The sequence below is a fragment of the Leucobacter sp. WKLB1 genome (assembly GCF_059696215.1).
Genome location: NZ_AP046115.1, coordinates 561,309 through 618,979, shown reverse-complemented (window position 1 = coordinate 618,979; position 57,671 = coordinate 561,309). Strand labels below are relative to the sequence as shown.

Below are 57,671 nucleotides of genomic sequence, written 5' to 3'. Positions count from 1 at the left end.
CCGACGATGCTTCGGCAACGCGCCTCGCCCTCGACCACCTCGCCGCCGAGGGAGCGCGCAGCGTCGCCTTCGTGGGCGGCACCGATGACAACTCCTGGAACGCCGATGCCGAAGCGGTGTACCTGACCTGGTGCGCCGAGCGGAACCTGGAACCGCGACTCTTCCGCAGCCCGGAGGGGCTCGGCGAAACGGGCGGCCGCGACCTCGTGCCCGCACTGCTCGACGGCGGCGCCCCCGACGCGATCTACTCGCTCACCGGGCGTCACGCGGCGGGCATTCAAGAAGCGCTGCGCGAACGCGGGCTCGTCTCGCCCACGCACTACCTCCTCGCCTGCGGCACCGACGCCGCCCAGACCCGCACTGCCGAGCCGCCGATCACCGCGATCGATCTCAGACCCGAGGTCCTCGCCCGAGAAACAGTCTCGCTCCTCGCGCAAATCACCCGGGGGGAGGCGCCCCAGGGGCGACGACTCGTTCCGTCGGAACTCATCGTGCGCCGCTCGTCTCGCCGCGACGGCTGAATTCGTCAAGCTAGCCGCGCGTGCCCTCAGGGCATGTGACGCCGACCGCACCCATGAGATCCGCCACGTCAGGGTGGCGGTGATCCCCCTCGCGCAGATCGCGCTGCACGCGGGCATGCACATCTGCCGGCATGTCTTGGCTCAGCTTGAACATCGCCGACTCCGTCTCGATATCGATAGTGAACGAGACGACGCCCGCGAGAATCTTCTCGAACACGTGCGTCGATGCGGAGGGGTCCCACGGCGTCGCGCGTGCGCCCTCGAGCTGCGCGACGGTCTGCTCGACCACCGCGAGGCTCTCGGCCGGCTCCTCGAGCACGGTCACGCGCCCGGTGAGATGGACGGTCGCGTAGTCGAGGGTGGGCACGGCCGGCGTGAACTCGTATGCACTGGGCGAGACGTAGGCGTGCGACGAGGCGAATACCAGCAGTACCTCCGGTTGCTCGGCGAAGCGCTTCCAGTGCTCGTTCGCGCGACCGATGTGACCCCACAGGCGTGTGCCTACGAGGGTCTCCCCCGGCCCGACGCCGGGCGGAAACACGACTGGCGTGTGCGTGGCGACCGGTGCGCCCGCGGTCGACGTGGTGACGACGGCGAAGGGGTGATCCCGAACGAACTCGGCGATTGCGCGCCCCGACGGTGCGACATAGCTGGGGTAGGTGTGCATGCGGCGACTCCTTGCGGTCGGGCGCGAGCACTGGGCTCGACCCTGAGCGTGAAAACTGCGGTGTGTGCGCCAGCTTAGGGAAGTAAAACGATTTATGCCAGTCCAAGCTGGAGCGATGCGGCGACTCAGCCTCGACGCGTGCACCGAAACGCGGAGATTCAGGAACTGACGGACCGTTTCGCTCAATTCGGTCCGCGATCCCCTGAATCTCCACTGTTTGGGAAATCAGCGCGGCCAGGAAACCGGCGCAACCAGACCAACACGCGCAACCAGGCCAACCGGCGCAGCCAGGCCAACACGCGCAGCCAGGCCAACACGCGCAGCCAAGCCGACAGGCGCAGGCGGGTGATGCCGGATCACCGCGCCGCGGCAGGCGCCTCCCTTACGCGGTGAGCACCCGCCACTCGCCGTGCTCGGCCTCGGGCGGCATCCCGTCGAAGATGCGGATGGTGCGCACATCGGGGTCGGTCACGATCGTGGCGAGCGTCGCCCAACGGTCGCCGTACCCCTTCGACATGTCTGGCACGCAGGTGAGCGGCGGCTGCCCCTCGCCCGAGAGCAGCAGACGCACGAGCTCGGCCGATGACTGCGGCGTTCCGTCCCCAAGCCGCTCGCGCACGAGGTCGAGGCGCTCCGACGAATCGGGCTCGTACAGCGCGGTCTTCTGGCCCGTCAGGGGCTCGCTGGCCTGGAAGTGGTTGGTGCGCTGCACCGACCCCGCCACCTCCGCAATCTCGAAGACGCCCACGGGGCTGATCTCGAGGGAGACGGCACGGGCGCCGTCGATCAGCGTGAACGACGACGACGAGCCGATCGGGGCAGCGCGCACGAGCGCGATGGCCTCGTCGACCGACGCGCACTCCGAGAGCACGACGCTCGACAGCAGGTGCATGGGCACCCCGTCGGGGCCGTCTGCCTCGTGACCGAGAATGTTGAAGTGCAGCGCGAGCCCGGCGTCGTTCACCCCGATCTTCGACAGGATGCCCTGCTCGGTGAGTCCCACGTAGGTGTGCGTTGCGCCCGACACCCGCTGCGTGTGCCAGTACGGGTCGAGCTCGATGTGCCAGTCCCACGTCTGCACGCCGAGCCGGTGCCCGCCGATCTGCGCGGTCACCGTCGAGCACTCGCTCGCCCCGTGGGTGCCGAGCGCGATGAGCTCGGTGCGGGCGTTCAGTGCGACGACCGCGGCGAACGGCACCTCGGCCGCCTGAGCGATGCCGCGCATCTCTTCGATCAGGTCGGGGCGCCATGACCCGACAGCAGCGACCACGCGCTCCACACCCGAGGCCTCGAGACCCTCGCTGACGCCGAGCGTGCGGAACAGCTCGGCGTATTTCGCGTACGCGTCGGCGAGGGTGTCTCGCAGCGCCGCACCGCGGTGCGCTCCGCGTTCACGGGCGGTCGCTCCGGTGACATCGAGGTGGAGACGGTCGGGTGTGGCGTTCATGCGGAGTGCTTTCTGGGTGGCAGGCGGGTGTCGCGGTGGTCGCGCACCGCGACGGGTGTGATGAGTGGAGTGGCGGATCCGGCTAGCCGCCGAGCAGCGCATCGCGCAGGCCGCGTTGCGGTACCCAACCGGGCCGCGGTGCCGAGGCGATGAGCAGTCGGGTATACGGGTCCTGGGGAGCGTCCAGAATCTCTGAGACCGTTCCGCGCTCGATGATGCGCCCAGTGCGCATCACCACGACGTCGTCGGCGATGTCGCGCACCACTGACAGGTCGTGCGTGATGAACAGGTACGAGAGCCCGTGCTCGGCGCGGAGGCGCTTCAGCAGGTCGAGCACCTGCGCCTGCACCGAGACGTCGAGCGCTGAGACGGCCTCATCGAGCACGATCACGCGCGGCTCAGCGGCGAGCGCGCGGGCGATGGCGACGCGCTGCTTCTGTCCACCCGAAAGCGCGACAGGCTTCGCATCGGCATGGCGCTCGGTGAGGCCGACCTCGGCGAAGAGCTCGAGCAGCCGGGCTCGGCGACCGGCGCGGTCGAGGTCGGGGCGATGGGCGCGCAGCATCTCGTCGATCGTCGCCGAAACAGGCAGCGACCGATTGAGCGATCCCTGCGGATCTTGGAACACCATCTGCACGAGCTTCGCCCGTTCGCGCAGCGCACGGCGCGCGGTGGTCGGGGCGACGTCGGTGCCGTCGATACGCACGGCGCCCGAGTCGGCGGATTCGAGCCCGACCACGACGCGGGCGAGCGTGGATTTGCCCGATCCTGACTCGCCGACGACCGCGAGACAGGTGCCCGGGCGCAGCGCGCATGAGACGTCGTCGAGCGCGGCAACGCTCGCACGGCGTCCCAGGTGGAAGGTGCGCGAGAGATGCTCGACTTCGATGATCGGGGTGGCCGCCGGTGCGGCACTCGGGGAATCAGCCGCGGTGGCGTTCATGCGCGGTCCTCCGTTTCGCTCGCGGGGATGGCGGGATTCGGCGCCGACGCCGGGGTCGACCCGGGCGCCGCGGTCGGGTGCCCGGGCGGATACAGCTGCGGGCGTGCCGACATGAGCGCGCGAGTGTAATCGGTGCGCGGGTGATCCCGAATCTCGTCGGGGGTGCCGATCTCGAGGATCTCCCCGTCTTTCATCACCGCGAGCCGATCGCAGACCGCGGCGGCGAGGTCGAGGTCGTGCGTCACGAAGATCATGGAGAGGCCGTGCTCGCGCCGCATCTCGTCGAGAATCGCGACCACCTCGGCCTGCGTGGTCACATCGAGCGCCGTGGTCGGCTCGTCGGCGAGCAGCAGTTTCGGCTCGCCCGAGATCGCGCCCGCGATCACGACGCGCTGCAGCATGCCGCCCGAGAGCTGGTGCGGGTACGAGCGGAGCACGCGGTCGGTGTCGGCGATGCCGACTTGGCGCAGCAGGTCGGCGGCTCGCTCGCGCGCCTGCGCGGCGGGGAGCGATCGGGCATCGCTCATCCCCTCGACGAGGTAACGGCCCACGGGCAGCACGGGGTTCAGCGCGCCGTGCGGATTCTGGGCGATGAGCGCGAGATCGTTCGCGCGGATGCGCCGCAGCGCCTCGCCCTGGGTCGCCAGAAGGTCGGTGCCGTCGATCGTGATCGAGCCGCCGACCTCGGCCCCAGAAGGCTCGATGCCGAGTATGCACTTCAGCGTCATCGACTTGCCCGACCCCGATTCGCCGACGAGTCCGAGCGCCTCGCCCTGCGCGAGCGAGAACGAGTTGCCATGGAGAATCTCGGTGCGTTCCCCGGTATCGGGGTCGGTGACGGTGAGCGTGAGCGCGTCGATCTGCAGCATCAGCGCGTCCTTCCTGCGGCGCGACGGCCGCCGAGTTGCTCGCCGACGTATCCGAAGGCGGCGACGGTGATGACGATGGCGAGACCGGCGAAGATGCTCTGCTCCCAGTACCCCTGCTGCAGCGATGCCTGCCCGTTCGAGACCATGAGGCCCCAGTCGGGGGTGGGTGGCTGCACGCCGAGACCGAGGAACGACAGTGCCGCGAGCTCGATCATCGCGTACCCGAAGTTGATGGTCATGCCGGTGAGAATCTGGGTGCGCACGTTCGGCAGGATGTGTCGCACCGTGATGAGGAATCCGGAGATCCCCTGCAGCTGCGCCGAGGCGACGTAGGGCAGGTTGCGCTCGCGGAGGGCGACCGAGCGGATCACGCGGGCCGAGTAGGGCACGTAACCGATGGCGAGCGCGAGCGATGCGGTGAGGATCGACGGGCCGAAGATCGCGACCGCGAGAATGGCGAGCAGCATGTTCGGGAACGCGAACAGGATGTCGAGCACGCGGCTGATCAGCGCGTCGACCTTGCCACCGAACCAGACGGCGGTGAGTGCAAGCACCGTGGCGAGCACGGCCGTCACGACGATCACGATCGTCGGCCCGATGAGGCTGGTGCGTGCGCCCCAGATGATGCGCGACAGGATGTCGCGACCCGACTGATCGGTGCCCATCAGGTGTGCGAGGCTCCAGGCCTCATGGCGCGAGGTCACGGTGCCGGCGAACGGATCGTACGGCGCAATGACCGGGGCGAGAATCGCCATGAGGATCACCAGCACGATGATCGCGAGGCTGACGATGCCGATCGGACCGAGGCGTCGCGCCAAGAGGCGCCAGCCCGAGGTCGGCACCGCGTTCCGCTGCTTGCGCAGCAATTGCACGGCGACCGTGTTCTGGGCGCGGGTGTTCGTCTGCGTGCCCGGCTCGCGGGTCGGTGGCTGCTGAGTCATCGTGCCGACACTCCCTTGCTGAGGCGGACTCGCGGGTCGATCACCGAGTAGAGCAGATCGACGATGAGGTTGATGATGCCGAAGGCCAGCACCATGATGAGCGCGATCGCCTGCACCACGGCGAAATCCTTCTTCTGCACCGAGTTCACGAGCAGTGAGCCGATGCCGTCGAGGGTGAACGCGTACTCGATGACGAAAGCGCTGGCCAGCAGGCCCGCGACCTGCGTGCCGATGACCGTGGTGACGGGCAGCATCGAGTTGCGGATCGTGTGGCGCCACAGCACCAGCTGCTTGGGTACGCCGCGCGCGATCGCCATGATCACGTGCTCCGAACCCTGCTCCTCCCGCACCGCGGTTCGGGTGATCCGCGCGACCACCGCGATTCCGGGGAAGGCGAGCGCGATGGCCGGCAGCGTCAGGTGCCACAGCCTACCGAGGAACCCCTCACCCGAACCGGAGACGGGGAACCATCCCAGGTTCGAACCGAAGAGGAACATGAGCACGAGCGCGGCGAAGAAGGTGGGCACGGCGAACCCGAGGTTCGAACCGAACACCACGAGCTTCTCAAACACTCCCGATCGGGTGGCGGCGAGCACGCCGAGGCCGATCCCGAACACGATGATCAGCAGCGCTGCGAAGCCGGCGAGGAACAGCGTGGTGGGGATGCGCGACGCGACGAGGGTCGTCACGTCTTGCTGGGTAATCAGGGAACGCCCGAGATCACCCTGCAGCACATCGATGAGCCAGTGCCAGTAGCGCACCAGGAAGGGATCGTCCAAGCCGTACTGCGCCCGGATGGACGCGAGCACTTCGGGGCTGACCGTGCGGCCCTGCACGAGGAACTGCTCCGGGCTGCCCGGCGCGAGATACATGCCGGAGAACACGATGAAGCTCGACACGACGAGCACTGCGAGCAGCGCCCCGAGCCGTTTGAGGACGTAGGTCATGGACGATCCCTTCCGAGGCGCCGCTTAGGCCGCTGCGCCGATGTCGGCGGCCCAGGGGTAGTAGAGGTAGACGAACGAGGCCGGGGCTCCGGTAATGCTCTCGTCCATGTACATCCGCACCGCGAGGTCGTTGATCGGCACCCACGGCTGCTGCTCCATGATCAGCGCCTCCGCCTGCACGGTGAGCTTGGCGCGCTCGGCGTCATCGCTTTCCGCAATGGCTGCGTCGAGCGCGGCGTCGACCTTCGCATCCGAGAAGCCCGAGTAGTTCTGGTCGCTCCCGGTCTTCGCCACGCTGATGAGATGCAGCAGCGGGTCGGGCGCGCTCAGGTAGTTCGTGGTCACGAAGCCGTCGTATCCGGCGCGCGCCTCGGGGTCGGAGAAGAAGGCGCCAAACTGTGCGCTCGGCACACCGGTGGGCTCGAGGGTGATGCCGAGTTCCTTCGCACCGTTCGCCATCTCATTGAGAATGTCGGCGTAGAAGCTGCGCTCGCTGGGGTAGGCGATCTTGATGGGCTGCGACAGATCGGCCGACGCGGCCTCGAGTTCCGTCTTCGCGGCGTCGATGTCGAAGCTCAGATCGGGCAGTTCCTCGTCGCGCAGGTCGGCGATGCCGGGCGTCGCCGCCTCAACGGCGTCCCACGGCGACTGCGGCACGACCGAGCGCGACACCGTGCCCGTGCCCTCGTAGACGGTGTCGGCGATCGCCTGGCGATCCGTCGCACGCGTCAACGCTCGACGCACCGCAGGATCACCGAAGGCGCCCTCACCGGTCGAGATGATCGCCATGTCTTGCATGCCCTGTCCGTAGTACAGGGTTCCCGAGGTGCTCGAGGAGAGCTGGCCGAGTGCCGGCAGCGGCACGTCGTACGAGCCCTGGATCTCACCGGTGCTCAGCCCGTTCGCGATGGCGGTCGAATCGACGACGAAGCCGATCTCGACGCGCTTGGCCTTCGCAGCCGAGTCAGCGTCCCAGTAGTTGTCGTTGCGCTCGAGGGTGATCGACTGCCCCTGCTTCCAGTCACCGGGGGTGAACTTCAGCGGGCCGGTGCACATCACGCCGGTGTCGGGGTTGCCGTAGTTCTCGCCGGCGGCGACGCGCTGCTTCTGCTGCACGACGACGCCGATGACGGTGCTCAGCGAGGAGGGCAGCGTGTAGTCGGCGCTCTTCAGCGTGATGGTGACCTGCGCGTCGCCCGTTGCGGCGACGCTGGCGATGTTGGCGACAGTGCCACCGCCCCAGTAACTGCCCTCGGCAGGGTCGATGTGGCGGTTGATCGAGAAGACGACGTCGTCGACCGTCATCGGCGATCCGTCCCAGAACTGCACGTCGTCGCGGATGTCGAAGACCCACGTCTTGCCATCATCGGTCTGCGAGTCGGTGGCGAGGTTCGGCTGCACCGAGAAGTCGGGCTGCATCTCGAAGAGCGGCTCGCAGAGGTTCGAGACGATGGTGTTCTCGGGGTAGTTGAACGCTTTCACGGGGTCGAGGCTGGCGAGCTCGCCGTAGGTCGAGTTCCAGGTGACGGTGTCGGCCTCACCGGCCGCCTCGGGCGTCGTCTGCAGCAATTCGTCAGTGACGGCGGCGTCGCCGTCGGAATCGCCGCCGCGGCTGCCGGATGCGCAGCCTGCGAGGGCGAGGCCCCCGATGGCGAGGAGGGCGATGGTCGCCCGCATCGGTGCGAGTTTCACGTTGTTCTCCGTTCGAAGTTTCGTCTTTGAAGCTCCCCGACCCGGTGACCCGAGCGAAGACGCACTGGCGATCGTAGCACCCAAAACGGTTTGTGAAAAACGGTTTGGGTGTTACGATTCGGTGACGCTGCGAGAGCGCCCGATCGCGGAGCCCGATCGCGGTCTCGCAGCGCGACCGACTATTCTGACGGGATGCGAGCGAGCGTGCGACCGACCATCAAAGACGTGGCCAAGGCTGCCGGCGTCTCGCCGACCACGGTCTCGCACGCCCTCAATGGCAAAGGTGTGGTGCGCCAGGAGACCGCCGACCGCATCGCCCGCGTCGCCGCCGAGATCGGGTACCGCCCGAGCCCAATCGCGCAGGGTCTGCAGAGCTCAAGACTCGGCCTGCTCGCCCTCGTCATTCGACCGCTGCACACCCTCGACACGTTCCTTCCCGAGGGCGTCGACTACTTCCTCCGCATGGCGGGAGCCGCCTCGCTCGCCGCCATGGAACGGGGGTACAGCATGATGCTCGTCGACGACCCGACGCGACCCGAGGCCCCGCTCAGCGCCACCGCCGCCGATGCCTACATCGTGTCTGAGCCGTTCGAGCACGATCCCGTACTCACCATGCTCGACCAGCGCAACATCCCCTTCGTGGTGATCGGCTCCGACCCTGCGCGCCCCGGGCAATTCGTCGAGCTCGCGACCCGCGATCGCGAAGAGACACTGCTCGCACTCGACCACCTCGCCGACGCCGGCGCGCACCGCGTCGCGCTCCTGACCGGCACCGACGGCAACTCCTGGAACCGCGAGTCTGAAGACGCCTACCGCGACTGGTGCGCACTGCGCGGACAGCAGCCCGATATCGCCGCCTTCCCCGAATCCGAGGGCGAGCAGGTCGGCGAGGCCGCAGTCGAGCGGTTCTTCGGCGCAGGCCCCGGGTCTGGGGCCACCGAGTCGCCCGACGCCATCTTCTGCCTGACCGGCCGCCATGCGGCAGGTCTCAACGCCGCCGCGGCGAAGCGCGGCATTCGCGTGCCCGACAACCTGCTGCTCGCCGCCGGCTCCGGTGCGCTGCAGAATCGCATCTCGCGCCCCAGCGTCACCACGCTCGACCTGCACCCGGAAGGCATCGCCGCCCGAGCCGTGGAGGTGGCGGTGCTCCTCGCCGAGGGCAAGCCGCTCGACATCGCACTCGAGGTGCCTCGAGCCACCCTCGACGTCCGTGAGTCGACCACCCGAAACACGGCGTCACGCGCGGAATAGGGCGGCGTGATGCGGCGTTGCACTCCGCATGCCCGCCCCCTCACGCGCCAGCTCCGCGGCCTCAACAGCCGCAGCGACCGCTGCCACTCGCACCGCTCATGATGACCGCGACGCGGCGATCGACCGGGTGCTCGCCAGCATCAACGCTCGGGTGAAACAGCAGCACCGCGTCACGGTGACTCCGGGCGAGGTCGTCTCGATCCCCCGCGGCGGCGTCACCCTCGTGTACGTCATCGAAGGCGACTTGCACGTGCATCCGAGCGGCCCGCGGGCCGCAGTGCCCGATGCCGCGCTCGCCTCCGCTGGCGACGAAGCGCGCCATCTCTCGGTCGGCGACGCACAATTGTTCACCGGACGCGAGGCGCATGCGCTGCGCGTCGACGAGCACGCCTTCGTGCTGCTCTCATCGCTCGACTTCACCGAAGCGACCGCCCACGTGCTCGAGTTGCTGCCCGACACGATCCTCGTGCGCGATCTGCCCGGCACCGAACCCGCCGTCGCGGCCCTGGCCTCGATGCTCGGGCCCGAGGTCGGTCGGCCCGCCGAGGCATGCGCCGATCAGGCCGGATCGTCGATCGTCTGCGGCATGATGGCGAACACGGTGCTCGTCTCGGTGATTCGCGCCTGGGCGATCCGCGGATGCGCCCCCGATGGTTGGCCCTCGCGCACGAACGACCCGTTCCTCGACCGAGTGGTCGAGGCGATCCATGCCAACCCGGGCCGCGTCTGGACCCTCGAGGACCTCGCCCGCACCGGCGCCATGTCGCGCTCCGTATTCGCCGAGCGCTTCCGCATCGCCACCGGCACCTCACCCGCGAACTACCTCACCGATGTGCGCATCCGGTCGGCTCAGCAGCTTCTCGCGGAAGGCCGCGGCGTCTCCGAAGTGTCGCGGGCCATCGGCTACACCTCCGATGACGGTTTCAGCCGCGCGTTCCGCCGCCGGGTCGGGGTCACCCCGTCGGCCTGGCGATCCGGTGCACTGCGCGCCGCGCGGGCGTAGCACGCAGATCCACACGGCAACGCCGGGGCCGCAGTCGCTGCGTGCTGACTGCGGCCCCGGCGTCGAGTGCGCTGAGGATCACCTCTGAGTGCGGCGACCCTCCGAGATGCGGTCGGAGATGCCGAACAGCGCGGCCCCGACGAGCAGTGCTGCCCCGCCGATCACGAAGACCGCCACGATGCCCCACGCATCGACCAGCAGCCCGCCGAACGCTGCCGCAATGGTGATGCCGGCCTGGAACCCGACGACGATGAGGCTGCCGCCGGCCTCGAGCAAGTCGGGCAGGCGGTTGCCGACCCAGGTGTTCGCGATGATCAGCCAGGCGGCGTAGAAGAATCCCCACACGACGACCGCGCCGCCGGTCGCCCACAGCGACCCCGACGAAGCGATGATGAGCGAAATCAACCCGGCGATCAGCACCGGCGTCACGATGATGAGCGCGCGATAGCCGCGGTCGACCACGAACCCGATCACGACGTTGCCGACGAGGCCTCCGACACCGAAGAGCGCAAGCAGCACGACAATCGTGTCGGCACCGATGATCGTGCCGCCCTCGCTCACCCGCTCGAGCGCGAGGCGCACGTAGGTATAGGCCAAGAAGTGCCCGGAGACGACGAGCACGTTCGCGACGACGCCGAGCGCAATACCGGGGCGTCGCAGCGCGGCCCCGAGCGTCGAAAGACGGGCGGCGTTCTCGGCCGGCACGGAGGGCAGCAGCCATCGAAGCACGAGCGCGAGCACGGCGCTGAGTCCCGCAGCGACCCAGAACACGCTGCGCCAGTCGAGCGCCTCACTGAGCATGACGCCGAGCGGCACACCGGCCACCGTGGCAAGCGATACGCCCGCGGAGTTGAACATGACCGCTTTGCCCAGGCGATCCGGCCCGGCGATCTTCGCGGCGACCGAGATCGACATCGACCAGAAGCCCGAGATCGCGGCACCCAAGATGAAGCGCGCGAGAATCACGAGGAGCAGGTTCGGCGAGATGGCGACGAGCACGTTCGAGAGCGCGGCGGCAATCGACAGCCACACGAGCAGCGAGCGACGGTTGAGTTTCGGGAAAATCAGGCCCACCGTCGGCGCCGCGATGAGCCCGGCGAACGCGGTGACCGCGACCATCTGTCCGGCCTGCCCCGGCGTCACCCCGAGGCCGGCCGCGATGCTCGTCAGCATGCCGCTCGGCACGAATTCGGCAGTCACGAGGAAGAAGCTCATCAGCATCATCGTGATCAGCGCGGGGTAGTTCATGGGTCGGCGCGCGGCCTTCCCGGTCGCGGCATCGGCCGCGGGCACCGTGGGAACGGGAGCAGTAATCGTCATGGTTCCATCGTGGTCGGATCGGGTGCCGAGCGCCCGACGATCGGTCCCGACTGTCCGACGCATCGTCCGGGCTGGCGGCATCGCGCTCCGGCAGAGCAACGGGGACCGGCGCCGAAGCACCGATCCCCGTTGCGCGCGAACGCGAAGGCGAGATTACGCCAGTCGAGTCGACAGGTTCTCGTCGATCGACGCGAGGAATTCCTCAGTCGTCTGGTACGCCTGATCCGGGCCGACGAGCAGCGCGAGATCCTTGGTCATCTTGCCCGACTCAACGGTCTTGATGACGACGTCTTCGAGGGTGTGCGAGAACTCGATGAGCTCCTGATTGTTGTCGAGCTTGCCGCGGTGCGCGAGACCGCGCGTCCAGGCGAAGATCGACGCGATCGGGTTCGTCGAGGTGGGCTTGCCCTGCTGGTGCTGACGGTAGTGACGGGTGACGGTACCGTGAGCGGCCTCGGCCTCGACGACCTTGCCGTCGGGCGTCGCCAGCACGGAGGTCATGAGACCGAGCGAGCCGAAGCCCTGCGCCACGGTGTCCGACTGCACGTCGCCGTCGTAGTTCTTGCAGGCCCAGACGTAGCCGCCCTCCCACTTCATGGCCGAAGCGACCATGTCGTCGATGAGGCGGTGCTCGTAGGTGAGCCCGGCAGCCTCGAACTGCTCCTTGAACTCGGTGTCGTAGATGTCCTGGAAGACGTCCTTGAAGCGGCCGTCGTAGGCCTTCAGGATGGTGTTCTTCGTGGAGAGGTACACCGGGTAGTTGCGGCTCAGGCCGTAGTTGAGCGAAGCGCGAGCGAAGTCGCGGATCGAGGCGTCGAGGTTGTACTGCACCTGCGCGATGCCGTCGCCCGGCGACTGGAAGACCTCGAACTTCTGCGGCTCGGAGCCGTCGTTCGGGGTGAACTCGACGGTGAGGGTGCCCTCGCCCTGGAAGCGGAAGTCGGTGGCGCGGTACTGATCGCCGAATGCGTGACGCCCGATGATGATCGGCTTGTTCCAGCCGGGCACCAGGCGCGGGATGTTCGAGATGATGATCGGCTCGCGGAAGATCACGCCGCCGAGGATGTTGCGGATCGTGCCGTTCGGGCTGCGCCACATCTTCTTGAGGCCGAACTCTTCGACGCGCGCCTCGTCGGGGGTGATGGTGGCGCACTTGACGCCGACGCCGTGCTTCTGGATCGCGTGCGCCGCGTCGATGGTGACCTGGTCGTCGGTCGCGTCGCGGTGCTCCATGCCGAGGTCGTAGTACTCGAGCGTCACGTCGAGGTAGGGGTGAATCAGGCGGTCCTTGATGAACTGCCAGATGATGCGCGTCATCTCGTCGCCGTCGAGCTCGACGACCGTACCTTCAACCTTGATCTTCGCCAACACATCTCCCGTTTTCGTCGTGGTCAAACCGCGATCCATCCTACCCGAGTCGCGGCGGGTATCTCGACATCGAGATAGTTTTCACGGGGGATCCCCATACCGGCGATCCGCTCACGTCGTCAGGCGATCCGCCACCCACGTGCCACCGCGCATCACCCGCTGCACCCGCACCGCGGCGTCGAGCACGACGAGGTCAGCCCGCATCCCGGTTGCGAGATCGCCCGAGTCGACCCAACCGACCGCGCGAGCCGGCGTCGTGGCGGTCACCCGCACCGCTTCGATCCAGCGCGCGTCGCCCGGAGGCTCGGCGATGCTGTCGGCGGCGTCGCGATCGCCGAGAAGCCACGTACGCAAGAGCCGATCCATCGTGGCCGTGCTGCCGGCAATCGCGCCGATGCCACCCGACGCGCCACGCAACCGAGCCACCCCGTCGCGCACCACGACGTCGAGACCCCCGAGTCGATAGTCGCCGTCGCCCTGCCCGGCCGCCGCCATCGCGTCGGTGACGAGGGCCACGCGCTGCGCTCCGGCCGATGCGACCACCCAGCGAGCGAGCTCGGGGGCAAGGTGGGTGCCGTCGGCGACGAGTTCGAGGGTGACGCGCGGATCGTGCATGAGTGCGAGCACCGGCCCCGGCTGCCGATGGTGCAGCGGCGGCATCGCGTTGAAGAGGTGCGTGGCCAAGGTCGCGCCGGCATCGATCGCGCGTTGCGTACAGGCCGCATCGGCGTCGGTGTGGCCGATACCGACGCGCACGCCTGCGGCGACGAACTGCTCGATCGCGGCGATCGCTCCGGGCAGTTCGGGCGCGAAGGTGACGACCGCGATCGCGGTTCGTCCGTCTGCCCCGGATCGCCCGGCGTCGAGCAGGTCAGCGATCTCGGCAGGGTCGGGCGCGCGCAGCACCTCTAGATCGTGCGCGCCGGCCCGGCCCGCGCTCAGCCACGGTCCTTCCAGGTGGATGCCGCCGAGTTCGCCGCGTTCAACGAGCGGCGCGAGCGCCGCCACTTGGGCCAACAGGCGCTCGGGTGCCGCCGCGACGAGGCTCGCCATGCTGCGTGTCGTACCGTGCGCGAGATGCGCGGCACGGGCCCGTCTCGCCAACGCGACCCCGTCCTCGGCCCCGGCGCCCGAGCCGCTGTCGGGGTAGCTCGATCCTCCCCCGCCGTGCACATGAATGTCGACGAATCCGGGCACGATGGTCGCCTCGCCGAGGTCGGTGCGGTGCGGTGAGTGCGCGTCGGCATCGCGCGGCACCCCGCCCCCCATTGCCTCCACGCGCTCACCTGAAAGGCGCAGCCATCCCGGCGCGTGCACCGCGCTGCTCGTCACGACGCGGGCAGCGGTCAGCAAGTGATCGGTCGAAGTCATCGCGATCCGCCACCTGCGTATGCCGAGGAGGGCATACGGGCCTGCACGTGCTCGTAGTACTCGGTCAACGTCAGGGAGGCGGCCGCCGCTCGATCGATGATGACCGTCGCCCGCGGGTGCAGCTGCAAGGCGCTCGCCGGGCAGATGCTCGCCACGGGCCCCTCGATCATGCGCGCAACGGCATCCGATTTCTCGGCGCCCTGGGCTACGAGTACCAGCCGGCGAGCGTCGAGAATGGTGCCAAGCCCCTGCGTCAGACAGTGCTCGGGCGGCTGATCGCCGTCAAAGAAGCGGGCATTGTCGGCGAGCGTGCGCGGAGCCAGCGTCTTCACCCGGGTGCGCGAAGCGAACGACGAGGTCGGCTCATTGAATCCGATGTGCCCGTTCGCGCCGATGCCGAGCAGTTGCACGTCGATGCCGCCAGCCGCGGCGATCGCGCGCTCGTACTCGGCACACGCGGCTTCGAGATCATCGGCGCTGCCGTCGGGCACGTGCACGCGGTCGGGTGCGAGCCGCAGGGGTTCGGTGACGGTGCGGCGGATCACCGATCGGTAGCTCTCCGGGTGCCCCGGTGCCAGGCCCACGTACTCATCGAGCGCGAACGCCGTGACGCCGCCGGTGTCGAGGCGTCCGTCGCGCACCCGGGCAGCCAGCGCGTCGTAGGTGCCGAGGGGCGACGAACCCGTCGCGACACCGATCACGGAATTCGGCCAGCCCTCGATCACGGCCGCGATCAGGTCGGCGGCGCGCTCGGCGACGGCTGCCGCGTCCGCCTCGATGATGACATCCACGTCGTGTCTCCCTTACTCCCGATACGTTCTGCTCCCGCGCATCAGTCGTGCGCGCACCCGTGGCGCACACGCCAACGAGATCGTAAAATGGACTAGACCAATCCTCATCGGCAAGTTTGCAGCGCAGAGACAGCGATGTCAACCGCGCCGTGAACCAGCTCGCCGATGCCATTCTCGGGAGAAACCATGCCCAGCACGCCCAAGCATTACGCGCAGAAACTTCACCTGCTCGAGGCGCTGCGCGATGCTCGGCCGGGCGATCCGCTGCCCACCGAACGCGAACTCGCCGAGCACTGGGGCACCTCGCGCACCACGATTCGACAGGCCCTCTCCGCGCTCGAGGCCGAGGGGCGCATCGTGCGCGAGCAGGGCCGCGGCACGTTCGTCGCACCCCTGCCGATCGTGCACGTGCGATCACTCACCTCGCTCAGCGAAGACTTCGGCGAGGAGCCGCTCGACAGTCGCGTGCTCGGTATCGTCGAGACCGCGGCGGGCGGCGATCCCGAGCGCGATCTCGCTGCCGCACTCGGCCTCGACGCCGGCTCACCCGTCACCCGCGTCGAGCGCGTGCGCCTGCACGAGGCGACCCCGCTCGCGCACGAGATCGCGCACCTGCCCGGCACGTACCCGGGGCTCGCGGGCGCCCTCGCCGTGCACGGTTCGCTGTACGCGACGCTCCACGACGAGTACGGCATCGATCTCGACAGCGTCGATGACGAGATCGGCACGGCGCTCGCCGGGCCTGAAGATGCGGAGCGTCTCGGCGTCGCCGTGGGCCACCCGCTGCTGCTCGTCGCCCGCGTGGCCCGATCGGCCGACGGGGTCGCCCGCGAGTTCACCCGTTCCCGCTTCCGCGGCGACCGCTTCCGGTTCGTCGCCCACGGGCAGCGCCCTTGAAACCCGCGCAGTCGCGCTGTTAGCCTGGGGCCGCCCAACGACGGGCACCGGTGGCCGCGAGGCTGCCGGCTCTACAACGGATCGTCCGGCACGTACCTGCCGGTGGAGGAAATCATGGCAACAGTGACGTTTGACCACGTGTCTCGCGTGTACCCGGGCGCAACGCGCCCCTCGGTCGATGAGCTCGATCTCGACATCGGCGACGGAGAATTTCTCGTGCTCGTCGGCCCGTCGGGCTGCGGCAAATCGACCACGCTGCGCATGCTCGCAGGGCTCGAGGAGATCGACTCGGGGCGCATCATCATCGGCGATCGCGACGTCTCGGAAATGCCCCCGAAGGATCGCGACATCGCGATGGTCTTCCAGAACTACGCGCTTTACCCGCACATGAGCGTCGCCGACAACATGGGCTTCGCGCTCAAGATCGCGGGCGTCTCGAAGACCGAGCGCGACGAGCGCGTACTCGAGGCGGCCCGTATGCTCGACCTCGAGGAGTACCTCGATCGCAAGCCGAAGGCGCTCTCAGGCGGGCAACGGCAGCGCGTCGCGATGGGGCGCGCGATCGTGCGGCAGCCGCAGGTGTTTCTGATGGACGAGCCGCTCTCGAACCTTGACGCCAAGCTGCGTGTGCAGACCCGCACCCAGATCGCGTCGCTGCAGCGACGGCTCGGCGTCACCACGGTCTACGTCACGCACGATCAAACCGAAGCGCTCACCATGGGCGACCGCATCGCCGTGCTCAAAGACGGTGTGCTGCAGCAGGTCGGTACCCCTCGCGACCTCTACGCCGCACCCGACAACGTGTTCGTCGCGGGCTTCATCGGCTCGCCCGCTATGAACCTCCTCCCCGCCGAGATCTCGGGCGAATCCGCGCGCACCGGCTCGCTCAGCGTGCCGCTCTCGCCCGGCGTTCGCGAACGCGCAACCGGATCGGGCGTGACCATCGGCATCCGACCCGAAGACCTGACGCTCGCGCCCGCAGGCACGCCGGGCCTGTCGGTCACGATCGACCTCGTCGAAGAACTCGGCGCCGACGGCTACCTCTACGGCCGCACCACCTCGGTCGCCGGCGGCGGATCAGGCGTCGACCCCGACGCGCTCACCTCGACCAGCTCGGGAGGCGCCACGATCGTGGCCCGCGTCGACGGCCGCGACCACCCCGCGGCCGGCGAAACGGTGACGCTCGTTCCCGCGCCCGAACGCCTGCACTTCTTCGACGCGGCGACGGGCGCGCGCATCTCGTAGCGCTTTCTCGCTGCCGCTGCGCTTGCGCGTTTCGGCATTCCGGCCTCCCGGCCTCCGGGCCTCCGGATCTTCCCGGATCGGTGTCACTTTGTGTAGTTTTGGGGCTCGATTTCGCACTCCCGACCGCACTTTTTGACACCGATTCGCGTGGAGGCGGGGTAGCGAAGCGCAGGGCGCGCTTCGGCGTGAGGCGTCGTTGGCTCGTCGTGCGCGCACAGCAACCTCCTGCACGCTGGTTTTCCACAGATTCGTCGCAGGCTCCGCCTGCGTCGTTTTCCGCGACCTTGTCCCGCCAGGCTGGCCCTATGCGGCAATCAACAACAGCCCCGATCCCTCCCGGCGCACACTCAGTCGGCGCTCTCCGCAGCGTCGGAGTGAGCCGAGGCCGCCTCCGATCTCCACGCCTCGCGCGTGTGGCGACCGGGCTCGTCGTGACGCCCGACAGCGGACTCGATCTGCATGAGTATCGAGATCGTTGCCTGGCGGTCGGCGCATCTCTGACCACCGGCCGATTCATTTCTCGCCGCTCGGCAGCCGCGATCCTCCGCATTCCCGCTCCGCCTCCTCCGCATCGCGCGGTCGAAGTCGGCGTCATCACTCCAGCCCGCGCTCCGCGACGAGCCGGCCTGCTCGGGCATCGTGTGCGTCATGACACCCTCGAGTTCGAGTCGCACAATGGGGTACGAATTCCGAGCCCCGCCGATATCTGGTGTCAGCTCAGCGCCGTACTCGGCTTCGAAGCCCTGGTCGTCGCCGGAGACGCCATTGTGTCAGGCACTCGCATCCTGAATAGCGGCGGGCAGCGCCACTCGGAGCTCGCGACCCTCGATCAACTTCGCGCGGCCCACCGTCGGCACTCCAGAGGAACCGGCACTCCACTCCGCGCGCGAGCATTGGAAGCGGTACGTGCTGGTGTGGATTCACCCCAGGAAACCCGGTTGCGTCTGACACTCATGGGTGCCGGTTACCCGGAACCCACCGTCGATTGTGCCGTGGCCGTGAACATCAACGGTCGGCCTCGCACCTTGCACGTCGACTTGGGGTACCCCGAGCTTCGCATTGCAATCGAATACGAAGGTATGCACCACTTCACCGATCCACAGCAGGTGCAACTCGACATGCGGCGGATCGAACTCCTGCACGACCAAGGATGGCGCGTCATCAGAGTCACCGCCGCAGACCTGAGAGATCCGCGACAACTCCTCATGAGAATCGCGAAGGCATTCGCCAATGCGCTCGCACGATAAGCCAGTCGTCAGCCGACCAGCCGAGCGAGTCGGGGTCACAAAGTGCAGTGAAATCCGCTTCACACCGCTCAGACACGAAACAAAGTGACACCAAAACTGAGAGGCGACGGAAATGACGAGGCTCAGGCAAAAAATTCTGCCGCAGGACTTGCGCAGAATTAGTTCGTTAGCTTTACTAACTGTCATGACGATCGCACTGTCGCGTTCCAGAACGCGTCCCAGCCCCGCTCCCGGCCCCGCCGCGTTCCCTATCGCGGGCGCCCAGTTCGGGGGCGCTCACCGCGCCGGGTTGGGCGCGACGCCCGGCGACGCGAAGCAGCACAATCGCACGCTGGTGCTCCAGACCCTCTCGGCTGCCGGCCCGATGAGCCGCGCCGACCTCGCCCGGGCTACGGGGCTCACGAAGGTAACCGTCTCGGGCCTTGTCGCCGAACTGCTGAGTGACGGGCTCGCGACCGAGCTCGGCGTTCAGGAGTCGCAGCGCCCCGGCAAACCCGCGATCCTCGTCGACCTCGCCCGCTCGGCGTTCTCGGTGCTCGCGCTCGATCTCAGCGACGACCGACGGTTCCGCGGTGCACTGCTCGACCTCGATGGCACGGTCGTCGACCGCGCCGAGACACCGCTCGACGGCGCCGTCGGCGAAGCCGCGAGCGAGCGAGCGGTGCGGCTCGCGCTCGAGCTGCTCGAGCGCGCCTCGGTGCCAGTGCTCGGCATCGGCGTCGGCACTCCGGGTGTTGTCGACGCCGAAGGGGTGGTGCGCACCGCCGCGAACCTGGGCTGGCATCAGCTCGACCTGCGCGGCTTGCTCGCCGAGCGCACCGGCATCACCACGGTGGTCATGAATGACGCCAACCTCGCCGCCCTCGCTGAGCTGCGGTTCGGTGACGCGACCGACGATTTCATCCTGATCACGATCGGTCACGGTGTGGGCTCGGGCCTCATCATCGCGGGCCGTCCGGTCACCGGCACTCGCTTCGCCTCGGGCGAGATCGGTCAGGTTATGGTGGGCACCGATCTCGGCATCGAGGCCCCCTATGCCCGCGGTCAGGTGCTTGAGCACTGGTTGTCAGTACCGTCGCTGACCAGTGCGCTCGCGGCGCATCCCGACCAGCGCGATGCCGTGCTCCGTGAGGCCGGGCAGCGCCTCGGCATCGCACTCGCACCGGTGGTTGGCGTGCTGAACCTCGCCGAGGTCGTGCTCGCGGGCCCGATCGAACTGGTCGACGGGGTGCTCGCCGAGGCGACGCTCGAGATTTTGCGCCGCCGCACCATGCCCGATTCGCACGACAATCTCGTGCTGCGCACCACCCGCCAGGGCGACGACCTCATTCTGCGGGGCGCGACGGCCGTGGTGCTTGGGGCGACGCTCGGGATCACCTAACCCGCTGACCCGCCCGATGCGCGGGTGCGATACACCGACTCACATCCATCCATTCCACAGTCACTCCGAAAGAAGGAACCTCCCATGAAGAGAAAGCTCACCGGCCTCACCGCTGCGGCCGTGGCTTCCGCACTCCTATTCACCGGTTGCAGTCAGGGCGCCGGCGATTCCGGCGGCTCGGGCGCCGTCGACGGCGACGGCAAGTCGATCACCCTGTGGCTCATCGGCAGTGATACGCCTGACACGCTGCGCGACTACCTCACCGATGAGTTCCACGATCGCACGGGCGCCACGCTCAAGATCGAGGAGCAGGGCTGGGGCGACATCGTCACGAAGCTGACCACGGCCCTCCCCGACGCCAACAACACTCCCGACGTCACCGAGATCGGCAACACGCTCTCCCCGACGTTCACCAACGTGGGGGCGTTCCTGGACGTCAGTGACATGTACGACGAGCTCGGGGGCGATGATCTGCTGCCGTCGTTCGTCGAGGTGGGTCAGGTCGACGGCAAGGAGTACACGCTCCCCTACTACTTCGGTTCTCGGTACATGTTTTACCGCAAGGATGTCTGGCAGGCGGCGGGCATCGAGGTGCCGAAGACGCTCGACGAGTTCAATGCGGCCGTCACTTCGATCACGGAGAAAAACCCGAAGGGCATCGACAAGTTCTCGGGCTTCTACCTCGGCGGCCAGGACTGGCGCGACGGGATCTCGTGGATCTTCGCGAACGGCGGCAACATCGCCGAGCAGCAAAGCGATGGTTCGTGGAAGGCGACGCTCGACTCCGCCGAGTCGCTCAAGGGCCTCGAGCAGTTGCAGCAGATCTACCGCACGGCATCGAACGCTCCGAACGACGCGAAGGATGCGAATCAGTACCAGTACCTCAACGACTCCGATCAGGTGAAAGATGAATCGGGGGCGGTGACCGACGACCTGTCGCTCTCTGCGGCCACCATCATGGCGCCGGGCTGGGCGCACTTCTCGATCGGCGATCTCACCACGGGCGACGACGGTGAGGCGGCGCGCGAGTGGAACGACGAGGTGTTCGGCACCTTCGTGCTTCCCGGCAACGACGGCAAGCCGGCCCCGGTGTTCGCGGGCGGCTCGAACCTCGGTATCTCGGCGAAGTCGGATGAACCGGAGCTTGCCAAAGAGCTGCTGCGCATCGTCTACTCCGAGGACTACCAGAAGATGCTCGGCGAGAACGGCCTCGGCCCAGCGAACCAGCAGTATGCGTCGTCGCTCGGCGACGACCAGTTCGCGCAGGCGCTGATCGAATCGGCCTCGAATTCGAAGCTCACCCCCGCCGCACCGGGCTGGGCCGCGATCGAGTCGAAGAGCATCATGGAGGAATTCTTCTCGAAGATCCGCGATGCCGATGATCTGCAGCAGCTCGCGGTCGATACGAACGCAAAGCTCGACGCGCTGCTCAATCAGAAGTAATGCAGGATCGTCGGGCCCGGGTGCTGCGGCATTCCGGGCCCGACTCCCGCAGACCGTTCCAGCTCCCCTCTCGCTTCGAAAGGCCGGTCATGGCAGACTCCACCGTCGCTCCTCGCCGACCCCGCTTCCGCATCGCGCCCTACGCACTGCTGCTCCCCGCGACGCTGATCGTGCTGCTCGCGCTCGGCTACCCGGTCGTGTGGCAGGTCATCACCTCGATGCAGCACTTCGGGCTGGCCCAGCAGTTCGGCCAGCCTCCCGAGTGGGTGTGGTTCGGCAATTACGTCGAGTTGTTCTCGAACCCGACAACCTGGCTCGTGGTCGCCCGGTCGATCGCATTCTGCCTCGTCACCGCGGGGGTCACCATGGTTGTCGGCACCGCTCTGGCGCTGCTGATGCAGGTGGTTCCGACCGCGGCGCGCCTCGCGCTGCAGATCTCATTGCTGCTCGCCTGGGCGACCCCGGTGGTCGCCGCGATGACCATCTGGAACTGGATCTTCGATTGGCGCCGAGGGTTGGTGAACTGGGCGCTGGGGTCGATCGGGCTTCCGGTCCAGGGGCACAACTGGCTGCAAGATCCGCTGTCGTTCTTCGGGGTCGCCCTGATCATCGTGGTGTGGATGAGCGTGCCGTTCGTCGCGTTCTCGATGTACGCGGGGCTAACACAGGTGCCCGGTGAAGTGCTCGAGGCGGCGCAGATGGACGGCGCAAGCCCGTGGCAGCGATTCCGGTTCATCATTCTGCCGCTCGTAAAGCCGGTGCTGGGCATCGTGATGCTGTTGCAGATCATCTGGGATCTGCGGGTCTTCACCCAGATCAAGCTGCTGCAAGATCGCGGTTCCATCGCGAGCCAGACCGACGTGCTCGGCACGTACATCTATCAGATCGGCATCGGATCGAGCGACTTCGCGATGGCGAGCGCGATGTCCATCTTTGTGCTCCTGCTCACCATCGCGCTGAGCTGGGCCTACGTTCGCAATCTGCTGAAGGAGGATGAGGAGCGATGAGTGCACCTCGCACCACCACTATGACGGCCCCGGTCGAGGTCTTGCGGCAGCGCGGTCGTGCGCGGATCGGCCGGCCGGGGCGCACGGTGCTCGCGGTCGTCGCGATCCTCGTCGCTCTCATCTGGGTGTTCCCGGTGTACTGGATGCTCAACTCGTCGCTGCTGCCGGGCGTCGTTCTCGATCAGTCGACGCCGCGATTGCTGCCCGTCGGCGGATCCTTGCGCAACTTCTTCTCGGTCGTTTCCGACGGTTCGTTTCTTCGCGCACTGGGCGTCAGTCTTGCGGTTGCCGGCATCGCGGTCGCCTGCTGCCTGATCTTCGCGTTTCTCGCGGCCCTGGCTATCAGCCGGTTCCGGTTCCGCGGCCGTCGCAGCTTCGTGCTCGCCGTGCTCTTCATCCAGATGCTGCCCGCCGAGGGCATGTTCATCGCCCAGTACAAGCTGATGGGGTCGCTCAATCTGCTCAACTCGGTGGTCGGGGTGAGCATCATCTACATCGCCGCAGTGGTTCCATTCACGATCTGGATGCTGCGCGGCTTCGTTGCGGGCATTCCTGCGGAGCTGGAGGAGGCCGCCATGGTCGACGGGCTGAGCCGCACGCAGGCGTTTCTGCGCATCACGTTCCCGCTCCTCGCACCCGGCTTGGTGGCCAGCGGCGTGTACGCCTTCTTGCAGGCATGGAACGAATTCACCGTCGCCCTGGTGATCCTGCAGGATTCGGGCACGCAGACACTGCCCCTGTGGCTGCGCGGATTCATTCAGCAGTCGGCTTCGCGGGCGATCGACTGGGGCGAGGTCATGGCGGCATCGACACTGGTCGCGGTGCCGGTGATCATCTTCTTCCTCATCGTGCAGGGGCGCATGACGAGCGGCCTCGTGAGCGGGGCGGTCAAGGGATGAGCGAGCTGCGACGGGCCATCCGTACCACGCTGATGCCGGGGTTCGCCGGGCTCGAGCCTCCGAGCTGGGTGTTCGACGCGATCTCGGGCGGTGTGCACTCGTGGTGCGTGTACGGCGAGAACGTGCAGGATCAGCCCCAGCTCGCCGCGCTCGGCGCCGCGCTCCGTTCGGCCTCGTCCGACCTGATGATCGCGATTGATGAGGAGGGCGGTGAGGTCACGCGGCTGCACTATCGGGAGGGGTCCCCATACCCTGGCGCGGCCGTGCTCGGTCGCATCGACGACGTCGACGTCACCGAGCGCGTCGGCGCGCAGGTGGGCCGTGAGCTCCTGTCGTCGGGCTTCGCCTTGGCGCTCGGACCCGTCGCCGATGTCAACAGCGACCCGCGCAATCCCGTCATCGGCACGCGCAGCTTCGGGGCAGACGCCGACCTCGTCTCCCGTCACGTGAGCGCCTGGGTTCGCGGCCTGCGCGGCACCGGCGCGGCCGCCTGCGCGAAGCATTTTCCGGGGCACGGGGCGACCGCGCTCGATTCGCACCTGCACCTGCCCACAGTGCACGCCGATGCTGAGCTGCTTGCGGAGCGCGACCTCCCCCCGTTCGCGGCGGCGATCGCTGCCGAAGTCGACGCGATCATGACCTCGCACATTCTGCTGCCCGAGGTCGACGCGGAGTTCCCCGCGACGTTCAGCGCGCGCATCTTGCAGGGGATCCTGCGCGAACAACTCGGTTTCACCGGCGTGATCGTCTCGGACGCGCTCGACATGCGTGGAGCGAGTGCGGAGATCGGTATCCCCGAAGCTGCGGTGCGGGCACTCGCGGCCGGGTGCGATCTGCTGTGCCTCGGCACCCGATCGAGCCCGGAGCTGCTGGCCGAGATCGAGGAGCAGGTGATCGCGGCCGTGAGCGACGGACGTCTCGCGGCCGACCGTCTGCACCGCGCGGCGGAGCGCGTCGACGAGCTGCGCGCTCGCACGGCACGCGGCGTCGCCGACGCCGGCTCGACGGACGCAGGGCTCGCACCAGAGGCGGAGCCGACCGCACCAGCCGAACTTGAGCGCATTGCCGCGAGTTTCGCCGGCACCGAGGCGGCAGCGCACTGGGCGGCCGCGCATCCCCGTGCTCGCCTGCTGCGCGTTGAATCATCCGCGAACCAGGCAGTCGGCGCCGCTCCGTGGGGTCCACCCGCTTCTCCCGGCGACATCATCGTCACGGCCGAGACCCCCATGCCGTGGAGCGGTGCGCTGCCGCCCGGGGTCTCGCCGGCCGATGGGGTCATCATCGTCGGCCGGGATTTGCACCGGCACGAATTCTCGCGCGACGGCATCGCATCGTTGCGCGACGATGGCGTGCCGACGCTGATCGTCGAAATGGGGTGGCCCGACCCCGAGTGGGGCGCGGATCTCGAAACCTCCGGGTCGACGCTTCGCGTAGGCGAAGCCGTGCGGCACCTGTTGACCGGGAGCACGCGATGAACCGCACACTCCGCGTCGGCATGGATATCGGTGGCACCAAGACCGAGGCGGTCGCGATCGACGCCGACGGCCGAGTGGTCGCCTCCGTCAGACGGTCGACCGTACCGGGCGCGGAGGCAGTACTCGCGACGGCGCAGCGGGCCATCGACGATCTCGCGTCCGCCGTCGGCCGACCGGCAACGGAGTTCGCCTCGATCGGCGTCGGCATCCCCGGGCAGATCAATCGCGACGCCGGCGAGGTGCAGCTCGCCTACAACCTCGGTATCGAGCGCCTCGCTCTCGCGCGACGACTCGGCGATCGCGTCGGCGTGCCCGTGGCACTCGACAACGACGTCAATGCCGCTGCTCTCGGCGCGGCGCACCTCATGGGACTCGATGGCACCGTCGTCTACGTGAATCTGGGCACGGGGCTGGCAAACGGACTCGTCATCGACCGAGTGCTGCAGCGCGGAGCCACAGGGATCTCGGGTGAGATCGGGCATCTTCCGATCGATCCGCTCGGCCGCGCATGCCCCTGCGGGCAGTTCGGATGCCTGGAGACCGCAGCCAGCGGATCCGCACTGCGCGCCTACTGGCCGAGCGGCGGTGAGCACCCTGGCCGGGCGCTGCTCCCAGCGATCGATCGCGGGGATTCTGCGGCACAGGCGGCGTTCGAGCACCTGGTGCGCGGCACCGCCACAGCGCTGCGCATGCTCGTGCTGCTGCTCGACCCGCACACCATCGTCGTCGGCGGCGGGCTGCGTCTCCTCGGGAATCGGTTCTTTGATGCCGTCGAGTCGACCATCGCCGAGTGGGAGGCATCGAGCCCGTTCATCGCGGAGCTGCGGATCGCTTCCCGGGTGCGCGTGTTGCCCGAGCACTCCCCCGCCGCTGCGGTCGGCGCTGCGCTCGCCGCCATCGGCGCGCCCGGCACTGCAGCTCCCCACACCATCGCAACCGGTACCGGCGCCTCCATCGCCGCAGCACCCGCCGACGGGTCTTGCGCGACCGCCGCGAAGCGTTAGCCTTATTCCATGAGCGATCTGAGACTCGAAGAGCTTTCGGCAGCGACCATCGTCGCGGTGAACACGCTGGGCCTCAAGCGGGGTCAGGAGCAGTTCATCACTCCGGTCTCGTACGCAGCCGCCGCAGCCGTGACCCCGGCGCACACCTCCTGGCAGCGCGTCGTACTCAAAGACGACCACGTCGTGGGCTTCATCCACGGCAACTTCGACCCGGATGCGTCGCAAGAGGAATTCCGTGCGGCTCTGTGGCGCATCAACGTGGACGCTGATGTTCAGGGCTCCGGCGTCGGCACGTTCGCGGTCAACGCGCTCATCGAGGAGGCGCGTCGACGAGGCGTCGCGCGGCTGACGGTGCTCTGGGAGCGCGGCGAAGACGGCCCGGAAGCATTCTTCTTGCATATCGGGTTCGCCCCGGTCGGTGAAACGCCCTACGGCGAGGTCATCGGCGCGATCGACCTGTAAGCAGTGCTCGGCTCGCTGAGCCGCGAAACACGAGGGGCGATCGTTTCGGTCGCCTCTTCTGTATTGTTCGCCGGCATTTACTTCGTCACGCCCTATCTCGCCCCCGCGCCTGCGGAGGCGATCTGGGGCTTGCGCAACCTCGTCACGATCCCGATCATCGTGCTCGCACTCGTCGCCGTGCGGCAGTGGCACCTGGCGGCCGAGCTCTGGGCGCGCATCCGTCGCCGCCCGGTGCTCGCACTCGGGGTGCTCGCCTGCGGCATTTTGGTCGGCCTCCAACTGTGGGTGTTCACGTGGGCACCCCTGCACGGGCGCGGCCTGCAGGTCGCACTCGGATACTTCCTGCTGCCGCTCGTGCTGGTGCTCGTCGGAAAGTTCCTCTATCGGGATCGCCTGGTGTGGTGGCAGTGGCTCGCCGCCGGCGTCGCCGCGATCGGCGTGGTCTTCGAGATCGTACGCGTCGGGGGAGTCTCTTGGGAGACGCTGCTCGTCTGCATCGGGTACCCGATCTACTTCGTCTTGCGTCGCGCACTCGGTTTCGCAAACCTCGGCGGCATGCTGTGGGAGTTCATCGCCGTCGCACCATTCGCACTGTTCTTCCTGCTGCACGAACTCGTAACGGGCAACTCGATCGCCGAGAACCCGGCGCTGCTCTGGGTCGGTCCGCTCTTCGGCATCGGAACCGGGTTCGCCGTGGTGCTGTACATCGCTGCATCTCGCATGCTCACCATCAGCATGTTCGGTCTGCTGAGCTATCTCGAGCCCGCGCTGCTCGTGGTCTCGTCGCTGCTCAACGGCGAGCGCATCGACCCTGCAGAGTTTCCGCTCTACGCCGCGATCTGGGCCGCCGTGCTGGTATTGATCATCGGTGGGCTCACACGAGTGCTGCGCCGACCGCGAACGAGCGACTGAAGCCGGGTACAGTTCTCGCATGAGCGAAGTGATGGAGGCCGGCTGCGCCGAACACACCCACGGGTACATCGAGCACAAGGATGAGTTGCTGAGGCGTCTGCGCCGAGCCGAGGGTCAGGTACGCGGCGTGCAGCGGATGGTGCGGGAAGACGCGTACTGCATCGACATCCTCACGCAGGTGTCAGCCGCGACGAAGGCGCTCGAACGGGTCGCACTCGAGCTGCTCGATGATCACCTCAAGCACTGCGTCGCCTCGGCTGCTGCGGAAGGCGGCGAGGTCGCTGCCGAGAAGCTGCACGAAGCGTCAGCCGCCATCGCCCGTCTGGTGCGCTGAGCGCCACCCGTCGTCTACCTCGGTGTTGCCTCGCGTTCACCGCGGCGGAGCACACTGGTACCCGGCAGCATCCGCAGCATCGAAAGGCGTCAGCATGGCAGAAGAACTCGCACCCTCTCGCGAACCGCGGTTCGAACTCGCCGGGCCCGGCGACGTCGATGTGACGCCCGAAATCGACGAGCTCGATGAATTGCTGGGCGTCGAGACGGGCGAGCAGGGGCTCGAAGCGGCATGGCGGCAAGGCTACCCCTACACGGAGAAGATGTCGCGCCGTGCGTACGAAATCGAGAAGCGACTGCTGCAGATCGAACTGCTGAAGTTGCAGGCGTGGGTCAAGGAGTCGGGCGAGAAGATTGTCATCATCTTCGAAGGACGTGACGCCGCGGGCAAGGGCGGCGCGATCAAGCGCTTCACCGAGCACCTCAATCCGCGCGGTGCCCGAGTCGTCGCACTCGAGATTCCCACCGAGCGCGAGCGCACGCAGTGGTACTTCCAGCGCTATGTGCAGCACCTGCCGTCAGCCGGTGAGATCGTCATGTTCGACCGCTCCTGGTACAACCGCGCCGGAGTCGAGCGCGTCATGGGCTACTGCACTCCGCAGCAGTACCTCGAATTCACCCGCTCGGCGCCCGAGTTCGAGCAGATGCTCGTGAACTCGGGAGTGCACCTGGTCAAGTTCTGGTTCTCGGTCGGCAAGGCCGAGCAGCACGAACGCTTCATGTCGCGCTCCGAGGATCCCGTGAAGCAGTGGAAGCTCTCGCCGACTGACCTGGCGAGCCTCGACAAGTGGAACGACTACACCGAAGCGAAAGAGGCGATGTTCTTCTACACGGACACGCCTCAGGCGCCGTGGACCGTCGTCAAGTCGAACGACAAGAAGCGGGCTCGACTCGAGGCAATGCGGTGGGTGCTCTCGCGTTTCGACTACCCTGACAAAGATCTCGAGGTTGTCGGCGAGCCCGACTCTCGCCTGATCGGCTCACCCGCGACGGTGTACGACGAGGGTGAGACGCCGACCGGCACCTTCCCCGTCGTCGGCGGTCGCTGAGCCGGCCGCCCACGGTCAACGGTCGCCGAGCCGACAGTCGCTGAGCCGAAGAGTCTGAGCGCCAGCCCCTTGCGCCGCCCGCAGCGTCGGGCGACCATTGAGGCATGAGCGATCCGGCATTCAATCTCGCACCCGTCAGCGCCGCACCTGAGGCTCAGGTCGAGCCCGATGGCCCTGAGCTGCTCTTCTCCCTCTTCGCGACATTTCGCGTGAGCTCCTCGCACCCGGTGGTGCTCGATGGTCGCGACGTACCGGGCATCGTGCGCGAGCTCGAAGACGTCGCGCGTGAGCTCGACGACGAGGGTGTCGTGCTGCGCGGTTGGTACGACGTCAGCGGCGTGCGCTCCGATGCCGATCTGCTGGTCTGGCTGCAGGGCATCGCCCCGGAAGACCTGCAGTGGTCGCTGCGACAGCTGCGCCGCACGGCTCTGCTCGCTCCCCTGATTCGCACTTGGGGCGCGCTCGGCATCGTCATCGATGATGCCGAGTCCGTTGTCGAAGCATCGACGGATTCGGTCGTCGACACGGCACCCCGGCAGTGGCTCTCGGTCACGACCGCGGCTGCACACCCCGGCGCGGTTCGCGCTGCGACCGGCGACGTCGCCGTGCAGGTCGCCGCGGCGCACGGCGTCGGCGACGCCGATTGGATCGTGACCCACGAGGCCGACGAACTCGCCTGGATCGTGAATCACCTGCGCGATGCGGGCGATGGGTCCGCGCGATTGGGGGTACTCGCCGGCCGACTGGTCGACCCGGCGGAGATCGTCGAGGTGCTGCAGTAACTGCCGCGCACCCCGGGGGCAGCGGGTCGGCTTAGAGACCCGAGTAGGCGTGCAGCCCCTTGAAAAAGACGTTGACGATCGTGAAGTTGAAGATGACCGCCGTGTACGCGATGATCGACAGCCATGCCGAGCGCGTGCCACGCCATCCGCGCGTCGCACGCGCGTGGATGAAGCCGGCGTAGAGCACCCAGATCACGAAGGTCCAGACTTCCTTGGTGTCCCAGCCCCAGTAGCGACTCCACGCTGCTTCGGCCCAGATGGAGCCAGCGATGAGCGTGAAGGTCCAGAACACAAAGCCGATGATCGCGAGCCGGTACGCCAGGTCTTCGAGTCGCACCGCGCTCGGGAACGTCGACAGGAAGCGCATCGTCGGCTCGCCCCCGATCGCATTGCGGTTCTCGCGACGCGCCTGCAGCAGTTGCAGCACCGACAAGCCGAACGACAGCGTCAGGAAGCCGACGGCGAGCACGGCGACGAGAATGTGGATGACGAGCCAGTACGAATCGAGCGCGGGCTGCAGCGGCACGATGGCGACGTAAAAGTTCACCTTCGAGACGCCGAGGAAGAGGATGGTCATGCCGGTGATGAGCGCTCCGAGGAACCGGAGGTCGACGAAGAACTGGGTCACCAGGAAGATGAGCACGATGGCGCAGGTTGCGGTCAGCGCGAACTCGTACATGTTCGCCCACGGAACGCGTTCGGCACCGATGCCGCGCATGACGGTCGCCGCGAGGTGCAGCAGGAACCCGAGTACCGTGAGCGAGAACCCGATGCGCAACGTGCGCGAGCGCCGCGCCTTGGGTTCGGCGCCACCGGATGCCGCACGAGGGGTGCGAGTGAGGGTCGCGACCCCGCCCGACGACTGCGCGGCAGCGCTGTTCGCGGCCGTCGCCGCGGGGATCGTCAGATCGCCCGAAGCCGCAGTGCGCGCGGAGTTGCGCTCCGCAAGCGCGGCATCGCCGCTTCGGTTCGCGAGATCGACCGCGTAGAACACGAAGGCGATGGCGTAGACGATCATCGCCGAGTACAGGGCAATCGTCGAATAGTGTTCCAGCTCGGGGGTCAGCACAGTCCCTCAGGGTAGCCGATGATGCTGGGAAATCTGCACGTTGCCGTCACGCTTCCGTACACTGTGGACTATGTCCACGGAGACGCCCGGCATCTGGGCCGAGACACGGTCGCTGATCACTGAGGCGGTCCGCTCGGTGCGCAGTGCCGGAGCCCGGCTCGTCGGCCTCGTACTCGCCACGCAACTGCTGATCACGCTCGTCGCCCTTCCGGTGATCGCCTGGCTGTTCCGAGACGCCCTACGGGCGAGCGGCATGCACGGCATCGATACCGGCGCAATGACTTGGAACAGCGGGTTTCCGCTCACGATTGCACTGATCGTCGTGATTTCCGTGCTGGCGTTCTGGCTGCTCTCGCTGCAATTCATCGCGATCGTGGTGGTGCTGCGGTGGCCCGGAGAGCCGCTCGGCATGTCCATTCGTCGCCTCGGCCGCATTGCGCGCAAGCTCGGGCACCCGCGGTCTTTCTCCCTCCTGCTCTACCTCTTTCTCCTGCTCCCGCTCAGCGGTTTCGGCTTCGTGTCGACCTTGACCCGGGGCATCGCCATCCCACCATTCATCTCGGGCGAGCTCGCGAAGAGCCCGACGACGAGCATCGGGCTCAGTGTTGTGCTGCTCGCGCTCGCGCTGCTCAACCTGCGATTGAGCCTCACCGTTCCCGCGTTCGTACTGACGCGCGGCGGGCACGCCGCTCGCACGAGTTGGCGGCTGACCCGCGGCGTGCGCGCGGTGATCCCGCTCGTCCTCTCAGTCGCAGCCGTGCTTCTTACAGCCGCCGTCGCAGCGAGCGTGCTCGCAGCGATTGCGATCCTGCCCACCATGCTCACCGACGCGGTCGCCCCCGCAGCGTCCCCTGCGGTCGCCGCCTATTCACTCGGCGCCGCGCAGATCGCGGGGTTCGTGCTCGGCGGGTGGGCGACCGCAACCGCGACCGCGGTACTCATCGCACGTCTGCGCCGAAGCGCCTCACGTCTGCCGACGGGCGTGCACCTCTTCGACGACGACACGGTGCATGCGGAGACCGGAACCCCCGGGCGCAACACGTCTGCGCGTCGACCCGCACGGTTCGTGCTGGCGGCCGCAGTGGTCACCGCACTCGGCTTCGGCACCGCGGCGATCGGCACGATGCAGCGGCTCTCCGAGTACCCCGACACCCTGGTGCTCGCGCATCGCGGGTTCAGCGACGGCGGGGTCGAGAACACATTGAGCGGGCTCGAAGCCGCAGCGAAGGCGGGTGCCGACCTGGTCGAGATGGACGTGATGCAGACGCGCGACGGCGAGTTCGTCGCGATGCACGATCCGAAACTCGATCGCCTCGCCGGCCGACCGGAGGCGGTGAAAGACCTGACGCTCGCCGAGCTCACGGCGATCACCGTGCGCGACCAGCAGGGCCACACCGATACGATTCCCGCGTTCCGCGATTACGTCGCCCGTGCCGCCGAACTCGAGATCCCACTGCTGATCGAAATCAAACTGGGCGGGGCCGACACCCCGGATCACGTCAACCGGCTCGTCGCAGAACTCGAAGCCGCAGACGCACTCCAGAGCAACATCTACCACTCGCTCGATGCCGCGAGCGTCACCCGCCTCAAATCGCTGCGCCCCGACCTCACCGTCGGCTACACCATGCCGTTTGCCGGCGGCGGCCTGCCCGATACCTCAGCCGACTTCATCGTCGTCGAGGAGTGGACGGCCACGCAGCAGATGCAAGACGCCGCGTGGAACGCCGGGCTGGGATTCATGGCTTGGACGATCAACGACGAGTCGAGCATGCGCGAACACCTGCGCCGCGATACCGACGGCATCATCACCGACCACCCCGACACCGCTCTCGATGCGCGCGCGGGAATGCAGCAGGAGACTGGTCTCGCCGATGTGCTGCTCGACGCGCTGCACCGCTTTGTCACCGTGGTGTGACGCAGCGGTGCAGCGACCGGCTCATCGGGTCTGCGAGTCGACCAGCACCTCGCGCTCGAGTCGCGCGTAGCCCGTCTCCATGCCGTCGGCCATCCCCGTCGCGAGCACTGTCTCGCGCACCTGACTATCGGGATAGGTGATGACGTACGCGAGCAGTGTGCCCCCGTCGACCGGAGTGAGCGTCATCTCGTTGAGCGTCTCTGCGCTCGAAGTGCCTTCAGGGTCGGCCGGCGAAATCATGCGCTCAGTCGTCACGAGACGATGCGGGGCCGCCGACTCGACGACGACGCCTGCGAACCCGAAACGTTCGCCGCTCTCGTCGTTCTGCCACTCCGTGCGCAGCTGCGCGCCCACCTCGGCACCGAACTCGCACACCGGCATGCTCCAGCCGTCGGGCCCGAGCTGCCAGCGCTGCAGCAGCGACGGGTCAGTGTGCGCCTGCCAGACCTGCTCGACACTGCCGCGGATGATGCGCGACACACGAGCCTGCGCATCGCCCAGCAGTTGCACCTCGGTCGCGCGCCCGGCGGCGAACGACTGGAGATCCTCGACGACCGCGTCGATCTGCCCCATCGCGGCGCGCATGCCGTCTTCCATACCCATCGCCGTGAGCTGCTCGAGTTCTTCGAGCGAACCGAAGTACGTGGTCGTGGTGAGACGCGACCCCAGCGCGGTCTCGGTGAATGCGAAGACCATGCGCATGCTCGGCAGTTCCGTGTTCGGCGTGCCGTCGTCGTGCGCAAAGCCGTCGCGCACCTCGAAGGAATGCGGCGCCTCGACGGCAACCCAGTGCCAGTATCCGGCGCTGCGCTCGCCCTCGGGTCCGGTCATCACGTAGTTACTCACGCCGCCCGGCGCCGCATCGTGGCGCAGGAATGTCGACGGGTACTGCGGCGGACCCCAGAAGCGTTCGATCTGGCGGGGGTCGGTGTACGCGTCCCAGAGTCGACGCACGGGGACGGTGAAATCGGCGACCACTGACAGCGTGAACGCCTCAGGGTCGGTGGTGACGGAGGTGATGGGCATGATGCGCCTTTCTGCGTGGGGTCAAGGGTGTTCGGCGAGAAATGCATCGAGGCGGTCGATGCGTGCGCGCCAGATCTGTTCGAAGTGGCCGAGGAGCTCCCTCGCTCGTCGGATGGTCTCTGGGTTGCCTCTGATGATGCGCTCCCGTCCTTTGGGGGTGCGGGCGACCAGGTCGGCCGCTTCGAGCACTGCGACATGCTTTTGCACCGCAGCGAACGACATGTCGTAGTCGGCGGCGAGATCTGAAATAGACGCTTCTGCGGTGAGGGTGCGACGCACGATGTCGCGTCGCGTCGCGTCTGCCAGCGCCCGGAAGATACGGTTCACCTGCTCATCAGTGAGCTCGCTGTGCCGCGCGGTGTCGGGCGCGGGATCAAGCGGAGTTTGGGGTGAGATTCGTGCAACCATTTGGTTGTACGTTAAACCACGCACACGCTGACGTCAAGCAATGATTGCGATGGAAGCCGGGTCGACTACTCGACGGGTGCGGTCGGTGCCGGATCGCCATTCGCTGCAGACAGCTGGCGCTTGGCGCGCCAGTGCGAGAACGCACGGATCGCCTCGATCAGAATGGGAATACCCGGGATGAGCACGAGCACGATGATGAAGATTTCGCTGTACTGCTGCACGAACGGGATGCGGCCGAGGAAGTACCCGATCAACGTCACACCGACACCCCACAAGAGCGCGCCGATGGCGTTGTAGGCCACGAACTGGCGGTAGCGCATGTTGCCCACCCCCGCGGCTGCCGGCACGAACGCGCGGAAGATCGGCAAGAAGCGGGCGATGATGACCGCCTTCGGGCCGTGCTTCTCGAAGAATGCGTGCGTGCGCTGCACGTTCTCGGGGTTGAAGAGTCGACTCTTCTCGCGCTTGAAGATCGCCGGGCCGAGTTTGCGCCCGATCATGAACCCCATCTGATCGCCGGCGAACGCACAGAGGAAGAGCACGAAACAGGTGATCCAGATCGGTACGTCAATGATGCCCGTGGCGCTGAAGAGACCGACGGTGAAGAGCAGCGAATCACCGGGCAGAAACCCGAGCACGAGCACCCCGGTTTCGAGAAACACGAAGAGGCAGGCGAGCACGAGGGCGATCCATCCACCAGCACTCAGCAGGGTCTCGGGGTCGAGCCAGTCGATGCCGAAGAGTGCGGGGACGGTCGCGATCGAGGTGAGGGCGGTGGTCGTCAAGGTCACTGGTGAGGCTCGGCTTTCATGGAATGGAACGCGGGCACGACGCCTCTAGTATGCCTCGCCTGCCTGAATGGACGACGGGGCCACGACGGGAACGCACCGCTGCCCCCGTTCGCTGGGCGAGCCGGGGGCAGCGGGAGTGCGGGCAGGGCGTCAGGCGCGCTCCGCCATCTCTACGACGTTTTGCAGCAGCAGTGCGCGGGTCATCGGCCCGACACCGCCGGGGTTCGGCGACACCCACGCGGCAACTTGAGCGACGGCCGGATCGACATCACCGACGACCCGGCTCTTGCCGGTCTCGGGGTCGACCTTGCGCGAGACGCCGACATCGAGCACGATTGCGCCGGGCTGCACATCGGTCGCCTGCACGATGCCTTCGACACCCGCGGCCGCGACGATCACGTCGGCCTGACGCAGGAGTGCCCCGAGATCACGCGTGCCCGTGTGCGTCAACGTCACCGTTGCGTTCACCGCGCGACGGGTGAGCAGCGGGCCGATCGGCCGACCGACCGTGACACCGCGCCCGACGACGACGACGTGCTTGCCCGCCCACGAGATGCCGTTGCGCTCGACGAGCTCGATGACGCCTCGAGGCGTGCAGGGCAGCGGGGAGTCGATCGGGCCGTTCGCATTGAGCACGAGTCGCCCGAGGTTCGTCGGGTGCAGCCCATCGGCGTCCTTCACCGGATCGATGCGCTCGAGAATGCGATCGGTGTCGATGTGCTTCGGCAGGGGAAGCTGCACGATGTAGCCGGTGCACTCGGGGTTGGCGTTCAGCTCGTCGAGCACCGCCTCGAGCTCGTCCTGCGTCACCGTATCGGGGAGCTCCCGCTTGATCGATGCGATGCCGACCTCGGCGCAGTCACGGTGCTTTCCGGCGACATACCACTGCGATCCCGGATCTGCTCCGACGAGCACGGTCGCGAGACCGGGCACGATGCCGCGCACGCGCAGCGCGCTGACGCGCTCCGTGAGTTCGGACTTGATCGCTGCGGCCGCCGCCTTCCCGTCGAGAAGTTCAGCTGCCACGGTTTACCACTCCTCGAGGCCGGGGTACAGCGGGAACGCGTCGGCGAGCGACTTCACGCGCGCCGAAAGCTCGGCGACGTCGCCCGACTGCTGCAGCGTCTGCGCGATGATGTCGGCCACCTGCGCGAACTCGGCGTCGCCGAACCCGCGGGTCGCGAGCGCAGGGGTGCCGATACGCAGACCCGATGTGACCATCGGCGGGCGCGGGTCGAACGGAACCGAGTTCCGGTTGACGGTGATACCTACGGCGTGCAGAGCGTCTTCAGCCTGCTGGCCGTCGAGCGCCGAGTTGCGCAGGTCGGCGAGCACGAGGTGCACGTCGGTGCCGCCGGTCAGCACGTCGACACCCGCGGCCTTCGACGCATCAGTCGTGAGCGCCTCGGCGAGCAGCTTCGCGCCCGAGAGGGTGCGCACCTGACGGTCGGCGAATTCTTCGGAAGCCGCGAGCTTGAACGCGGTCGCCTTCGCAGCGATCACGTGCATGAGCGGCCCGCCCTGCTGCCCCGGGAACACGTTGGAGTTGAGCTTCTTGTAGAGGTCGAGCTCATTGGTGAGGATGAACCCGGAGCGCGGGCCGCCGATCGTCTTGTGCACGGTCGACGAAACGACGTGCGCGTGCGGCACCGGGTTCGGGTGGAGGCCCGCTGCGACGAGACCGGCGAAGTGCGCCATGTCGACCCAGAGCGTCGCCCCGACCTCGTCGGCGATCTCGCGGAACGCGGCGAAATCGAGCGTGCGGGGGTAGGCCGACCAGCCGGCGATGATCACCTTGGGGCGGTGCTCGCGGGCCTTCTCGCGCACCACGTCCATGTCGACGAGGAACGTCTCGGGGTCGACGCCGTACGACACGACGTTGTACAGCTTGCCCGAGAAGTTGAGCTTCATGCCGTGCGTGAGGTGACCGCCGTGCGCGAGCTCGAGGCCGAGAATGGTGTCACCGGGCTCGGCGATGGCCGAGAGCACGGCAGCGTTCGCCGAGGCACCGGAGTGCGGCTGGACGTTCGCGTATGCCGCACCGAAGAGCGACTTGGCACGCTCGCGGGCGAGCTCCTCGGCGACGTCGACGAACTCGCACCCGCCGTAGTAGCGGCGGCCGGGGTAGCCCTCGGCGTACTTGTTCGTGAGCACTGAGCCCTGGGATTCGAGCACGGCGCGAGGCACGAAGTTCTCGCTGGCGATCATCTCGAGCGTCGAGCGCTGGCGGCCGAGCTCATTCTTGAGGACCTCGGCGATCTCGGGGTCGACGACCTCGAGCGGCTCGTTGAAGAAAGCGGACTGGGGGGACATGCAGGCTCCTCGGTGTCATCGGCGCGCGGGCGCGCCATCGTTTTCCGGATACGACCCAGGCGAGCGGCCGTCCCTTGCAAGCAATGTGTCGTTTCCCGATGGTGACCATCTGTACGCCAGTCACGACGGCATCAGCTTAGCAACCGAGACGCGGCGACAGCACCCTGTCTGATCCGGGGCAACGCGCCGCCGCGCCACGACACGAGGGGCGTCTCGGGCGACACGGCGATCCAGTACTCTGACAGTCGTGACTGCGCTTGCCGATTTCCCCGCGAACTCCGACACCCAGTGGGTGCTGACCCTCTCCTGCATCGACGGCCCGGGCATCGTGCACGCCATCAGCGGCGCGATCGTGGCGGCCGGCGGCAACATCGCGGAGAGCCAGCAGTTTGCGTCTGCCGACACTGGTCGATTCTTCATGCGTCTGCAGGTCGAAGCCGTGGCGCAGCCCGAAACCTTCGATGCCCGGTTTGCCGACGCACTCGCTCCGGTGACGTCGCGGTACAACATGTCGTGGCGACTCGAGCGGGCGGATCGCCCGGTGCGCACACTGATCCTCGCGTCGACCGCAACGCACTGCATCAACGACCTGCTCTACCGCCGACGTGCGGGGCAGCTCGCCATCGATGTTCCGCTCGTGCTGTCGAACCACGACACGGTGCGCGACATCGCTGAGTTCTACGACGTGCCCTTTGAACACCGCGCCATCGCCGGCGGCGACGACAAGTCGGCGTTCGAGGCCCGCGTGCTCGAGGCGGTCGAAGAGCTCGACATCGAGCTCGTCGTGCTCGCGCGCTACATGCAGATCCTTTCGCCCGAGCTGTGTGCCGCGCTCGCCGGCCGAGCCATCAACATCCACCACTCGTTCCTGCCCGGGTTCAAGGGTGCGAACCCCTACAAGCAGGCGCACCAGCGCGGCGTGAAGCTCATCGGCGCGACGGCGCACTTCGTGACGACGGACCTCGATGAGGGGCCGATCATCGAGCAAGACACGATTCGCGTCGACCACGGCTACACCGTGCGCTCGCTCACCCAGCTGGGGCAGGACGTCGAGGCGCGCGTGCTGCGCCACGCGGTGCGATCGTTCACGGAGAACCGCGTGCTGGTCGACGGCGACCGCACCATCATCTTCTAGACGCCGCCTGCCTGCTCGCTGCCTGCCTGCTCGCTGCTTGCTCGCCGCCTGCTTGCTCGCCGTCCGGCCGCGCCGCGAGCAGTGTCGTGGGCAGCGTCGCGTACTCGGCGCGCAGCCCGGCGAGCATGGCCCGGAGCCCGATGTCGAACGCGTCGTCGGCGTTGCTGATGCCCTCTGCGGCGAGCGCGCCGCGGCGCGCTCGGAAGGCGCCGGTGAAGTGCGGTACATCGCTGCGCGCACCAGGATCGAGCATGTCGTCGTCTGCCGCAAGATCGAGCGCGGCTCCGAGAATGAAGCACTCGAACGCCACGATCACGGAGAGTACGCGGGCCTCGGGCCATCCAGCGGCAACCAGGGCGTGGATCACCGTGTCGTACATGTGCGCGGTCGCCGAGTCGGGCGCGAGCGTCTGGGTCGCGAGCAGCGCGATGGTCGGCGGGTGAGAAGCGAAGGCGAGACGGTAACCGAGCGCCCAGGCCTCGAGCGCTTCGTCCCAGGGCAGCACTGCGAACGGCTCGGTGGGTATGCGCTCGCTGACGAGATCGCGCACTCCGGCGATGAGCTCGGTCTGGCCGGCGACGTGGTTGTAGAGCGAAGAGGGACGCACGCCGAGCTCTTTGGCGATCGCGCGCATACCGGCGCCGTCCACACCGTGAGCATCGATGAGCGCGAGCCCGGTTTCGAGGATCAGCCGCCGCGAGAGTACGCGTTGCTTCGGGCGTCCGGCGCGCCGGGTGCCGCGCTCACTCGTCTCCATAGCCATGATCACTCCCTCGTGTACGTCGCTCTGGCGCGATCCGCGTTTCCGTACTAGTCTCAACCCGCCGGTAAACGAACCCCGTTCGTTTACACTGTAGACCCACAGCGCGTCGATCGGCATGACCGACGTCGCGCACCGAGCAGCAAGGACGCAGCATGAGCGAGACCACCGTATTCGTGAACGGCACCGTGATCGTCGACGCGGCGAGCGCCGCGACGAGCCACGCCATCGCGTTTTCATCGGGCCGCGTCGCTGCGCTCGGCGCCGACGCGGAGCGGCTGGCGGATCAGCCCGACGCGACCGTCATCGATCTCGCCGGCGGCGCGCTTGCCCCGGGCATTGGCGATGGCCACGCCCACCCGCTGCTCGGCGGAGTCGAGGCCCTCGGGCCGCAGGTGCGCGATGCGGCAGACCTCGCGGGCATCCTCGCCGCAGTGGCCGAGTGGAAGGCCGCGCACCCCGACGCCGCGTGGATCGTCGGCGCGAGCTATGACGCGACCTTCGCCGAGGGCGGACTCTTCGATGCGCGCTGGCTCGACGAGGTCACGGGTGATACTCCCACGATTCTGCGCGCGTGGGATTACCACACAGCCTGGGTCAACAGCGCCGCGCTCGCCGCCGGCGGCATCACGGCAGAGACCCCGGATCCCGCACTCGGCCGCATCGTGCGCCGCGACGACGGCACCCCGCTCGGCACTCTGCAGGAGGCCGCGGCGAACGACTTCCTGGCCGAGGTCGTTCCGGCGTTCGCAGAGGCGCAGCGGCTTGATGCGATCGAGCGCGCCACACGGGGCTACGCGGAACAGGGCACCACGTGGATCCAGGATGCCTGGGTAGAGCCCGCCGACCTCGAGCTGTACCTCGTCGCAGCCGCGCAGCAGCGCCTGCACACCCGCGTCAACCTGGCGTTCCGCGCCGATCCGGCGCGCTGGCGCGAGCAAGTCGCAGAGTTCGTCGCGGGTCGCAACCGGGTGCGCGCGCTCGAGCATCCGCGACTGAGCGGCGAGACGGTCAAATTCTTCGTCGACGGCGTGATCGAGAGCCACACGGCCGCGCTCATCGAACCGTACGCCGACCGCCCCGGCGAGCACGGCCTCCCGAACTGGACCGACGCCGAGCTGAACGAGGCCGTCGTCGCCTTCGACGCTGCCGGGTTCCAGCTGCACTTGCACGCCATCGGCGACGCGGCGAACCGCAGCGCACTCGACGCGCTTTCCGAGGCACGCGACACGAACGCGCCTCGCGAACGGCACGACGTGATCGCGCACGTGGCGCTCCTCGACCAGGCCGATGTTGCACGGTTCGCCGATCTCGGCGTCGTCGCAAATTTCGAGCCCTACTGGGCGCAGTGCGACGCGGTGATGCGCGACCTCACGATTCCGCACCTCGGGCACCCGCGCGACGAGTGGCAGTACCTCATCGGTTCGGTGCATCGCAGCGGCGCGACCGTCACGTTCGGCAGCGACTGGCCCGTCACCACGCGCGACTGGCGCCCAGCGCTCTCGACCGCGATTACCCGCCACAGCCATCTCGAACCCGGCGCCGAGGCCTGGTTGCCCGAGGAGCGCCTTGCGCCGGGTGATGCGCTCGCCGCATACACCGCCGGCATCGCGCGCCAGGCGCTCGCACCCGAGCGCGGCGCGCTTGAGGTCGGACGCGTCGCCGACGCCGTGTGGTTGTCCGCGAACCCGCTGAGCATCGCGCCGGAGGCCATCGCCGACCTCGCCGTCCAGGGCACCTGGCTCGCGGGCGAACCGACCTATCGATCCCCCTCCTCGTCCACCCCTACCCACTGACACTCCGTCATCGCACGAATCAAAGGAGACATCGTGAGCGACACCACACAACCGCACCTGAAGCGGGCGCTCGGCCTCACCGGCCTGACCCTCTTCGGGGTCACCTACATGACCGTCATCACCGTGTTCACGACGTACGGCATCGTGAACCAGGTCACCGACGGCCACCTCCCCTCGGCATACATCGTGGCGGTCGTCACGATGCTGTTCACGGCGGCGAGCTACGGCGCGATGGTGAAGCGATACCCGGTTGCCGGATCCGCCTACACCTACTCGCAGCAGTCGTTCGGCGGCGCAGCCGGCTTCTTGACCGGTTGGGTCATGCTGCTCGACTACCTGTTCATCCCGATGATCAACTTCATGCTCATCGGCATCTACCTGAACACGCAGTTCCCCGCCGTGCCGATCTGGGTGTTCACGCTCGTCGCGCTCCTGCTCGTGCTGGTGTTCAACATCCTGGGCATCACACTCGTGAACAAGATCAACTTCGCGATCATCGCGCTGTCGGTCGTGCTCGTCGTCGTGTTCGTCGCGCTGGCATTCAAGCAGTACTTCGGCGGCGACCAGTCGGTCGGTCTCATCGAACCGTTCACCTTCGGCGAGGGCGGCATCGGCGCCGTCGCATCGGGTGCGGCGATCCTCGCCCTGTCGTTCCTCGGATTCGATGCCGTGTCGACGCTCTCCGAAGAGGCGAAGCAGCCCCGCCGCGACATTCCCCGCGCGATCGTGCTGTCGACGCTGCTCGGCGGCTTCTTCTTCATCCTCGTCTCGTGGGCCGGTGCGCTCGCGTTCGCACCCGATTGGGCGACGCTCAGCGACGCGCAGATCGATGCGGCCGGCACCACCGTCATGGACAGCTTCGGTGTCAGCTGGTTCACCTCGTTCTTCGTCGCGATCTACGTGGTCGGCGCATTCGGTTCGGGCATGACCGGCCAGGTCTCGGTGTCGCGCATCCTCTACGCGATGGGCCGCGACGGCATGCTGCCGAAGCCGCTCTCACGTCTGCACCAGCGCTTCGGCACCCCCGTGGTCGCCGCCTGCATCGTGTCGGTCTTCGCCCTCTCCGCACTGTTCCTGTCGCTCGACACCGTCGCTTTCATGATCAGCTTCGGCGCCCTCGCCGCATTCGCAATGGTCAACCTCTCGGTGATCCGCACCTACCTCTTCCCGAAGAACGGTGCGCGACCGCAGGGCGCGTGGGCCTGGATCCGCTACGGCATCTTCCCGCTCATCGGCTTCGCGCTGACGATCTGGCTGTGGACGTCGCTGCAGCCGCTCACTTGGCTGGTCGGCGCGATCTGGCTCGCCATCGGCGTCGTGATCATCGCGATCGTCACGGGCGGTTTCCGTCGCGCGGTGCCGATGATGGACTTCTCGGAGAGCGACCCCAGCACCCAGCAGATCGATCAGCTGGCCGAGGACTACCCGCTGGAGCCGCGCGCGTAGCCTGAGCCCCCCGCGCAGGCGCCGCCCGCTTCACCCGCGCCGCCCGCTTCTGCATCTCCGCCGAGCCCTTCCTTTCTCGCCGATCCCCTTCGAACTGTGCACGCAGAACGCAGGGGCTGGGCAAGATCGGAGGGGCTCGGCGATTTCCGTGGCGCCGGCGGGCGCGGGCAGGGCGCGGACAGAGCGCGGGAGCGGCGCTAGCGTGCCGCCAGCTCGCGCTGCTCGGCGCGGAGGCCGGCGAGCATCACCCGCAGCCCCGCCGTGAACGCCTGCTCCGCGGGGCCGTCGCCGGTCTCTGCCGCGCGCGCATCGCGCTCTCGATAGGCGGCGGTGAACCCGGGCACGTCCGCCCGATCGCCCGGGCTGAGCATGTCTGGGGCGGCCGCGGCGTCGAGCGCTGACCCCAGAATGAACGATTCGAGCGCGACGAGCCGGTTGAGCGCGTCGACCCGGTTCCAGCCCGCCTCCGTCAGCAGCGCGATGACGCGCTCGTACGATGGGAACGCATCGGACGCCGGGTCGTAGGGCATCACGGCGAGCAGCGCGATCGACGGCGGGTGCGCCGCGAAGGCGTCGCGATACGAGCGCGCCCAGTCCGCGAGTGCGACATCCCACGGCTCCGATTCGAGCGCGGCGGTCGAGATGCGACTCGCTACGTCCTCGCGAATGCCGCGGAACACGTCCTCCTTATTGGCGACGTGGTTGTAGAGCGCCGACGGCCGCACGCCGAGTTCGCGCGCGATGTCGCGCATGCCGAATCCGTCGGAACCGTGGGCGTCGAGCAGTTCGAGAGCGGTGGAGACGATCCTGCGCCTCGAGAGCACCTGTTCGCTCGGCCGACCGACCCGCCTGCGCGGTGCTTCGCTCACGCTCGCGTTCCCTCCGTTGGTAGCGAGCGCAGGCATTCTTAGATTTCGACTCGCGCTCGAAACATTCTCCGCTTATCCTAATCACGTCAAAAAGAACATTGTTCATTTTGGACGCGCGTCCCGAAGATGGCACGCGCGCACCACTCCCGGCATCCGCCGCTGTATTTCAGGAGCACCAGTGAGCCAAGCAACCGGCGCGCACCTCAAGCGCACCCTCGGCGTCTTCACCCTCACCCTCTTCGGGTTGTCGTACATGGCGGTGGGCACCGTCTTCACCACGTATGGCATCGTCAACCAGCTCACCGAGGGCCACCTCGTCGACTCCTACATCGTCGCGCTCGTCGTGATGCTGTTCACGGCGGGCAGCTACGCAGCGATGGTGCGGCGGTACCCGGTTGCCGGATCCGCCTACACCTACTCGCAGCAGGCCTTCGGCGGGGCCACCGGGTTCCTCACCGGCTGGGTGCTCATGCTCGACTACCTGTTCATTCCGATGATCAACTTCCTGATTCTCGGCCTGTACGTGGGCACGCAGTTCCCGAGCGTGCCGAGCTGGATCTTCACGCTCGCGGCGCTCATCGGCGTCTTCGTCTTCAACGTGCTCGGTATCTCGCTCGTCGGCAAGATCAACACGGTCATCGTCGTCGTCTCGGTTGCGGCCGTGATCGTCTTCGCGATCCTCGCCATCAAGGCCGCCATCAACGACCCCAACGCCCCCTCGCTGCTCGAACCGTTCATCCCGGGCGCCGTCGGCTACAGCCCGATCTTCACGGGCGCCGCAGTGCTCGCGCTGTCGTTCCTCGGCTTCGACGCGGTCTCCACGCTCTCCGAAGAGGCGAAGAATCCGCGCCGCGACATCCCCCGCGCCATCATGCTGACCACGATCATCGGCGGCCTGATCTTCATCGTCATCTCGTACGTCGGCGCCCGCGCCTACTACCTCTCCGACTGGAGCACCGCCTCTGACGACCTGCTGAACGCCGCGGGCGCCGTGCTCTTCGGCCACGTCGGCGGCGACGTGCTGGCCGCGATCTTCGTGATCATCACGGTCGCCGGGTGCTTCGGCTCGGGCCTCGCCGGCCAGGTCGCCGTGTCGCGCATCCTCTACTCGATGGGCCGCGACGGCATCCTGCCGAAGCCCCTCGGCATCCTCTCGAAGCGCTTCGGCACCCCGATCGTCGCCGCGACCACCGTGTCGGTCGTCGCCCTCGCGAGCCTCTTCGTGAGCCTCGACCAGGCAGCTTTCATGATCAGTTTCGGCGCGCTCGCCGCGTTCGCGATGGTCAACCTCTCGGTGATCCGCACGTACCTCTTCCCGAAGGGCGGCCGCACTGAGCCCATCAGCGCGTGGGGCTGGATCCGCTACGGCCTGCTCCCCCTCATCGGCTTCGGCCTCACCATTTGGCTGTGGACCTCGCTCGAGGGCCTCACCTGGATCGTCGGCGGCATCTGGCTCGCCATCGGCGTCGTCATTCTCGCGCTCAAGACCGGCTTCTTCCGCAAGCCGGTGCCCAAGCTGAACTTCGCCGAAGAGGTGCCGTCGACCGAGGCGATCGACGCGCTCTCGGCCGAGTTCCCTCTCGATGAGGCGGCAGCCCCGGCACAGGGTTCGCAGGGCGGCCCTCAGAACGGAGCGCAGCGATGACCACGACGCTCTTCACGAACGCCGTCGTCTTCACGGCCGACCCGACCCCTGAGCAGCCGGTGCCGGTCACCGAGGCGTTCGCTGTCGCCGACGGCCGCTTCGTCGCCGTCGGGTCGCTCGATAACGTGCGCACGGTCATCGGCGCGGTCGCAGACGGTGCCGGATCACCCAGCGTGACCGAGGTCGACCTCGCGGGTGCATTCGTCGCCCCCGGTGTCATCGACTCGCACACCCACCTCGTCGGCTTCGGTGATTCGCTGGCCCGCGTGCAGCTGCGCGACTGTGCCTCCCTCGCCGAGATGCAGGAGCGCATGGTCGCCGCGCGTGCAGCCGCGCCGGATGCCCCGCGCGTGCTCGGCAGCGGCTGGCTCTTCGACGCGATCGCCGAGGGCCGCCCCACCGCGGCGATGCTCGACGCGGTGCTGCCCGACGTGCCCGTCTACCTCGACGCCAACGACTTCCATTCGGTGTGGGTCAACTCGGCCGCGCTCGCCGAACTCGGCATCGACGCGTCGACCCCGAACCCGGTCGGCGGTGAGGTCGTGCGCGACGCCGCCGGACAGGCCACGGGTCTGCTGCTCGAGACGGCCGGCACGCAGTATGCGTGGGCGTTCCTGGGAGCGCAGTCGACGCCGGAGGACGTGGTGGCAGCACTCGACCGGGCGTTCGCGACCTACCTCGAGACCGGCGTGACCGGCGCAACCGAGATGTCGCTGAATGCGTCCGAGGTCGACGGTTTGCGCACGATCATTGCGCGCGACGGCCGCCTGCCGTTCCCGATCACCGCGCACTGGATTCTCGAGCCCACCGGCGATACGGAGCAAGACATCGCGGGCGCTGCGGCGATCACGGCGCTCCGAGACGAGATCGCCGCCGGCCCCGAATCCGAGTGGCTGCGCATCGCCGGAGTGAAGTTCATCATGGACGGCGTCATCGACGCCTGCACCGCCACGATGATCTCGCCCTACGCCGATGGCTCGAACGCTGAGCCCATCTGGACCGCGGATCGCATCATGCCGGTGGCCGAAGCCGCAGACCGCGACGGGCTGCAGATCGCGATGCACGCGATCGGGGATCGCACGAGTCAGATCGCGCTCGACGTCGTGGAACACTGCGTGCGCGCGAACGGCCCCCGCCCGCGGCGCCACCGCATCGAGCACTTGGAGAGCGTCGCCGACGACACGATCGTGCGCATGGGCGAGCTCGGCGTCGTCGCGTCGATGCAGCCGGTGCACTGCGACCCGGCCGTGCTCGACAACTGGAAGGCGCAGCTCGGCGACGAGCGTCAGGAGCTCGGCTTCCCCTGGCAGAAGTTCCGCGCCGCGGGCGTCGCCATGACGCTCGGCACCGACGCACCGACCGCGCCGCACGAGGCGCTGCCGAACCTCTACATCGCGCTCACCGGGGCATCAGTGCTCGCGCCCGAGCGTGATCCGTACCACCCCGAGCGCGCATTCACCCCGGCTGAGGCGCTCACTGCGCTCACCGCCGGCGGTGCCTTCGCGGGCGAGATGGACGGCACGACCGGTCGCATTCGGCCGGGCCTGAGCGCCGACTTCATGGTGCTCGGCGTCAACCCGCTGGAGGCCGAGCCGACCGCGCTGCTCGACTCGCGCGTGCAGCGCACGTACGTGCGCGGCGAGGAGCGCTACCGCGCGGCGTAACTGGCGCGCACCGGGCCGGCTACCGCGGGAGTATCCAGCGCAGGTGCGCCGAGCTCGCGCGCCCCTAACGCAGGTGCTCGACGTCGCCGGCCGACACCGTGAGTTCGCCGCCGGTCGGCAGGTCGACGACGAGCGAACCGTCATCGGCGAGGCGGCGCGCGCGGCCGTCGACGATCTGCCCGCCCGGCAGATGCACCCGCACCTCGGTGCCGAGCGTCAAGGAGTGCCGGGCGACCCGCGCCCGAGCCGCCCCGGGGTCGGTCGCGGCGAGGTCGACGAGTCGGAGAAGCTCGGCGGTGTAGTCGGCGAGGACACGATCGGCCAGATCCTGCCCCGCCGCATCGGCGAGGCTCTCGGCCCCGCCCACGTCGGCACCGCACGCCAGGAGCGACCCGGCTCGTTCGGTCGGCAGATCCCACTCCTCGATGAGCAGGTTGATGCCGGTACCGACGATCACGGTGTGCCCGCTCTCGCCCGGCGCTCCGGGCAGCAGCTCGCACAGAATGCCGCACAGCTTCTTCCCGGGCCGGCCCGCGATCGCGTCTTCCTCGTCGCGCACGTGCACATCGTTCGGCCACTTCACGCCGACGCGCTTCGCCTCGCCGCCGTCGCGGGCGGCAGCCGCGGTGAAGTGCGGCTGCAGTGCCGTCACAAATGCAGACCCCACGAGCAGCGGCAGCCAGCTCGGTTCGAGGCCCTCGATCGCGAACCCGCGCACCAGCAGCGACGCCGCCAACGAGGTGTCGGGCGGGGTCACCCAGCTTCGATCGAGTCGCCCCCGACCCGCGGTCTGGTCACTGGTGGCCAGCAGGGTGCCATGGGGTAGCCCAGGAGACTCACCCACGAGATCGCGCAGCTCGGCGTTCGTCGACGGCGAGGTGTCGCGCCAGATCACTTCCGGCAGCAGGTTGCGTGTGCGCATCAGCTCCATGACCGTTACGCTACCGGGTTGAAAACGATAGACCGGACCCCCTGCGGCGCAATACACTCCGAGTGTGGAGCACTTGCGAATGGATCCTCGTCGTCGTCATCTCGGGCGTTGGCTCGCGAGCCTGCTCATCGGAGCGGCCTGGATGCTCGTCGCCGGGACGTCAGCCAGTGCGGTCGCGCCGGGCCCGCTCGGCGACGACTACGTGACCGACAGCGCCAACGTGCTCACCGCGAGCGAGGAGAGCACGGCGAACGCCCGGCTCGCCGCTGCGCACCAAGAAACGGGACTCGACCTCTACGTGGTGTTCGTCGATCAGTTCACCGACCCGACCGATCGCATCGCCTGGGCTGACGAGACCGCGGAGTTCAACGGATTGGGTGATGCGCAATACCTGCTCGCCGTGTCGACCGAGGGCCGCCAGTACTACCTGTCGTCGCCGAACGGCGGGTCGCTGAGCAATGGTGCTCTGGATCGCATCGAGGAGAACGTGCTGCCCGAGCTGCGTGCGAACGATTTCGCCGGAGCCGTGACCGCCGCCGCCGAGCAACTCGAGAAAGAGCAAGCGGCCCCGGGGCGCAACACCGCGATCGCCGTGGGCGTCGGGGCCGGCGTCGTCGTCATCGGCGGCACGGCCTTCGGTGTCAGCCGGGTGGTGCGCAAGCGCCGGGTGCAGCAGTCGGTGGAGCAAGACCTGACACAACTCGACCGCACGTCGGGCGCCGCACTCGTCGCAGCCGACGATGCAGTGAAAACGAGCGCGCAAGAGCTCGACTTCGCGCGTGCGCAGTTTGGGGACGCCGCCGTCATCGACTTCTCGACGGCGATCGAGACGGCGCGGGGTCAGCTGCTCGAAGCGTTCACGCTGCGCCAGCAGCTCGACGACGCGACCCCTGATACGGAGGCGCAGCGGCGGGAGTGGCTGCACCGCATCATCGAACTCTGTGAAAGCGTCGATGAGACGCTCGATGCCCAAGCCGAGTCGTTCGAGCGGCTGCGCGCCATCGAGCAGAACGCTCCGGCCGCGCTAGCTGCGCTCACCGAACGCCAAGCGCGGGCCGCGGGGGCGAGCGCGACCGCCGCCGCAGAGATCGCTCGACTCTCGGCCACGTATGCCGCCGACGAACTCGGTGCGCTCACCGGCGGCCCGCAACAGGCGGACTCGCTGCTTGCCTTCGCGGCAGAACGAGAGGCAACGGCCTCGAGGGCGCTCACCGCAGCAGCACCCGACAGCGGCGCCGCATCGATCGCCATCCGTGAGGGCGAGGCCGCCGTTGCGCAGGCCGAAGCTCTGCACCAGGCGATCGCCGCGCACGGCACCGAGCTCACCGGCATCGAGGTCCGCTGTGCAGAACTCATCGCCGAGCTCGAGAGCGATGTCGCCGGCGCACGCAGTGTGCACGACGCAGACGGCAGCGTCGGGGCGGCGATCACCGCGACGGAGCAGCAGATCGCGCAGGCCCGCACCGACCTGTCAGGCACGGATCGACGCCCCTCACGAGCAGTACAAGCGCTCGAATCGGCGAACACGCACATCGACGGCGTCGTGGCATCCGCGCAAGAGGCCGCCCGTGCCCGACAGCTGCTCGACGCGCAGCTCGCTCAGGCCGGCGACCAGGTGCGCCAGGCGGAGGCGTACATCGACGCTCGTCGCGGGGCCGTCGGCGCCACGGCGCGCACACGCGCGGCCGAAGCGCGAGCGGCGCTGTCGCGCGCGGAAGCTGCACGCGTCGCCGACCCGCAGAGCGCGCTGGCCGAAACGCAGCGTGCGACCCAGCTGGCCTCAGAGGCCCTGGGATCCGCTCAGGCCGACGTCTCCGGCTTCGGCAATGGTGGGTACGGCGGATACGGCCCTGCCGCCGGCAGCACACGAGGCGGCAACAGTTCCGCCGGCGACATCGCCATCGGCGCGATCCTCGGCGGCATCTTCGGCCACGGCGGTGGCGGCGGGTACTCCGGCTACGGCGGCTCAGGCGGCGGCTTCTGGGGCGGTGGCGGCGGTGGTTCGTGGGGCGGCGGATCATCCCGGCGCTCCGGGGGCTCGTCGTGGGGCGGCTCATCACGACGTTCCGGAGGTGGAGGCGGCCGATCCAGTAGCCGATCCGGTCGCAGCGGCGGAGGCCGGTTCTAGCCCGGCTCCCTGACTTTCCGCATCTCCGGCAGTTCCACAGTCCACATCCCTACACTCGATCCAACCGTTCATCCGAAAGGACCCCATCATGGCGAAGCAATCCATCCTCGGGCGCATCACCACTCTCGTTCGCGCGAACATCAACTCGCTCCTCGACTCCGCTGAAGATCCGGAGAAGATGATCGACCAGCTGATCCGCGATTACTCGAACAACATCTCTGATGCCGAGTCGGCGATCGCGGAAACGATCGGCAACCTGCGCCTCATCGAGCAGGACTACGACGAAGACGTGCGCACCGCCGCCGAGTGGAACCGCAAGGCGATCGCCGCCAGCACGAAGGCAGACGAGCTGCGCGCCGCGGGCAACAGCGTCGACGCCGACAAGTTCGACAATCTCGCCAAGGTGGCGCTGCAGCGTCAGATCACGGAAGAGAACGAAGCGCGCGCAGCCGAGCCGACCATCGCCTCGCAGCGCGAGGTCACCGAAAAGCTCAAGGCCGGCCTGAACGGCATGAAAGACAAGCTGCAGCAGCTGCAGTCGAAGCGCGCAGAGCTGGTCGCGCGTTCGAAGACCGCCGAGGCGCAGAACCGCGTCGCCGACGCCGTGAAGTCGATCGATGTGCTCGATCCGACCAGCGACCTCGGCCGCTTCGAAGAGAAGATCCGCCGCCAAGAGGCGCTCGCCCGCGGCAAGCAGGAGATCGCGGCTTCGACGCTCGACGCGCAGTTCAACGAGCTCGAGAATTTCGAGGCCGTCACCGAGGTCGAGGCGCGTCTCGCCGCGCTCAAGTCGGGCACGCCCCAGCAGGCCATCGGGCAGTAATCGAGCGGGTCGGCCCGTCGCCGACCGCCTGCGCGCATCGCAGGGTTCGACAGCGGAGCGAGTCGACACCGGTCGGCTCGCTCCGCTGCGTTACTGGTGCAGCGGGCACTCGCGACAACGCATCACCACTCGCCGTTTCACTGCTTGACCGTTTCACCGTCTGAACGCACACCACCGACACAACCGAGGAGCACCGTGGGATTCTGGGGACGCCGCGATCGCGAAGCCGAGCAGCAACAGGAGGCCAACGACGCCGATCTGTCGCGCCGCGCACGCAGCGCGATCGTCGCCGCCGACGAGCGCATTCGCGCGACGGGCGACGAACTCGCATTCGCCACGGCTGAACTCGGCGATGACGCCACCTCCGAGCTGCGCGTCGGCCTCGCGTCCGTGCGGGAGCACCTCGCTGAAGCCTTCCAGCTGCACCAGCTGAATCACGACCACATTCCCGATACCCCCGAAGAAACGCGCACGCGCAATGCGCGCATCGTGCAGCTCTGCGAATGGGCGGAGGCAGTGCTCGACGAACGCACCTCCGCCCTGCAGGCGCGTGTCGAGCGGGCCCGACGGGCACCGGAGATGGTGCAGCGCGTGCGCGACGACGTCGCCGCGCTCACCGCCCGCGTGCCCGACGCCCAGCAGGCCGCGGCACGACTCGCCGAACGCTACAGCCCCACCGCCCTGCAGCGTGTGCGATTGAGTTCGGAAGACGTCGAGCAATTGCTCGATTTCGCGCTCCACTCCGCTGATCTGTCGGATCGCCGCCGCGCGGCCGGCGCGCTCGCCGATGCGAATCTCGCGCTCGAGACCGCCACCGAGACCGTGCGCCGCGCCTCGTCGATTCTCGACGGGGTCGATGGCTTCGAAATCGAAGCGCTGCGCGCACAGAACACATTGGCCGACGTGATCGAGGATTCGCGCGGGGACATTTCTGCTGCTCGCACTGAGGCCAGCAATGCTGCGGTGGCTGCGGCGGTTGATCGGCTCGAATCCGCTCTCGCCGAGGTGGCGAACGGGCTGCAACGCGATCCGTTCGCCGACCTCGCGCTCGTCTCGAGCGCGAACTCGGCGCTCGACGCTGCCCGCGCTCGCGCCGCGAAGCCCGTGCCCTCATCGGCGCAGGTGCAGCACGGCATCGCGGCCGCCGACCACGCTATCGGCATCGCATCGAGCCTCATCGAGGGCCACCGCGGCTGGATCGGCGCCGATGCCCGCACCAGGCTCGCCGAAGCGCGGCGTCACCGCAGTGAGATCGCGGTCATGCACGACACCGAAGACACCCGCGAAGAAGCGCTCCGGATCGCCCGGCGCGCGTCTGAACTCGCCGACGAAGCGCTCCGCTTCGCGCAGCGAGACATCGACTCCTCGCGACCCGACAACGACGACTGGGGCTGGGGCGGCGGAGGTCGCGGCGGGCGCGGCGGCTGGGGCGGCGGACGCGACAGCGGCGGCGGCATGCTCGGACCGGTCATCGGCGGCGTGATTCTCGGCGGCTTGCTCGGCGACATCTTCGACTGACCCGCGATTCGTAGCATTCCGACCAAGGAATTTCGATTCCGTTGGAGAGGTTCGCGGGGCTGCGGCATGTCCCCCGCGCTAGGCTGGCATGCGTGACTGCAGAGAACATCGCACCCGCGACGACCGCCGACCGCATCGCCGATCATCGCCGCAAGTACCAGGAAGCCGTGGGCGATCGCGACGCCGCGGCCGCCGCCAAGCAGCACGCGCGCGGCAAGATGACAGCCCGCGAGCGCATCGCCGCGCTACTCGACGCCGGCTCGTTCGTCGAGTTCGACAAGTTCGTGAAGCACCGTTCGCACGGCTTCGGCATGGAGCACACGCACCCGTTCGGCGATTCCGTCGTGACCGGCGCGGGCACCATCCACGGTCGCCAGGTCGTCGTCTACTCGCAAGACTTCACGACCTTCGGCGGTTCGCTCGGCGAGGTCGCCGGCGAGAAGATCGTCAAGGCGATGGAGTTCGCCCTCAAGACCGGCGCCCCCGTGCTCGGCATTCTCGACTCGGGCGGAGCCCGCATTCAGGAGGGCGTCGTCGCCCTGTCGAAGTACGCGAATATCTTCCGCTTGAACACGATGTGCTCGGGTGTCATTCCGCAGATCTCCATCGTGATGGGCCCGTCGGCCGGCGGCGCCGTGTACTCCCCCGCACTCACCGACTTCGTAATCATGGTCGACAAGACCAGCCACATGTTCGTCACCGGCCCCGACGTCATCAAGACCGTCACCGGTGAAGAGGTCGGGTTCGAGGAGCTCGGCGGCGCCCTCACACACAACAAGACCAGCGGCGTATCGCACTACCTCGCGAGCGACGAGCACGACGCGCTCGATTACGCGCGGGCACTCATCAGCTACCTGCCCGACAACAATCTCGCCGAGGCGCCGATCTACGACACGGAGACCGCGCTCGAGATCACCGACGCCGACCGGCGTCTCAACACGCTGATCCCCGACAGCCAGAATCAGCCCTATGACATGCAGGTCGTCATCGAGGCGATTCTCGATGGTGGCGACTTCCTCGAGGTGCAGCCACTCTTCGCCCCGAACATGCTCATCGGTTTCGGTCGCGTCGAAGGCCGCACCGTGGGCATCGTCGCGAATCAGCCCGCGCAGATGGCCGGCACCTTGAACATCGACGCCAGCGAAAAGGCCGCACGCTTCGTGCGCTTCTGCGACGCGTTCTCGATCCCAATCCTCACGCTCGTCGACGTGCCGGGCTACCTCCCGGGCACCGACCAGGAGCTCCAGGGCGTCATCCGCCGCGGCGCGAAACTGCTCTACGCGTACGCCGAGGCGACAGTGCCGCTCGTCACCATCATCACGCGCAAGGCCTACGGCGGTGCGTACATCGTGATGGGCTCGAAGCAGATGGGCGCCGACTTCAACATCGCGTGGCCCACCGCAGAGATCGCCGTCATGGGTGGTTCGGGTGCCGTCAACATTCTCTACCGCAAGGAACTGGCCGCAGCTGCGGAGCGCGGCGACGACGTCGAAGCGCTGCGCGCCGAACTGACCGCGAAGTACACCGCAGACGTGACGTCGCCGTTCCTCGCGGCCGAGCGCGGCGAACTCGACAACGTGCTCGAGCCCGCCGGTTCTCGCCTCGCCGTTATCAAGGCGCTGCGCGGTCTGCGCGGCAAGCGCACCGAGCAGCCCGCCAAGAAGCACGGCAACATCCCGCTGTAAGCGAGCATCCATGGCCAAGCACGCAGCACTCTCAGATGTTCCCGCGGACGACGCTTCCTCGGGCGACGCTTCGGCGATCCTGCCCCCGGATGCGGCCGCTCGCGACGCCGCCAAGCGCGACGAACTCGCCGACGACGATCTGCTGCACGGCAGCGACATCCGCTTCGTCACCCGGCAGGTCAGCGATGCCGAGCGCGCCGCGATCGTCGCGGTGCTCACTCAGGTGCGCGGCGAAGAATCCCAGCAGGTCAAGCGAGTATCGCGCCGCGATCGCGAGCCGTGGTCGCGCTCCCAGCGCGTTCCCGAGGGCATCTTCGATCTGCTCGCCGAGGGCTGAACTGCAACGCTCCGTGCCGCTGTAGGGTGACGAGTATGCCACGTACCGCCGCCGACGCCGAGTGCGACCTGCGCGCGCTGCTCGCTCGGCCGGTCGCCGCCCCGATCGACTACGTGCCCCAGGGTGCGCCCGGGGCACGACCGTTGCGGCGATCCGCGGTGCTCGTGCTCTTCGGTGTGCTCGACCGCGAACCCGCCGCTCACGGCGCCACGACCGTGCCCGCCGAACTCGATGTGCTGCTGACCCGCCGCGCCGACAGTATGCGGCACCATGCGGGGCAGATCGCATTTCCGGGCGGCGGCGCCGAGCCCGAAGACGTCGACACGGCGGCCACGGCGCTGCGCGAAGCCGCGGAAGAGACCGGCGTCGCCCCGAGCGGCGTCGACGTGCTCGGCCAGTTGCCACCCGTGCACATCCCTGTCAGCAACAACCTCGTCACCCCAGTGATCGGGTGGTGGCGCCACCCGAGTGCCGTCGCCGCAGACCACGCAGAATCGGTCGAGGTCTTTCGCGCACCCGTCGCCGAACTCCTCGCACCGACCGCTCGCGGCACCTCCGTGCTACGCCACGGCAGCACGACGTATCGCGGCGCGGCGTTCGCGCTCGGCCCCCACCTCGGCGGGCACCTCGTGTGGGGCTTCACCGGCATGGTGCTCGCGAGCCTCTTCGACGAGCTCGGCTGGGCCGTGCCGTGGGATGCGGCGCAGGAATTCCCGGTCGCGCCGTAGCGCCCCGCTGGCTCCCGGCGCTTCTTTCGTCGAGCCCCTCTTAAGTCGTCCAGCCCCTCCATTCTGCCCGCGCATTTGACAGGGGTTCGGCAACTTTGGAGGGGCTCGCGGTCGCCGGTGAGCATGTAACACGGCTGCGCCGACGAAGCGATCACAGGCGCCGACGAAGCGATCACAGGCGCCGCAGCTCCCCGATTCATCCACATTCTGCGAATTCAGACAATGGAGGCTTTCGCAGTGCGATTCACTCGGACGATGGAGGCACCACACCGCATCGCACTCGTCGAGGCTTCGATCACTTCAATCGGCACACATCTCGATGCTGGAGTTTCTCGCCGCGAACTCGCACGGCTGCTCCATACAGGGGTGTGGCATCGAATCGGGAAGGGATACGTCGTTGAAATGACGACGTGGGCAAACTGGCGCGTGGAACAGCGCCACCTTGCCCGCGTGATCGTGGCGGCAAAGGAGTCCCGTGGAGTCCCAATCTTTTCGCATCAATCAGCCGCGGCACTCCTGGGTTTGCCATTCTGGGGCTGCACAGATTCGCCCCCGCACGTTATTTCATTGTCTGCCCACGGACGCAGCGATTCGCTCGTACGCCATGAGCTCGACGTTCCAGAGGACGACATCACCGAATCTTGGGGGTTCACACACACCACTCCGAACCGCACCCTCGTCGACCTGTCGATGCTGTCTCCTGCTCCAGAAAGTCTGGTCGCTACGGCAGACGTCGTGCTCGGAAGGAGTGCGCGGTCGGGGCGACATGTTGACAGTGACGCTGCTGGGCAATGGCACGAAGAGATGTCTGCGCGCACGCTCGCTGCGGCTGGGAAGCGCGGAGTTCGATTGCTTCGCACGATCGTTGATTTCGCGGACGCCCGCGCAGATTCACCCCTCGAGAGCGTCAGTCGCTGGCGTTTTCACGAGTTCAACTTTTCTGTCATACCCCAGTTCGAGGTACCCGCACGCAACGGCGGCTGGTACTTCGTCGATTTCTATCTCCCCGATCATGGCGTGTTTGGCGAGTGTGATGGACGGACCAAGTATCTCGACCCTGTGCTTCGAGGAAATCTCAGTGTGGGCCAAATGGTGCTTCAAGAAAAGGATCGCGAAGACTGGGTCGCGGCGACAACGAACAGCCGGTTCATTCGGTGGGGCGCCAGCGAAGCGTCGACCACACGACGATTCGGCTCCATGCTGACGGCGTTTCGAATCCCATTCACGACCAAGGTCCCTCGTTCTCGATTGTTGACCCATGCGGAGTAAATCCACAGCGACCCCCTTCTTTCTCGCCGAGTCCCTCCAAAGTTCGCGGGCACTTCAGAGGGGGTCGGCGAGAAAGGAGGGGCTCGGCGGGGTGGGAGAGAGCGGCATTTACCGTCAGCAACGTGCGAAGGAAAGTGGGGGGGGAAACACGGGGCGCGCGACTGGCGCGGCGGAATAGGTCGGGCAGGGACGAGCACGGCGGGGCGGGCGGGCACGCGCGGGGCCAGCGGTGCCGCCGCCAGCCGCGCGCCTACGCGTGGGTCGCGGAGTCGTCCGGGAAGACTGTGTCGGTGTCGCCGAGCTGCAGCGCGAGCACGGTCGCCTGCGCCGCGTCTTCGAGGTTGAGCGCGCGCCGGTACGCCATCTGCACGTCACCGGCCACGACGGAGCAGCCGTGATGCTGCATCACGACGCAGTCGTGATCGCGCAGCGCCTCGCCTGCGGTATCAGCGAGCTCGTCCGTGCCGTTGTGGAAGAACGGGGTGACGGCGATCTCGCCCAGGTAGTAGGCGTGGTCGAGGGTGAGTCGGCGGATCGGCCGCCCGAGACTGGCCAGCACCACGGCGGTGCGCGGGTGCAGGTGCAGCACGCACTCGGCGTCGGGGCGCGCACGGTAGGCGCGGTGGTGCAGTTTCCACTCGCTCGACGGTTCCGGCCCGACGTCGACGGGTGCACCGGTCTCGTCGTCATCGAGCGTCAGCAGGGCAAAGCTCTCGGGGGTCAGGCGGTCCAGCCAGCTGCCCTTCGCGGTGACGAGGAACTCGCGATCCGACACCCGCACAGACAGATTGCCGGCGCTCGCCAGCACGAGCCCGCGACCAACAGCGTCTCGACCGACCTCGATCAATTCGGCGATCAGGCGGTCGCGGTCGCGCAGCTGCGGCGCGCGGGCTTCGCGCGGGCGGTTACTCACTGGTGGTTCCTCCGGTCAGGGCTCGATGGGTGATGACGGCCTGCTGATCACTCAGCGAGGCGACGTAGTCGAGAATCGCGCGGGTGCGGCCCTGTCGGCGCATGCCGGCGTCGCTGGTGTCGCCCATGAGCAGCTCGGGGCGATCGCGCCGCACCGCGAACCCGGCGTCGGTCGCAACATCAGCCCACTCGAGCAGGCGGCGGGGTGCTCGCCCGGCGTCGTCGCGGTCGGCGAGCCAGGCGTCGAAGCCGAGCACGAGTTGCTCGACGACCTTCGCCCGCCCGCGCTGCGGCTGGCCGAGCTCGGGCCGCTCGAGCACGAAGTGGGCGTGCACAAACTTCAGCACCATGACCTCGTGCCAGGCCTGGGTGTTCAGGCGCACGTGTCCGCTGCGCACGTGGGGCCGGTCCTCGACGACGATCGAGGTGCGCAGATGGTCGATCCAGCGGCGGGTGAAATCGGAGACGGATCGCTCGCTGTCGATGCCCCCGTCGTAGGGGGCGGCGAGGAGCGACTCCCCCACCTCTTCGCTGACCCGGCGCACGGCGGCGCGGAACGCATCGCGGTCGGCGATCCAGCCGTCTTTCGCATGGAGTCTGCGCCACAGCAGTTCGAGCGAAACGCCGGGCCTGCGCCACTCGGCGAGGAGCGCGTCGTCGGCTTCTGCGGCGAGCGCGCCCGAGCGGTCGAGCCACGATCGAAACTCGCCGGCGACCGACGACTGCTGCAGTACCCCTGCCCGGGTGAAGTCGTCGAGGTCGTGCACGGCGTAAGCGATATCGTCGGCGAGATCCATGACGGCGCACTCGACGGTCTGCACCCCGTTGCCGATCGCCGTGAACGGTCGCAGCGCGGTCTCCATCTCGACGTGGTCGAGGCTGTACACGGAGAACTTCTCGGCTCCGCCCACGGAGTCGATGCCGACACCGCGGGGGCGATCCGGCGCCGCGACCGCCGCCTCGCTGACACCGACCCACGCACCCCGAGTCCAGGGGTACTTGAGGGTGGCCGCGCGAGTGGCTGCGGTGAGGTTCAGACCGGGAAAGTCGCGGCCGAGCGTGTCGAGCTGGGTCAGAATGCGGAAGCTCTGCGCGTTGCCCTCGAATCCTTCGGCGAGACCGAGCTGCTCGCGGGCGACCCGGTCGAGTACGCGCTCGCCGAGGTGACCGAACGGCGGGTGCCCGAGGTCGTGGGCGTGGGCGGCGGCCTGCGCGACGATCGTGTCGCAGCCCCCG

Annotated in this window: 52 protein-coding genes and 1 riboswitch (2 of these 53 cut by a window edge); of the genes, 30 read left to right on the top strand and 22 right to left on the bottom strand. The window is 67.9% G+C overall.

Annotation, left to right across the window (positions count from 1 at the left end; translation table 11 throughout):
• On the top strand, positions 1-521 hold the 3' portion of the coding sequence (locus ACZF5Y_RS02990) for a LacI family DNA-binding transcriptional regulator (RefSeq protein ID WP_497534345.1). 499 nt of this gene lie to the left of the window's left edge; 521 of the gene's 1,020 nt are visible here — the last part of the coding sequence; its start codon lies beyond the left edge, outside the window; the stop codon is at positions 519-521.
• Positions 522-531: 10 nt separating this feature from the next.
• On the opposite strand, the gene ACZF5Y_RS02985 is transcribed toward ACZF5Y_RS02990, so the two are convergent.
• From ACZF5Y_RS02985 to ACZF5Y_RS02955, 7 genes are all read right to left on the bottom strand, one after another.
• Positions 532-1,188, bottom strand: a complete 657-nt coding sequence (locus ACZF5Y_RS02985) for an FMN-binding negative transcriptional regulator (RefSeq protein WP_497534344.1) — start codon at positions 1,186-1,188, stop codon at positions 532-534.
• A gap of 382 nt (positions 1,189-1,570) precedes the next feature.
• Complete coding sequence (locus tag ACZF5Y_RS02980) at positions 1,571-2,635, bottom strand: C45 family autoproteolytic acyltransferase/hydrolase (protein WP_497534343.1); 1,065 nt, start codon at positions 2,633-2,635, stop codon at positions 1,571-1,573.
• A gap of 82 nt (positions 2,636-2,717) precedes the next feature.
• Positions 2,718-3,578 (bottom strand): ABC transporter ATP-binding protein, encoded by an 861-nt coding sequence (locus ACZF5Y_RS02975; RefSeq protein WP_497534342.1) that lies wholly within the window; start codon positions 3,576-3,578, stop codon positions 2,718-2,720.
• The gene (locus ACZF5Y_RS02970; protein WP_497534341.1) at positions 3,575-4,447 is read right to left on the bottom strand and encodes an ABC transporter ATP-binding protein; all 873 of its coding nucleotides are present in this window, start codon (positions 4,445-4,447) and stop codon (positions 3,575-3,577) included. Before ACZF5Y_RS02970 ends, ACZF5Y_RS02975 begins: the two co-directional genes overlap by 4 nt.
• A complete protein-coding gene (locus ACZF5Y_RS02965; protein ID WP_497534340.1) occupies positions 4,447-5,388 on the bottom strand; it encodes an ABC transporter permease in 942 nt (313 codons plus the stop codon). Before ACZF5Y_RS02965 ends, ACZF5Y_RS02970 begins: the two co-directional genes overlap by 1 nt.
• Positions 5,385-6,335 (bottom strand): ABC transporter permease, encoded by a 951-nt coding sequence (locus ACZF5Y_RS02960; RefSeq protein ID WP_497534339.1) that lies wholly within the window; start codon positions 6,333-6,335, stop codon positions 5,385-5,387. The genes ACZF5Y_RS02965 and ACZF5Y_RS02960 overlap by 4 nt, the downstream gene beginning before the upstream one ends.
• Before the next feature lie 24 nt (positions 6,336-6,359).
• Positions 6,360-8,027: an ABC transporter substrate-binding protein gene (locus tag ACZF5Y_RS02955; protein WP_497534338.1), complete on the bottom strand. Its 1,668-nt coding sequence runs from the start codon at positions 8,025-8,027 to the stop codon at positions 6,360-6,362.
• A 192-nt stretch (positions 8,028-8,219) separates the two neighbouring features.
• Here ACZF5Y_RS02955 and ACZF5Y_RS02950 point away from each other — a divergent pair, with 192 nt between their 5' ends.
• Both ACZF5Y_RS02950 and ACZF5Y_RS02945 read left to right on the top strand, forming a co-directional pair.
• Entirely contained in the window at positions 8,220-9,278 is a 1,059-nt protein-coding gene (locus tag ACZF5Y_RS02950; RefSeq protein ID WP_497534337.1) for a LacI family DNA-binding transcriptional regulator, read from the top strand.
• 28 nt (positions 9,279-9,306) lie between these two features.
• Positions 9,307-10,281 (top strand): helix-turn-helix domain-containing protein, encoded by a 975-nt coding sequence (locus ACZF5Y_RS02945; protein WP_497534336.1) that lies wholly within the window; start codon positions 9,307-9,309, stop codon positions 10,279-10,281.
• Positions 10,282-10,359: 78 nt separating this feature from the next.
• On the opposite strand, the gene ACZF5Y_RS02940 is transcribed toward ACZF5Y_RS02945, so the two are convergent.
• The 4 genes from ACZF5Y_RS02940 to nagB all read right to left on the bottom strand — a co-directional run bounded on the left by ACZF5Y_RS02940 (position 10,360) and on the right by nagB (position 15,131).
• Entirely contained in the window at positions 10,360-11,601 is a 1,242-nt protein-coding gene (locus ACZF5Y_RS02940; protein ID WP_497534335.1) for an MFS transporter, read from the bottom strand.
• Between the two features lie 153 nt (positions 11,602-11,754).
• On the bottom strand, positions 11,755-12,969 hold the full coding sequence (locus ACZF5Y_RS02935) for an NADP-dependent isocitrate dehydrogenase (protein ID WP_053352637.1): 1,215 nt from the start codon (positions 12,967-12,969) through the stop codon (positions 11,755-11,757).
• A 111-nt stretch (positions 12,970-13,080) separates the two neighbouring features.
• A complete protein-coding gene (locus ACZF5Y_RS02930) occupies positions 13,081-14,340 on the bottom strand; it encodes an N-acetylglucosamine-6-phosphate deacetylase (RefSeq protein ID WP_497534334.1) in 1,260 nt (419 codons plus the stop codon).
• Positions 14,337-15,131 (bottom strand): glucosamine-6-phosphate deaminase, encoded by a 795-nt coding sequence (gene nagB, locus ACZF5Y_RS02925; protein WP_497534333.1) that lies wholly within the window; start codon positions 15,129-15,131, stop codon positions 14,337-14,339. The genes ACZF5Y_RS02930 and nagB overlap by 4 nt, the downstream gene beginning before the upstream one ends.
• A gap of 186 nt (positions 15,132-15,317) precedes the next feature.
• Between nagB and ACZF5Y_RS02920 the strand changes: the two genes are divergently transcribed.
• The 14 genes from ACZF5Y_RS02920 (at position 15,318) to ACZF5Y_RS02855 (ending at position 29,267) form a co-directional block, all read left to right on the top strand.
• Positions 15,318-16,028 (top strand): GntR family transcriptional regulator, encoded by a 711-nt coding sequence (locus ACZF5Y_RS02920; RefSeq protein ID WP_497534332.1) that lies wholly within the window; start codon positions 15,318-15,320, stop codon positions 16,026-16,028.
• 114 nt (positions 16,029-16,142) lie between these two features.
• On the top strand, positions 16,143-17,273 hold the full coding sequence (locus ACZF5Y_RS02915; protein WP_053352522.1) for an ABC transporter ATP-binding protein: 1,131 nt from the start codon (positions 16,143-16,145) through the stop codon (positions 17,271-17,273).
• 413 nt (positions 17,274-17,686) lie between these two features.
• Complete coding sequence (locus ACZF5Y_RS02910; RefSeq protein ID WP_497534331.1) at positions 17,687-18,520, top strand: endonuclease domain-containing protein; 834 nt, start codon at positions 17,687-17,689, stop codon at positions 18,518-18,520.
• Between the two features lie 184 nt (positions 18,521-18,704).
• Positions 18,705-19,901, top strand: coding sequence for an ROK family transcriptional regulator (locus ACZF5Y_RS02905; RefSeq protein WP_497534330.1), 1,197 nt, complete (start codon positions 18,705-18,707; stop codon positions 19,899-19,901).
• 84 nt (positions 19,902-19,985) lie between these two features.
• Positions 19,986-21,344 (top strand): extracellular solute-binding protein, encoded by a 1,359-nt coding sequence (locus ACZF5Y_RS02900; RefSeq protein ID WP_497534329.1) that lies wholly within the window; start codon positions 19,986-19,988, stop codon positions 21,342-21,344.
• Between the two features lie 89 nt (positions 21,345-21,433).
• Entirely contained in the window at positions 21,434-22,351 is a 918-nt protein-coding gene (locus ACZF5Y_RS02895; protein WP_497534328.1) for a carbohydrate ABC transporter permease, read from the top strand.
• The gene (locus ACZF5Y_RS02890) at positions 22,348-23,250 is read left to right on the top strand and encodes a carbohydrate ABC transporter permease (protein WP_497534327.1); all 903 of its coding nucleotides are present in this window, start codon (positions 22,348-22,350) and stop codon (positions 23,248-23,250) included. Before ACZF5Y_RS02895 ends, ACZF5Y_RS02890 begins: the two co-directional genes overlap by 4 nt.
• A complete protein-coding gene (locus ACZF5Y_RS02885; RefSeq protein ID WP_497534326.1) occupies positions 23,247-24,725 on the top strand; it encodes a glycoside hydrolase family 3 protein in 1,479 nt (492 codons plus the stop codon). The genes ACZF5Y_RS02890 and ACZF5Y_RS02885 overlap by 4 nt, the downstream gene beginning before the upstream one ends.
• Positions 24,722-25,729: an ROK family protein gene (locus tag ACZF5Y_RS02880; protein WP_497534325.1), complete on the top strand. Its 1,008-nt coding sequence runs from the start codon at positions 24,722-24,724 to the stop codon at positions 25,727-25,729. Before ACZF5Y_RS02885 ends, ACZF5Y_RS02880 begins: the two co-directional genes overlap by 4 nt.
• 9 nt (positions 25,730-25,738) lie before the next feature.
• Positions 25,739-26,191 (top strand): GNAT family N-acetyltransferase, encoded by a 453-nt coding sequence (locus ACZF5Y_RS02875; RefSeq protein WP_497534324.1) that lies wholly within the window; start codon positions 25,739-25,741, stop codon positions 26,189-26,191.
• Between the two features lie 3 nt (positions 26,192-26,194).
• A complete protein-coding gene (gene rarD, locus ACZF5Y_RS02870; protein ID WP_497534323.1) occupies positions 26,195-27,103 on the top strand; it encodes an EamA family transporter RarD in 909 nt (302 codons plus the stop codon).
• A gap of 19 nt (positions 27,104-27,122) precedes the next feature.
• Positions 27,123-27,437, top strand: coding sequence for a metal-sensitive transcriptional regulator (locus ACZF5Y_RS02865; protein ID WP_497534322.1), 315 nt, complete (start codon positions 27,123-27,125; stop codon positions 27,435-27,437).
• 94 nt (positions 27,438-27,531) lie between these two features.
• The gene (gene ppk2 / locus ACZF5Y_RS02860; protein WP_497534321.1) at positions 27,532-28,485 is read left to right on the top strand and encodes a polyphosphate kinase 2; all 954 of its coding nucleotides are present in this window, start codon (positions 27,532-27,534) and stop codon (positions 28,483-28,485) included.
• Between the two features lie 104 nt (positions 28,486-28,589).
• Positions 28,590-29,267, top strand: coding sequence for a chlorite dismutase family protein (locus tag ACZF5Y_RS02855; protein ID WP_497534320.1), 678 nt, complete (start codon positions 28,590-28,592; stop codon positions 29,265-29,267).
• Positions 29,268-29,298: 31 nt separating this feature from the next.
• Here ACZF5Y_RS02855 and ccsB read toward each other — a convergent pair whose 3' ends face one another.
• Complete coding sequence (gene ccsB / locus ACZF5Y_RS02850) at positions 29,299-30,333, bottom strand: c-type cytochrome biogenesis protein CcsB (RefSeq protein ID WP_497535287.1); 1,035 nt, start codon at positions 30,331-30,333, stop codon at positions 29,299-29,301.
• Between the two features lie 73 nt (positions 30,334-30,406).
• On the opposite strand from ccsB, the gene ACZF5Y_RS02845 reads away from it, so the two are divergent.
• On the top strand, positions 30,407-32,251 hold the full coding sequence (locus ACZF5Y_RS02845) for a glycerophosphodiester phosphodiesterase family protein (protein WP_497534319.1): 1,845 nt from the start codon (positions 30,407-30,409) through the stop codon (positions 32,249-32,251).
• 21 nt (positions 32,252-32,272) lie between these two features.
• Here ACZF5Y_RS02845 and ACZF5Y_RS02840 read toward each other — a convergent pair whose 3' ends face one another.
• The 5 genes from ACZF5Y_RS02840 to glyA all read right to left on the bottom strand — a co-directional run bounded on the left by ACZF5Y_RS02840 (position 32,273) and on the right by glyA (position 36,789).
• Positions 32,273-33,277, bottom strand: a complete 1,005-nt coding sequence (locus ACZF5Y_RS02840; protein WP_497534318.1) for an SRPBCC family protein — start codon at positions 33,275-33,277, stop codon at positions 32,273-32,275.
• Between the two features lie 21 nt (positions 33,278-33,298).
• Entirely contained in the window at positions 33,299-33,685 is a 387-nt protein-coding gene (locus tag ACZF5Y_RS02835) for an ArsR/SmtB family transcription factor (RefSeq protein WP_497534317.1), read from the bottom strand.
• A gap of 65 nt (positions 33,686-33,750) precedes the next feature.
• Entirely contained in the window at positions 33,751-34,476 is a 726-nt protein-coding gene (locus ACZF5Y_RS02830; protein WP_497534316.1) for a DedA family protein, read from the bottom strand.
• Positions 34,477-34,626: 150 nt separating this feature from the next.
• A complete protein-coding gene (locus ACZF5Y_RS02825) occupies positions 34,627-35,502 on the bottom strand; it encodes a bifunctional methylenetetrahydrofolate dehydrogenase/methenyltetrahydrofolate cyclohydrolase (protein WP_497534315.1) in 876 nt (291 codons plus the stop codon).
• Between the two features lie 3 nt (positions 35,503-35,505).
• On the bottom strand, positions 35,506-36,789 hold the full coding sequence (gene glyA / locus ACZF5Y_RS02820) for a serine hydroxymethyltransferase (protein WP_497534314.1): 1,284 nt from the start codon (positions 36,787-36,789) through the stop codon (positions 35,506-35,508).
• Positions 36,790-36,835: 46 nt separating this feature from the next.
• Positions 36,836-36,923, bottom strand: a riboswitch (ZMP/ZTP riboswitch).
• Between the two features lie 113 nt (positions 36,924-37,036).
• Between glyA and purU the strand changes: the two genes are divergently transcribed.
• A complete protein-coding gene (gene purU, locus ACZF5Y_RS02815; RefSeq protein WP_497534313.1) occupies positions 37,037-37,924 on the top strand; it encodes a formyltetrahydrofolate deformylase in 888 nt (295 codons plus the stop codon).
• Here purU and ACZF5Y_RS02810 read toward each other — a convergent pair.
• Complete coding sequence (locus ACZF5Y_RS02810; RefSeq protein WP_497534312.1) at positions 37,914-38,687, bottom strand: TetR/AcrR family transcriptional regulator; 774 nt, start codon at positions 38,685-38,687, stop codon at positions 37,914-37,916. The two genes, purU and ACZF5Y_RS02810, sit on opposite strands and share 11 nt — an antisense overlap.
• A gap of 152 nt (positions 38,688-38,839) precedes the next feature.
• On the opposite strand from ACZF5Y_RS02810, the gene ACZF5Y_RS02805 reads away from it, so the two are divergent.
• On the top strand, positions 38,840-40,480 hold the full coding sequence (locus tag ACZF5Y_RS02805; RefSeq protein ID WP_497534311.1) for an amidohydrolase: 1,641 nt from the start codon (positions 38,840-38,842) through the stop codon (positions 40,478-40,480).
• Between the two features lie 33 nt (positions 40,481-40,513).
• Positions 40,514-41,926, top strand: a complete 1,413-nt coding sequence (locus ACZF5Y_RS02800) for an APC family permease (protein WP_497534310.1) — start codon at positions 40,514-40,516, stop codon at positions 41,924-41,926.
• Positions 41,927-42,123: 197 nt separating this feature from the next.
• Here ACZF5Y_RS02800 and ACZF5Y_RS02795 read toward each other — a convergent pair whose 3' ends face one another.
• The gene (locus ACZF5Y_RS02795) at positions 42,124-42,795 is read right to left on the bottom strand and encodes a TetR family transcriptional regulator (RefSeq protein WP_497534309.1); all 672 of its coding nucleotides are present in this window, start codon (positions 42,793-42,795) and stop codon (positions 42,124-42,126) included.
• Between the two features lie 178 nt (positions 42,796-42,973).
• On the opposite strand from ACZF5Y_RS02795, the gene ACZF5Y_RS02790 reads away from it, so the two are divergent.
• A complete protein-coding gene (locus tag ACZF5Y_RS02790) occupies positions 42,974-44,440 on the top strand; it encodes an APC family permease (RefSeq protein WP_497534308.1) in 1,467 nt (488 codons plus the stop codon).
• On the top strand, positions 44,437-46,104 hold the full coding sequence (locus tag ACZF5Y_RS02785) for an amidohydrolase (protein ID WP_497534307.1): 1,668 nt from the start codon (positions 44,437-44,439) through the stop codon (positions 46,102-46,104). The genes ACZF5Y_RS02790 and ACZF5Y_RS02785 overlap by 4 nt, the downstream gene beginning before the upstream one ends.
• A 64-nt stretch (positions 46,105-46,168) precedes the next feature.
• Here the strand turns inward: ACZF5Y_RS02785 and ACZF5Y_RS02780 are convergent, their stop codons facing one another.
• On the bottom strand, positions 46,169-47,035 hold the full coding sequence (locus ACZF5Y_RS02780; protein ID WP_497534306.1) for a biotin--[acetyl-CoA-carboxylase] ligase: 867 nt from the start codon (positions 47,033-47,035) through the stop codon (positions 46,169-46,171).
• A 64-nt stretch (positions 47,036-47,099) separates the two neighbouring features.
• Here ACZF5Y_RS02780 and ACZF5Y_RS02775 point away from each other — a divergent pair, with 64 nt between their 5' ends.
• From ACZF5Y_RS02775 to ACZF5Y_RS02745, 7 genes are all read left to right on the top strand, one after another.
• A complete protein-coding gene (locus ACZF5Y_RS02775; RefSeq protein ID WP_497534305.1) occupies positions 47,100-49,163 on the top strand; it encodes a TPM domain-containing protein in 2,064 nt (687 codons plus the stop codon).
• A gap of 88 nt (positions 49,164-49,251) precedes the next feature.
• The gene (locus ACZF5Y_RS02770; RefSeq protein ID WP_497534304.1) at positions 49,252-49,986 is read left to right on the top strand and encodes a PspA/IM30 family protein; all 735 of its coding nucleotides are present in this window, start codon (positions 49,252-49,254) and stop codon (positions 49,984-49,986) included.
• 195 nt (positions 49,987-50,181) lie between these two features.
• Positions 50,182-51,504, top strand: a complete 1,323-nt coding sequence (locus tag ACZF5Y_RS02765) for a coiled-coil domain-containing protein (protein WP_497534303.1) — start codon at positions 50,182-50,184, stop codon at positions 51,502-51,504.
• 92 nt (positions 51,505-51,596) lie between these two features.
• Positions 51,597-53,189, top strand: coding sequence for an acyl-CoA carboxylase subunit beta (locus ACZF5Y_RS02760; RefSeq protein ID WP_053352549.1), 1,593 nt, complete (start codon positions 51,597-51,599; stop codon positions 53,187-53,189).
• A gap of 10 nt (positions 53,190-53,199) precedes the next feature.
• A complete protein-coding gene (locus ACZF5Y_RS02755; protein WP_497534302.1) occupies positions 53,200-53,526 on the top strand; it encodes a hypothetical protein in 327 nt (108 codons plus the stop codon).
• A gap of 35 nt (positions 53,527-53,561) precedes the next feature.
• On the top strand, positions 53,562-54,254 hold the full coding sequence (locus tag ACZF5Y_RS02750; RefSeq protein ID WP_497534301.1) for an NUDIX hydrolase: 693 nt from the start codon (positions 53,562-53,564) through the stop codon (positions 54,252-54,254).
• A gap of 255 nt (positions 54,255-54,509) precedes the next feature.
• Entirely contained in the window at positions 54,510-55,523 is a 1,014-nt protein-coding gene (locus tag ACZF5Y_RS02745; protein WP_497534300.1) for a hypothetical protein, read from the top strand.
• Between the two features lie 250 nt (positions 55,524-55,773).
• Here ACZF5Y_RS02745 and ACZF5Y_RS02740 read toward each other — a convergent pair whose 3' ends face one another.
• Entirely contained in the window at positions 55,774-56,436 is a 663-nt protein-coding gene (locus ACZF5Y_RS02740) for a class II aldolase/adducin family protein (RefSeq protein WP_497534299.1), read from the bottom strand.
• Positions 56,429-57,671 carry the 3' portion of a deoxyguanosinetriphosphate triphosphohydrolase family protein gene (locus ACZF5Y_RS02735; RefSeq protein ID WP_497534298.1) on the bottom strand. 404 nt of this gene lie beyond the right edge of the window, so 1,243 of the gene's 1,647 nt are visible here — the last part of the coding sequence; the start codon falls outside the window, past its right edge; the stop codon is at positions 56,429-56,431. The genes ACZF5Y_RS02740 and ACZF5Y_RS02735 overlap by 8 nt, the downstream gene beginning before the upstream one ends.

What these genes read in the sequence shown, in the direction of transcription:
- ACZF5Y_RS02985 (WP_497534344.1), bottom strand. Translation starts at nt 1,188, where the DNA reads ATGCACACCTACCCCAGCTATGTCGCACCGTCGGGGCGCGCAATCGCC.
- ACZF5Y_RS02980 (WP_497534343.1), bottom strand. Translation starts at nt 2,635, where the DNA reads ATGAACGCCACACCCGACCGTCTCCACCTCGATGTCACCGGAGCGACC.
- ACZF5Y_RS02975 (WP_497534342.1), bottom strand. Translation starts at nt 3,578, where the DNA reads ATGAACGCCACCGCGGCTGATTCCCCGAGTGCCGCACCGGCGGCCACC.
- ACZF5Y_RS02970 (WP_497534341.1), bottom strand. Translation starts at nt 4,447, where the DNA reads ATGCTGCAGATCGACGCGCTCACGCTCACCGTCACCGACCCCGATACC.
- ACZF5Y_RS02965 (WP_497534340.1), bottom strand. Translation starts at nt 5,388, where the DNA reads ATGACTCAGCAGCCACCGACCCGCGAGCCGGGCACGCAGACGAACACC.
- ACZF5Y_RS02960 (WP_497534339.1), bottom strand. Translation starts at nt 6,335, where the DNA reads ATGACCTACGTCCTCAAACGGCTCGGGGCGCTGCTCGCAGTGCTCGTC.
- ACZF5Y_RS02950 (WP_497534337.1), top strand. Translation starts at nt 8,220, where the DNA reads ATGCGAGCGAGCGTGCGACCGACCATCAAAGACGTGGCCAAGGCTGCC.
- ACZF5Y_RS02945 (WP_497534336.1), top strand. Translation starts at nt 9,307, where the DNA reads ATGCCCGCCCCCTCACGCGCCAGCTCCGCGGCCTCAACAGCCGCAGCG.
- ACZF5Y_RS02940 (WP_497534335.1), bottom strand. Translation starts at nt 11,601, where the DNA reads ATGACGATTACTGCTCCCGTTCCCACGGTGCCCGCGGCCGATGCCGCG.
- ACZF5Y_RS02930 (WP_497534334.1), bottom strand. Translation starts at nt 14,340, where the DNA reads ATGACTTCGACCGATCACTTGCTGACCGCTGCCCGCGTCGTGACGAGC.
- ACZF5Y_RS02920 (WP_497534332.1), top strand. Translation starts at nt 15,318, where the DNA reads ATGCCCAGCACGCCCAAGCATTACGCGCAGAAACTTCACCTGCTCGAG.
- ACZF5Y_RS02915 (WP_053352522.1), top strand. Translation starts at nt 16,143, where the DNA reads ATGGCAACAGTGACGTTTGACCACGTGTCTCGCGTGTACCCGGGCGCA.
- ACZF5Y_RS02905 (WP_497534330.1), top strand. Translation starts at nt 18,705, where the DNA reads ATGACGATCGCACTGTCGCGTTCCAGAACGCGTCCCAGCCCCGCTCCC.
- ACZF5Y_RS02900 (WP_497534329.1), top strand. Translation starts at nt 19,986, where the DNA reads ATGAAGAGAAAGCTCACCGGCCTCACCGCTGCGGCCGTGGCTTCCGCA.
- ACZF5Y_RS02895 (WP_497534328.1), top strand. Translation starts at nt 21,434, where the DNA reads ATGGCAGACTCCACCGTCGCTCCTCGCCGACCCCGCTTCCGCATCGCG.
- ACZF5Y_RS02890 (WP_497534327.1), top strand. Translation starts at nt 22,348, where the DNA reads ATGAGTGCACCTCGCACCACCACTATGACGGCCCCGGTCGAGGTCTTG.
- ACZF5Y_RS02885 (WP_497534326.1), top strand. Translation starts at nt 23,247, where the DNA reads ATGAGCGAGCTGCGACGGGCCATCCGTACCACGCTGATGCCGGGGTTC.
- ACZF5Y_RS02880 (WP_497534325.1), top strand. Translation starts at nt 24,722, where the DNA reads ATGAACCGCACACTCCGCGTCGGCATGGATATCGGTGGCACCAAGACC.
- ACZF5Y_RS02875 (WP_497534324.1), top strand. Translation starts at nt 25,739, where the DNA reads ATGAGCGATCTGAGACTCGAAGAGCTTTCGGCAGCGACCATCGTCGCG.
- ACZF5Y_RS02865 (WP_497534322.1), top strand. Translation starts at nt 27,123, where the DNA reads ATGAGCGAAGTGATGGAGGCCGGCTGCGCCGAACACACCCACGGGTAC.
- ppk2 (WP_497534321.1), top strand. Translation starts at nt 27,532, where the DNA reads ATGGCAGAAGAACTCGCACCCTCTCGCGAACCGCGGTTCGAACTCGCC.
- ACZF5Y_RS02855 (WP_497534320.1), top strand. Translation starts at nt 28,590, where the DNA reads ATGAGCGATCCGGCATTCAATCTCGCACCCGTCAGCGCCGCACCTGAG.
- ACZF5Y_RS02845 (WP_497534319.1), top strand. Translation starts at nt 30,407, where the DNA reads ATGTCCACGGAGACGCCCGGCATCTGGGCCGAGACACGGTCGCTGATC.
- ACZF5Y_RS02840 (WP_497534318.1), bottom strand. Translation starts at nt 33,277, where the DNA reads ATGCCCATCACCTCCGTCACCACCGACCCTGAGGCGTTCACGCTGTCA.
- ACZF5Y_RS02835 (WP_497534317.1), bottom strand. Translation starts at nt 33,685, where the DNA reads ATGGTTGCACGAATCTCACCCCAAACTCCGCTTGATCCCGCGCCCGAC.
- glyA (WP_497534314.1), bottom strand. Translation starts at nt 36,789, where the DNA reads ATGTCCCCCCAGTCCGCTTTCTTCAACGAGCCGCTCGAGGTCGTCGAC.
- ACZF5Y_RS02810 (WP_497534312.1), bottom strand. Translation starts at nt 38,687, where the DNA reads ATGGCTATGGAGACGAGTGAGCGCGGCACCCGGCGCGCCGGACGCCCG.
- ACZF5Y_RS02805 (WP_497534311.1), top strand. Translation starts at nt 38,840, where the DNA reads ATGAGCGAGACCACCGTATTCGTGAACGGCACCGTGATCGTCGACGCG.
- ACZF5Y_RS02785 (WP_497534307.1), top strand. Translation starts at nt 44,437, where the DNA reads ATGACCACGACGCTCTTCACGAACGCCGTCGTCTTCACGGCCGACCCG.
- ACZF5Y_RS02780 (WP_497534306.1), bottom strand. Translation starts at nt 47,035, where the DNA reads ATGGAGCTGATGCGCACACGCAACCTGCTGCCGGAAGTGATCTGGCGC.
- ACZF5Y_RS02770 (WP_497534304.1), top strand. Translation starts at nt 49,252, where the DNA reads ATGGCGAAGCAATCCATCCTCGGGCGCATCACCACTCTCGTTCGCGCG.
- ACZF5Y_RS02755 (WP_497534302.1), top strand. Translation starts at nt 53,200, where the DNA reads ATGGCCAAGCACGCAGCACTCTCAGATGTTCCCGCGGACGACGCTTCC.
- ACZF5Y_RS02750 (WP_497534301.1), top strand. Translation starts at nt 53,562, where the DNA reads ATGCCACGTACCGCCGCCGACGCCGAGTGCGACCTGCGCGCGCTGCTC.
- ACZF5Y_RS02745 (WP_497534300.1), top strand. Translation starts at nt 54,510, where the DNA reads ATGGAGGCACCACACCGCATCGCACTCGTCGAGGCTTCGATCACTTCA.